The sequence below is a fragment of the Mesorhizobium sp. WSM4817 genome, assembly GCF_055811135.1.
Map to the genome: position 1 here is coordinate 1 of NZ_JBVVQQ010000006.1, position 55,086 is coordinate 55,086.

A 55,086-nucleotide genomic window follows, 5' to 3' on the forward strand; every position below is an offset into this window, starting at 1 on the left:
GGGGCGGGGGGGGGGGGGGGGGGGGGGTGTGGGGGGGGGGGGGGGGGGGGGGGGGGGGTGGGGGGGGGGGGGGGGGGGGGGGGCGCGCGCCCCGCCCCGCCGCTCTCCTTTGGGCATTGATGAAAGCGGCTTCGTCACGAAGCAGGACGGGGTCGTGACGTCTATGGATATTTCGTCTGATTTGCACGCGCGGCCTGTGGGCTTAAGTCACTGTGCAACTCCTTTGGCAGTGGAAGGCTTGAGCACCGCAAGTGCACCGCGCGGGCGAACAATTTTCGTTGCTTCTGCTGGTGCTCCTTGATGGCTGCTGCGAGCCCTAATCCGTACGGGCCAAGAAAGACGCCGGTTCCCCAACCCGGCTGCTTTTTTTCGCGAGCGTCGTAGTCCGAAGCCTCCATGCGGGCTTGCTGGCACTCCGGCGACGCCCATTTCCGGTCTTGCTTCGAAAGCGACGCTCCATAGTCGACAGGAGAGGTCGCGCACCCGGCTACTGTCGCGGCCAACGCGACCAACATTGCAATTCTCATCCCAAGCCCTTGATTAAGCATTGCGAGAGTACACAGAACTCTTCTTCCAACAAGGAGATAGCTCCGAAGAAGCGGAGAAGGCGTTCGAACGCCAAGCGCAGAGGCGGCTTGCTAGTTTGAAGTCGCCCGTCGTTCAAGCGAGCGTGCATATTGCGTCAGCGGGAAGCACATGGCGAAGAAGATCAAGGCGACCAGCCCATAGACGGTGAACGGCTCGAAGGTCGCATTGTTGATGGCGTTGGATGTCCTGACCAGTTCCTCGAAACCAATGATCGAGGTCAGCGCGGTCGACTTGATCAGCTGCACCAGGAAACCGACGGTCGGGGCGCGGGTGATCGAAAACGCCTGCGGCAGGATGATCAGCCTGAGTTCCTGCAGATAGTGAAGGCCGAGGCTGGCGCCGGCGTCCCACTGGCCGCGCGGCAGCGCATCGACGCCGCCGCGCCAGATCTCGGCGAGATAGGCGCTGGCGAAGAAGGTCAGGCCAAGCGCTGCAGCGGTCCACGGCTCGATGCGCAAGCCCAGCATCGGCAGGCCGAAGAACATCAGGAAGAGCTGCATGAGCAGCGGCGTGCCCTGGAAAAGCGCAATGTAGCCCGACGCAAGCCGCCGCGCCCATTTATTTTTGGCGATCCGGAAGAACAGCACGACCATGCTGACCACGCCGCCGCCGACGAAGGCCGCCAGTGACAGAAGCACCGTCCAGCGCGCGGCGAGCAGAAGGTTGCGGACAATATCCCAGAAGGTGAATTCGATCATGACACGCCGGCTCCCAGAGCGCGGCGGCCGCCGCTGACCAGCAGCCGGCGCAGCCCCATCGACAGGACGAGATAGACCATCGTCACCACGAAATAGGTCTCGAAAGCACGGAAGGTGCGCGCCTGCAGCATGTCGGCCTCGTAGGTCAGTTCGCGCACCGCGATCTGCGACACCACGGCGGACTCCAGCATCATGATGATGATCTGGCTGGTCAGCGCCGGAAAGATCACCTTGAGCGCTTGCGGCAGCACGATCTTGACGAAGACCTGACGCAGCCTGAGCCCAAGCGCAAGGGCTGCTTCCGTCTGCCCGCGCGGCACCGCGTCGAGCCCGGCGCCGACGATCTCGATCGTGTAGGCCGCCATGTTGAGCGTCATTGCCAGCATGGCGGCCAGCAGCGGATCGAGCCTCACGCCGATGCTGGGCAACCCGAAGAAGATGAAGAACAGCTGCACAAGGAACGGCGTGTTCCTGATAATTTCGACATAGACGCCGATTGCCCGCTTGAGCAGCAAGGGGCCGTTTCGCCGCCCTGCTGCACCGAGGATGCTGAGGAACGTTCCTGCCAGCGTGGTCACGGCGATCAAAAGGATCGTCATGGCCGCCCCGCGCGCGATCGCACCTGTCGCATCGGCAAGCCAGCCGAAGTCGAGGCTGTAGCCCATGATAGGTCCTTACCTCGGAGATCAATCCTTGAGGTTGTCGGGATTGAGCGGTGTTTTGAGCCAGGCTTTCGAGCTTTCGTCCAGCTTGCCGTCGGCCAGCATCTTGGCGACCGTGTCGTTGACCGCCTGCTTCAGGCGGTCCTCGTTCTTGTTGAGGCCGATATGCGAGGGCGAGGTGAGAAGCTGGAACTTCTGCTCCGGTTTCAGTGCCTCCTGGCGGGCGAGCACCTGGGCGCCGACATCGTTGCCGACGACCATCAGTTGGGTCTGACCCGAGATGAAGGCCTGGATGACGGAATTATAGTTGTCGAAACGGCGGATGTCGGCCGAGGCGGGTGCTGCCTCGGTCAGCGACGTATCTTCCAGCGTGCCGCGGTTGACGGCGATCGACTTGTCGGCGAGATCGTCCTTGCCTTCGACCTTGAGCGCGGCCGGGCCGATGACGGCGATATAATAGGGCGCGTAGGCGGCGGCGAAATCGATCACCTGCTCGCGCTCCTTGGAGTAGCCGACGCTCATCAGGATATCGACGCGCTTGTCGGTAAGATACGGGATGCGATTCTGCCCGGTCACGCTGACCAAGTTGAGCTTGACCTTGAGCTGGTCGGCGATGAACTGCGCCACGTCGACGTCATAGCCCTTGATGCTCATATCGGCACTGGCCGAGGAGAAGGGCGGAAAGTCGGAGAAAATGCCGACATTGATCGCGCCGGCCTTAGTAATGTCGTCGAGCGCGTCGGCATTGGCGGCCTGGGTGGCAAGACCGAGGCCGGCGAGCAGCAGCACGGCGGCGATGGATGATTTCATGTGAAATGTCATTGTCGTTCCCCTGCTGGAAGCTTGTTTTGTTTGAATGCGGCCGCCGGCTCCAGCGCGGCGGTCGCCTTGGATGTGCGTTAAGCTCGCTTGCCTGAGATCGCCGGGCTGAACACCATCAGGCTGAGGATTTCGAACAGCACCTGCGCGCCGGCATGGGCCGTGTTGGTGGTTGCGTCGTATTGCGGCGCCACCTCGACGACGTCGCCGCCGACGATGTTGAGCCCTTTGAGGCCGCGCAGAAGTTCAAGGACTTCCCGCGTCGTCAGCCCGCCTACTTCCGGCGTGCCGGTGCCCGGCGCAAAGGCCGGGTCGATGCTGTCGATGTCGAAGGACACATAGGTCGGGCCATCGCCGACTATTCTGCGCGCCTTCGCGATGATGGCTGGGATGCCGAGGCCGGTCACCTCTTCGGCATGCACGACGGTCATCCCGGATTCGTAGGTGAACTCCCACAGATATTCGGCCGATCCGCGGATGCCGATCTGGATGGTGCGCGACGGGTCGAGAACGCCGTCGAGCACCGCGTTGCGGAACGGGCCGCCATGGTGGAACTTGGTCATGTCGAACAGGCCGCTGGTGTCGCAGTGGGCGTCGATATGGATCATGCCGACCGGCGCTTTTTTGCCGACAGCCTTCAGGATCGGATGGCTGATCGAATGATCGCCGCCGACCGAAAGCGGAATGACGCCGGCGTCGACGATCTGGTTCGTCCGGCGCTCGATGTCGTCATGGCTGGTTTCCAGCCGGTAGCGGCTCTGGAACGGCACGTCGCCGATGTCGGCCACCTTCAGTTCGTGTGTCGGCGCGCATTCCAGCACATGGTTGTAGGGGCCGATGCGCTCGATGGCGCGCAGTGCCCTTGGCCCGAAGCGGGCGCCCGGCCGGTTGGTCACGCCAAGGTCCATCGGCACGCCGATCATCGCCACCTGCAGATCGCCGAAATCAGGATTGTCGGCGGCTATTTCCCGGTAAGGCGCGCTGAGGAAGGTCGGGATGCCGGAATAGGGTGCCAGCCGCGTGCCGCTCTTGGAAAAAATCTTGTCGGCGACGCGCCGGAATTTTGGGTCGAACATCTCGCCGCCATGGCTTTCGCCATATTTGCGGCGCAACGCTTCGAGCTTGCCGCTGTTATAACCCATGTCGGTCCTCCATGGCTGGTGAAGAGCGGCCATCAATGACGGTCGCGCCGGCTGCCTGCGGATTTTCACGTCTTGATGCTGTACGACCAAAGTGTCTTGCAGCTGCATTGAAAAATCAATTGATATTGTTAGGGTCTTTGCTGTGAGAAAATCTCACATTAATGTCGAGCACGGTCTTATCCAAAACCTGGTCCCAAGTCCGGGGATTGTGCTCCTTTGAGGCTCCGATGGCCAAGCGTCTGCCTCCCCTGAATCCATTGCGGGCCTTCGAGGCGACGGCGCGCCATGCCTCGCTGACCAAGGCGGCGGCTGAGCTCAACGTCACCCACGGCGCCGTCAGCCATCAGATCAAGGCGCTCGAACAGTCGCTGGGCGTCAAGCTGTTCGAGCGCGCCGGTCAGCGGGTGAAGCTGACGCCGCACGGCGCCGAATTGCTGCCGGCGGTGTCGACTGCCTTCGACGGCATCGCCGCCGCCACGCAGCGCATGACAAGGCCGGCGAGCACCGGCGCCCTGTCGGTGTCCTGCGTGCCGGCACTGCTGCTGCTGTGGATGATCCCGCGGCTCGGCAGCTTCACCTCGCAGTATCCCGATATCAAGCTGACGCTGATCCCGTCGAATGATGCCAAGGACGTCCGCGCGCCGCATATCGATATCTGCGTGCATTATGGCGATGGCAGCTGGACCGATTGCTGGATGCGCAAATGGTCGGGCCTCGAGCTGTTCCCGGTGGTCAGCCCGACGCTGATCAACAACCGTCCGATCCGCACCGTGCGCGATCTCGCCGATCACGTCTTCCTGCACGGGGACGACGGCCGCGAATGGCACACCTGGCTGGCCGCCGCCGACGCGCTGGATCTGGAGCGCGGCCGCCGCCATCATCTCGGCGACGCGCGCATGGCGAGCGAGGCGGCGGTCCACGGCCATGGCGTGGCGCTGGGCGATACGGTGACAGCAAGCGGACTGCTTGCCAGGGGACTGCTGGTCGCGCCGTTCAGCCTGTCGGTGCCGGCGGTCGACGATTTCTATGTCGTCTGCCGCAACGAGATGAGGTCGGCGCCGATCGTGCAGCTGTTCATCGACTGGCTGTTTGCCGAAAAGGAGCAGGCCGACGGCCGCGCCGATGCGCCGGTGGCGGGCCGCATCGGCATCCGCAGGAAGCGTCCGGCGCTGAGGGTGATCGGCGCCAAGACCGCGCCCTGAAGTTGCTGCAGCCGACGCAGCGCGCTTCCCGCAGCCTTTTCTTTTTGTCGGGCCAGCCGGCAAAGCGGGAGGCGCATTCAAAAATTCAATGCTAAGAGGCATTTGGAGCAATTCCCGGAATAGTGCGCAGCGGCTTCCCGGGAAAAGCGCTAAACAAAAGCTAGGGCGAGCAGCGAAGGCGGCATCGAGACATGACCAAGACCGATATAGCGCGGCGCGTCTACAACCACACCTGGAAGCTCGACCCGATTGTCCGCAGCCTGCTCGACACCGATTTCTACAAGCTGCTGATGCTGCAGATGATCTGGGGCATGTATCACAAGATCGACACCACGTTCTCGCTGATCAACCGCACCACCTCGGTTCGCCTTGCCGAGGAGATCGACGAGGCAGAATTGCGCGATCAGCTCGACCATGCCCGCACCTTGCGCTTCTCCAAGAAAGAGATGATCTGGCTTGGCGGCAACACCTTCTATGGCCGCAAGCAGATTTTTGAACCGGAATTCCTCGCCTGGCTCGAGAATTTCCAGTTGCCGGAATACGAGCTTTCCAAGCGCGATGGCCAGTACGAGCTCACTTTCAGCGGTCCGTGGATGTACACAACACTCTGGGAGATCCCGGCGCTGGCAATTATCAATGAACTTCGCTCTCGCGCCGCCATGCGGGCGTTCGGGCCCTTCGCGCTCGACGTGCTCTATGCTCGCGCCAAGGCCAAGATGTGGGCCAAAACCGAGCGGCTGAAAGCGCTGCCGGATATCCGCATTTCGGATTTCGGCACCCGCCGCCGCCATTCCTTCCTGTGGCAGCGCTGGTGCGTCGAAGCGCTGAAGGAAGGCATCGGCGAGGCTTTCACCGGCACCTCCAATGTGCTTTTGGCCATGGACAACGACCTCGAGGCGCTCGGCACCAACGCGCATGAACTGCCGATGGTGTTCGCCGCGCTCGCCAATTCGGAAAAGGAAATGAAGCAGTCGCCCTACAAGGTGCTGCAGGACTGGCAGCGCTACTATGGCGGCAATCTGCTGATCGTGCTGCCGGACACCTTCGGCACCGCGGCGTTCCTGCGTGACGCGCCGGACTGGATCGCCGACTGGACCGGTTTTCGCCCCGACAGCGCGCCGCCGATCGAAGGCGGCGAAAAGATCCTTTCCTGGTGGCGCGGAAAGGGCAAGGACCCCAGACAGAAGCTGCTGATTTTCTCCGACGGGCTCGAGGTCGAGACCATCGAGGAAACCTACCGCCATTTCCACGGCAAGGTGCGCATGTCCTTCGGCTGGGGCACCAACCTGACCAATGATTTCGAGGGCTGCGCGCCGACCAAAACCAACCGGCTCGACGCCATCTCGCTGGTCTGCAAGGTCACCGAGGCCAATGGCCACCCGGCGGTCAAGCTCTCCGACAATCCCGCCAAGGCCACCGGCGACGAAAAAGAGATCGAGCGCTATTTGCGCATATTTGGCGAGAAAGACCGCGTGGAGCAGCTGGTCAAGGTGTGAGGGGGCTGCGAATGGTTTCGCGTCGCCAAAAGGGAAATCTCGGATAGCGTGAGTTCCCGCCCACCCCCCTCTGTCCTGCCGGACATCTCCCCCGCAAGGGGGGAGATCGGCAGTTCGTTCGAACGGCGCCCTTCCTGCAACGTCGAAGATTGGCGAAAGCCGACGTGCCAGCCAATCTCCCCCCTTGCGGGGGAGATGTCCGGCAGGACAGAGGGGGGTGTGAAGGATCACTGCGGGCGAGCATATTCTTTCTGGACGGGAGCTTTCATCTGTTCGGCTTTCATCGCATCACCCACCCCAGCCTTCGCCCATGCCTCCGATCGCGGCCACGTCCTGCTTCTGCCCACCGGCTACTACGTCGCCGGCGGCGCGTTCGCGGTCGCAGCCAGTTTTCTTGTCCTGGCGCTGCTGCCCTCAGACTTTCCTGCCCGCTTCTGGTGGCGGCGCCTGCCGCTGTTCGCATTCGGCGACGGCGCGCGGGCGGCCGTCAGCTTGATATCTTTTGCCGGCTTTGTAATTCTGATTGCGGCCGGCCTGTTCGGCAGCCGTGATCCGCTCTCCAACCCGCTGCCGCTGGCGATCTGGACGCTGCTCTGGGTTGGCCTGGTTTTACTGCAGGGGCTGTTCGGCAATCTCTGGTCATGGCTCAACCCGTGGTACGGGCCCTGGCGTGTCATTTCGCGCCTGTTCGGCAATCGCAAGGTCGGCAATCGCAAGACATGGCGACCGCCTGCGTGGCTCGGCTGCTGGCCGGCTTTCGCGCTGTTCTTCGCCTTCGCCTGGTTCGAGTTGATCGACCCGGCGCCCGACGACCCGGCGCGGCTCGCTTGGGCCGCCGGCCTTTATTGGCTGCTGAGTTTTGCCGCCATGCTGGTGTTCGGCTACCGCGATTGGACCCGGCGCGGTGAGTTCCTGACCGTCTTCCTCGCCATGGTGGCGCGATTCGCCCTCCTTGCGCGCAACGAAGGCGGGCGCAATGAAGGTGGCCGGCTCAGTCTGTGCTGGCCGGGCGCCAAGCTCGGCAATGCCGCGCCGCTGTCGCTCAGCGGCATTGCTTTCCTGCTGCTGACGCTGTCGTCGGTGTCTTTCGACGGCCTGTCGAAAACCTTCTTCTGGCTCGGCCTGTTCGGCATCAATCCGCTGGAATTTCCGGGCCGCACGGCGGTGATCGGCGTCGGCACCTTCGGACTCGTGCTGACGTTCGTCCTCCTTGCAGCCGCGTTCATCCTTGCCATTGTCCTCGGCCAGCATCTTGCCGGCAGCCCGCATTCCCTCAGTCAGGCCGCAGGGCTGCTGGTCTGGTCGATCGTGCCGATCGCGCTCGCCTATCATGTTGCGCACTATCTGACGGCGCTGCTTGTCGATGGCCAATATGCGCTGGCTGCGCTTTCCGACCCGTTCACGCTGGGCTGGAACCTGTTCGGCACCGCCGACATGCCGATCGAAGCCGGCGTCGCTGCCGGCGCCGGCTCGGCATGGTGGCTGTGGAATATCCAGGCCGGCGTCATCATCATTGGCCACATGCTCGCCGTGCTCGTCGCGCATGGCCTCGCCTGGCGACTGCACCCGGTTCCCGGCCGCGCCGCGATCAGCCAGCTTCCGCTCACCGTGCTGATGATCGCCTATACGATCTTTGGCCTCTGGTTGCTTGCCACGCCGGCGGCCGGATGAGACAAAGGCCGCGCGCCTCGACATCCCGGGCGGCCTTCTACCCCACGACAGCGTTAATTTTGCACGGTTTTCTCGGCTGTAATAGTGCCGAAGAAGTGTCAAAATTCATATAATCTAAAAGCGCGGCGCTACGTTAAGAGGGTGGTTTGTTGTGTGATCTCTCAACAGATAATTGATCGACAGTTCCGCACATGGCATAGGCAGCCCCCTTCACAAATTCCTGTATGTTCTCTAAATGTTCACATCTGCCGCGTTGCTCGTGTGAGCGTTTGTGGCGACACTCAACCGCTAGCAATGGGCAGAATATGGACGCGACCTATAATCTCAACGGCGGTTTCAAGCCGACGCAAAAGCGGTTCGCGGACCTCGGTGGACCTGATTTTTTTCCGACACCTGCTTGGGCAACGCACGCCTTGATGGACAACGAGCGTTTCGTGGGAGATGTCTGGGAACCGGCCTGTGGCGACGGCTCAATGGCGAAGGTGATAGAACATTACGGTAATCGCGTATTTGCTTCTGATCTTTATAATCGCGGATATGGGCAACCTGGTCTCGATTTTTTGGCGGCAGATCGTGAAGCTGAAAACATAATTACGAACCCGCCGTATAATTCCGCCGAAGGTTTTGTTGATGCGGGGCTTCGCAAATCGCGTAGAAAGTTCGCAATGCTGTTGCGACTTGCCTTTCTCGAGGGCGCCAATAGGCAGCGAAAAATATTCAAAGACACTCCGCCCTCTCGAGTATGGATTTTTAGCGAGAGAATTACCTTCTATCCATCGGGTAGTGTCCAGAAAGGTTCAGGAACAACTGCGTACGCGTGGTTTGTGTGGGACAAAGACTACAACAGCCACTCGGAGTTAAGGTGGATTCCTCTCGGATATAAGGCGAGATACACCGATCAAGATAGAAATCCAATGCTTTTTAAATAATCAACACCTCTGTCTGTCAACTTGATGCCGCCTTTCACAGCCTGTGCGAGGCCGAGGCTGAAGATGCTGTTCTTTCCTTCATGATGAACCTTCACATTCCCAATAATCTGACGCCACATTGCTTCATGTTTTCGGGTCTTCGACTTCTTCAGGTCGCCATCAGATAGATTGTAAAATCGCGGCACCAAGTCTTTGATGCGACCAGTGTCGGCCTCACGGTTAGCCAAGGTGGCCAGGATCTTCAACACCAAGATCCTGGCTTCAGGTTCCCGTAAACGGTCCTTGGCTGGACGTTTAAGTCCACCATACTCGATCTCCCAACCCCGCCTCCATGCAAGAGCGCTTTCAGGGATTTCAAGTACCCTAATGGCAGTCTCAATCTGCTCTTGGATCGTGTCGTCCTGATTGATATCGCTAGGCAAATAAAGTGTGACAGTTTCAGGCGGATGACCTAAATACACTCTGATGTCAAATGGTGTATTCTGCTCTGTATACCCGACGAATTTAAAATGGTCTAATTCATCCTGTTCGTCCAAAGTTATATCGCTGAAATACTCGATTGGCCTCCACATAATGGCTTGGGGGGAGACCAATGGTCCTAATGACTGTTTCCGCTTTTTCACCATTGTCAGGGCTGCATGTTGATTACATCTGCCGTGATGCAAGCCATATCTTCTCCTTGGTTGTTGGTCCGTCGAAGTACGCCGGGCGTTCGAGAGTAATACCATCTCGCCTCAAAGGGGGAGCTGCTGCCGGGCTCTGGACTGATCTCGGTTTCGAATTGTATCCCGCGCTGGTTCACCAGGGTGCCCACATAGGCTTGTACGGTAGGCTCCATGCCCCCGCGTGGAACTCCACCCCATATTTCGCCTGATTTCGCCTGCAGTATCGCATCCTGTGCCGTCTGTGTCGGACTTTCCACTCTTTTATAGGTCATCTTCCCCCACATGTGTGCTTGCAAGCAGAGAACAGCATAACGGCAGACGTCTCGTCAATATTATCGAATTTGCCTTTGTTGTATTAACTGGACTGAAGACCTCAAACGCGAGCTGCGACGGCTGTCGCCTCCTTGCGCCGCGCGGGCGTAGGCAGGCGATTCTGCGGAATTAATTGGATTTCGACGCTACCGCTGAAGCACGCGCAAGGCGGCAGTTCTCTTAATCGGCGCTGGCCGAACGCACAGATTTGTGTGCTGAGTTGGAGCTTCGCAGCAGCGTGTCGTTTAGCGTGGCTCCGTGAGCCGTCTCCTGATAGGCGATGGCGGTTGCGGTCATCTCCGCGTTTCGACGCGCCGACGGACCCAACGTAGGTATTAGTGAAGCAAGGCCCGTCGACCAAAGGGCAAGGTGAGATACACGCGATGTCCCATAAGATTATCGATACCCTCATTCTCGACATAGACAACACGCTCTTCGACTGGTTCGCAGTATGGTACGCCAGTTTCGAACCCATCTACAGAGAGATCATTGCCAAATCAGGCCTACCGCCCGCAGACGTCGATGCTAGCATCAGACGAGTGCACCAAGCCAGACGCACATCGGAGTACACATTTCTCCTAGAGGAGGTCGAAGTTTTAGAGGCGTTACGGGCCGAGGGCGACATCCGGGATCGCTTCAAAGATGCTGTTGATGTCTCTCGGCGAAATCGGGACCAACACCTAGCTCTGTATCCCAGTGTTTTCCGCAGCCTTTGAGATATCAAGCAGCGTGGAACGCGAATAATAGCCTACACTGAAAGCATGGCGTTTTACAGCGCTTACCGCCTCAAGAGGTTTGGGCTCGATGGTGTAATAGATGTCCTATTTAGCCCTATTGACCACGATCATCCAGCGGGAGTTTCAATAGATAAGCTCCGCCGCTTGCCTGACGACTTCTACGAACTACAGGTGACAAAGATCCGGCACACGCCACCAGGTGAACTAAAACCTAATCCACGAGTGCTCGGCGATATCATCAAGGAGGTCGGGGCGTCGCTGGATCGTTCAGCGTATGTCGGTGATAGCCTGTTCAAGGACGTGGCAATGGCACGCGATCTCGGCGTGTTGGACATTCATGCAAAGTATGGCGAAAGCCAACGAAAACCTGAATACAATCTGCTTCAACGGGTTTCTCACTGGACAGAAGAGGACGTGGAGCGAGAGAGGAAAATTTCGGCCAAAAGCGAAACTGGCGAAGCAACCGCTACCCTCAAAGAAAGCTTCGCCGAGATTTACATTTATTGCGACTTTCAAGCCCCGGCGGCCGCCTTGGAGACAATCCCGAGCTCGGAACGTATACGCAACGGGATTGAGATTTGGAAAAAGTCAGTAGATGTACAGCAACATTTCAATGACTTGGAAATGCGGATACGTAATTTTGGTCTGACTGTGCTTGGAGTTCTGATTGCGGCAGTCGGATTTTCATACCAGAACAAGCTCATGACCACACTGCATGGATACACGTTTCCAGCAGGTTTGGGCTTCATAATTGCGGCGGCCATCGCATGGCTCATGTTCTACATAATGGATCGGTACTGGTATCACGTTCTTCTAAAAGGGGCGGTCGTACACGCGACAAAAATTGAGACAGAACTGAAGAACGAGGTGCCTGACATATCTTTGGGTCGGACAATATCAGAGGTCAGTGGGGCGGTTCGCATTCTTGGCTTCAAGATGAACTCGAACCGGCGGCTCTCAATCTTCTACATTCTCGGTTTCGTCATGTTGGGTATCCTTTTCGGAGCTTTGTTCTTTTCCCAGCCGCTAATGCCGAATGTGCCAGCAGCAACTCAGACGAAGCAAGAGCCTACCCCTCCTATCCCGACCGGCCAGAAGTGATTTAGGTTCATCAACCTGCAATTTATGTCCTCGGGACCTACTGCGAGAAAAAGGCGTTCAAATCCGGCGGCTTGCTGGGATATCAACTCCTTAGGAAGGGGCTTAATAGCGGGAGGGAAAGCTCGCTTGCCACGCAAGAGCTTTGGTGATCTGATTTGTACACATGCAATTTTCGCATCCTCTGACCGAGGACGCTCAAGCCGCCTCATCATTGGTCAAAACTCAAAAAACAAGGGGAACTGCCGTGACTGACAAGAATGGGTTTTTCGATCTTTCCAAAACCGGCCTCACCCGCCGCACGGCGCTCAAGGGCTTGGCCGCGGGCGCCGGCCTTGCCGTCGCGCCTGGGTTCGTGCGCTACAGCCAGGCGCAAAGCTCGGCGCCGATAAAGATCGGCTTCCAGTCCCACCGCACCGGCATCGGCGCCGCCTATGGCCGCTGGTACGAGCGGACCACCGCAGCCGCGGTCAAGGCGATCAACGAAGCCGGCGGCATCAACGGCCGGCCGGTCGAGGTGATCATCGAGGATGACGGCACCGATCCCGGCCGCGGCGCCGAAGTGGTCGGCAAGTTCGCCACCCAGCACAAGACCGACATCGTCTACGGCACGCTGTTTTCGCATGTCGTCATCGGCTCGGCGCCGGCCGCCGGCGAGGCCAAGATGCCCTATTTTGTCGTCAGCGAAGGCCACCACGTCGCCTCGACCAAGCTCAACCGCTACGTCTTCCAGCCCGGCATCACCGACGTGAAGAGCCAGATCCAGGCGATGGCGCCGTGGATCGCGGCGAATGCCGGCAAGAAGGTGACGCAGATTTTCCCCGATTTCGCCTTCGGCTACGACCATCGCGACTACCTGCCGCCGGCGCTGAAGGCGCAGGGCGCCGAGGTCATCGCCCAGATCGCCATCCCGCCGACGGAATCGTCCTTCACCAAATATTTTCCGCAGATCCCGGCCGAGACCGAGGTGATCTACCACGTCATGGTCGGCCCTGCGGTGCTCACCTTCGTCAAGGAACTCGGCGAGTTCTACGGCTCCAGCCGGCCGCAGCTGTTCGGCTTCATCGATTCGCTCGAAGCCACCGACATCAACAGCCCCGGCCTCGAATTCCTCGACGGCAGCCATTTCTGGGAAGGCTCGCCGCGCTACGCGCAGCCAGATGATTCCGCCGCGCAGAAGGCCTATCGCGCCGCCGTCGGCATCGACGACAATGGCGCCGCCGTCGGCGATCCGAAGGACGTCTCCACCGCCGCGCACATGTTCGGCTGCTGGGAAACGCTCTATGTCGTCAAGAAGGCGATGGAGGATGCCGGCTACAAGGGTCCGGAAGACCGCGCCAAGCTGGTCGAGGCGACCGAGGCCTTGACCGAGTTCGCCGAGGGCCCCGAGCATCCGCAAGGGCCGAAGACCTTCAACGGCAAGATCCACCAGTGTTTTGGCATCCAGAACATCTCAAGGGTCGAAGGCGGCCGGCTGAACGTCGTCCACAAGACCAAGATCGAGGACGGCCTCTACGAGCCGGAAGGGGATTACACGACCCAGGCGCTGTGAGCTTGCACCCTGCCAGCGTATAGCCGATGCACTTCGGACCTCATCTTCTTCTCGCCGCCCTCGAAGGCCTCGTCACCTCCGCCGTGCTGGCGCTGACGGCGCTTGGCCTCTCGCTGGTGTTCGGCGTCATGCGCGTCGTCAATGTCGCCCATGGCGAGTTCTTCATGCTCGGCGCGGTGCTTGGCTGGGCGATCTCCACGGCGATATCAGGCCATCCGGCGCTCGGCTTCCTCGCAGCCCTGGTGCTGGCGCCGCTGATCGTCGGCCTGATCGCGCTGGTCTCCGAACGGCTGGTGCTGCGCCGGCTGAATTACAATCCGGAAGCCACCATCGTCGCCACCATCGGCATGCTCTACATCATCCAGCAACTGGCGCTGACCTTTTATGGTCCGGAGGCACGGCCAGTGGAGCCGCCCTTCAGCTACCGCATCCTTTTGCCGTGGTTCGGCTACTCCGGCTACAAGCTGTCGATCATCGCCGCATCCGCGCTTCTGCTGGTGGCGACCTGGTTCGTGCTGACGCGTACGAGAATCGGCCTCGTCATGCGCGCCACGCAATATGACAGCGAAACGGCGCAGGCCTTTGGCATTCCGGTCGACCGCGTCTATGCCGGCGTCTTCGCGCTCGGCGCTGTGCTGGCGGCGGTGGCCGCGGTGCTGATCGTGCCGATCAGCCAGGCGCATTATCTGATGGGACAGGACCCGCTGCTGCTGTCCTTCATCGTCGTCATCATCGGCGGCCTCGGCTCGCTGCGCGGAACCGTCGTCGCCGCCGTGCTCATCGGCCTGTCGGACGGCATCATCTCGGTGTTCTTCTCGCCGACACTGGCCAAGATCATCGCCACGCTGCTGGTGGCCATGGTGCTGGTGTTCCGGCCGCAAGGCCTGTTCGGGACGGCATCGCGATGAAGGAGGCTTCACCGTCAAAAGCCTATGCGTTGCATCTGGGCGTCATCGTCCTGCTGTTCGCCCTAAGCTTCGTCCTGCCGGAATATCACCACGGGCTGCTCGCCCGCATCATGGTGCTGGCGGTTTTCGCCATGGGCTACAACGTGCTGTTCGGCTATGTCGGGTTGCTCAGCCTCGGCCACGCCATGTTCTTTTCGGCTGGGCTCTATGGCGCAGGCCTTGCCGTCATCCACCTCGGCTGGAGTGTGCCGGCCGCCTTCGCCGCCGGCCTTGCCTGCGGCGCGCTTCTCGCGCTGGTGATCGGGCTGCTGGCGCTGCGCACTTCCGGTGTCGCCTTCATGATCGTCACCATGATGTTCGCGCAGGTGTTCTATCTGATAATCCTCTATCTCGCGGCCTGGACCGGCGGCGATCAGGGCCTGGTGGTGCCGCAGTCGGCGCGTGTGCTTGTTTTGGGCGACACCTCGCTCGGCCTCACCAATCCGACCGTGCGCTACATGAGCGCGCTGGTCCTGTTCTCGATCGTGCTGCTGGTGACGCTCGGCATAGTCCGCTCCAGGTATGGCCGTGTGCTGGTCGCCATCCGCGAAAACGAGGAGCGGACCAAAATGCTTGGCTACGACATTTTTTCCAACAAGCTTGCCGCGGTCGTCGTCTCCGGCACCATCTGCGCGGCATCGGGCGCCGCCTACGCGCTGCTGTTCGGTTATGTCGGCTCGACCTTCGCCTCGGTGCAATATTCCATCCTGCCGTTGCTCTGGGTGCTGCTCGGCGGTGCTGCGACCACGCTCGGTCCGCTGATCGGCACTCTGTTCATGTACTATGTCGTCGACGTCACCAGCGGCTACACCTCGGCCTATCTGCTGATCGTCGGCATCGCCCTCATCGCGCTGGTGCTGTTCTTTCCCAGGGGCATTCTCGGCACCATCCGTCAGCGCTGGCTCGGATGGCTGCCATGATGCCGCTGCTGACGACCAAAGGCCTGTCCCGCAATTTCGGCGGCCTGCGCGCTGTCGATGGTGTCGATTTCGCCCTCATGCCGGGCGAGATCCGCGCCGTCATCGGCCCCAATGGCGCCGGCAAGACCACCTTCGTCAGCCTGATCAGCGGCCGCATCCAGCCGTCATCGGGCATGATCGTCTTCGACGGCGCCGACATTACCAACCTGCCGGCCTACGCCAGGGTCCGCCTTGGCATCGCCTACACCTTCCAGATCACCAGCGTCTTCGCCAACCTCACCGCCTACGACAATGTCGCGCTGCCGGTGCAGCGCACGCTGACCGACGGCCGCTCGAAAGGTGCTGTGCATGCCGGCGTCATGGCGGCGCTGGAGCGCACCGGCCTTGCCGACCGCGCCCATATGCCGGCCGGGCAATTGTCCTATGGCCATCAGCGCCTGCTCGAAGTGGCGATGGGGCTGGCGCTGAAACCGCGCCTGCTGATCCTCGACGAGCCGACGCAGGGGCTGGCCGACAGCGAGATCGACAATTTCATCGGGCTGGTGCGCGAGATCGCCAAAAGCGCCACCGTGCTGCTGATCGAGCACAACATGCCGGTGGTCATGCAGCTTGCCGACCGCATCACCGTCTTCAACGCCGGCAAGATCCTGGCCGAAGGCACGCCCGAGCAGGTCCGCGCCAATACGCAAGTGCAGGACGCCTATTTGGGGACGACCCCATGACGCAACCACGGGCTGAAGCACTGACCATCTCCGGGCTCGACTGCTTCTACAGCGAGGTCCAGGTGCTCTACGGCCTCGACCTCGTGCTGAGCACGGGCGAGGTGCTTTGCCTGTTCGGCCGCAACGGCGCCGGCAAGACGACGACGCTGAAGGCGATCATGGGACTCGTTCCCACACGCGCCGGCTCGATCAGGCTCGACGGCAGGGAATTGACAGGCCTGCCGGCGCATGACGTGCCGAAGGCCGGCGTCGCCTATGTGCCGCAGGGCCGGCGGCTGTTTGCCGAGATGACGGTGGCCGAAAACATCGAGATCGGCCTGATGGCCCGCGGCAAGGGCAAGGCGACGCGCGAAAACGTGCTCGACCTCTTCCCGCTGCTGCGCCAGCGGCTGAGACAACGCTCCGGCACGCTGTCGGGCGGCGAGCAGCAGATGCTGGCCATGGCTCGGGCCCTGTGTCTCGAGCCGCAGGTGCTTCTGCTCGACGAGCCGACCGAAGGGCTGATGCCGTCGATGATCGCAAAAATCCGCGAGACGGTAGCCAAGCTGCGCGACCTTGGCGTCTCGACGATCCTGGTCGAGCAGCGCGTCGATGCCGTGCTGTCCGTCGCCGACCGGGTCTCGTTCATCGAAAACGGCCGCAACCGCGAGACCGTCGATGTCGAGGAGCTTCGCGCCGATCCGTCGGCGGTTCGCCGCTATGTCGGCGTCGGCTGATCAGCCAAAGAACAGAAAACCCGCGATCAGGAATATCGGGATCAGCACCACGCCCGACCACGCCATGTAGCCGAAGAAGCCCGGCATTTTTACGCCGCGATGCCTGGCAATGGCGTAAACCATGAAATTCGGCGCATTGCCGATATAGGTGTTGGCGCCCATGAACACCGCGCCGGCCGAGATCGCCGCCAGCGTCGAGGCGAAGGTGGTCATCAGATGCTGCGGATCGCCGCCAGCGAGCTCGAAGAACACCAGGTAGGTCGGCGCATTGTCGAGGAAGGACGACAGCACCCCGGTCATCCAGAAATACGCCAGGTCGTTGGGCTCGCCTGTTGGCGAACTGACCAGCGAGACCAGCGGCGCCAGCGCGCCGCCGGCACCGGCCCTGAGAATGGCGATGACCGGAACGATGCAGATGAAGATGCCGGCGAACAGTTTTGCCACTTCGGCGATCGGCTCCCAGTGGAAGTTGTTCGCCCGCCTGTGGCTCTTGCTTGAGACAGCGAGCGAAAGCAAGGCGAGGGCCAGGATGATGGCGTCGCGCACCAGGTTCTGCAATTCAAGGCTCACGCCCTGGACGGAGAAAGCCACGTCCGGCTTCCAGGTCGCGGAAAGCAGGATCGCGCCGATCACCCCGGCCAGCAGCGGGAAGTTGGCCAAGCCCCGGATGCGCACCTTGGTGTCCGGTGTCGGATCCTTGATCTTCGGCGCACCGGCCTCGCGGCGATGCAGGATGATGTCCATGGCCAGGAAGACGGCCAGCACCAGGCCGCCGACGAACAGTGTCACCTGATAGAGATTGGTGGTGGTCCAGAAGAAATCGACGCCGCGCAGGAAGCCGACGAACAGCGGCGGATCACCGAGCGGCGTCAGCGAGCCGCCGATGTTGGACACCAGGAAAATGAAGAAGATGACGACATGGGCGTTGAACGGCCGGTTGTCGTTGGCGCGCAGGATCGGCCTGATCAGGATCATCGAGGCGCCGGTCGTGCCGATGACCGAGGCGAGCATCGCCCCAATCAGCAGCAGTCCGGCATTCACCAGCGGCGTGCCGTGGATGTTGCCGGCGACGAGGATGCCGCCCGAAATGGTGAACAGCGCAAACAGAAGAATGATGAACGACATGTATTCGGTGAGCAGCGCATGCAGCACCGCCTCTGCAGCCGAAGCCATGCCGAACGCCAGCGCCAGAGGGACGACAGCAAGCGCCGCCCAGAACAAGGTGATCTTGCCGTAGTGATGCTCCCAGACATGGTGGAAGAGCAACGGCCCGGTGGCGATCGACAGAAGCAGGCCGGCAAAGGGCAGCGCCCACCACAGCGACATTGTTTCGCCGGGCAATTCGTGGGCCTCGGCTGCAAGCACTGTTCCCGGAAACAGGGTTGCGACTGCCACCACAGCGCCCGCCGTCAAAGCCGCCGCAAACCGCATAATGCCCCCTCTGGAATTGTGTCGAATGCGATTGGTGATGTTCAAGCCAGCGTCACGCCGGCATCGCGCATTCGGTTCAGCATCGTCTCGAGTGAGCCATTGAGATCGATGCCGCGGCAGGCGTCGAGCCGCACTGTCGTGTGAAAGCCGTGCTTGACCGCGTCGAGCGCCGAGAAGGCGACGCAATAATCGGTCGCCAGGCCGACCAGGGTCAGCGTGTCGATGCCGCGCTCCTTGAGATAGCCGGCAAGGCCGGTCGGCGTCGCATGGTCGTTCTCGAAGAAAGCCGAATAGCTGTCGATCTCCGGGCGGAAACCCTTGCGGATCACCAGTTCGGCCCTGGTCCAGGCAAGGCCCGAATGGAAATCCGAACCCAGGCTGCCCTGGATGCAGTGGTCGGGCCACAGCGTCTGCGGGCCATAGGGCATCTCGATCGTTTCGAACGGCTGCTTGCCGGGATGATTGGAGGCAAAACTCGAATGTCCGGCGGGATGCCAGTCCTGCGTCAGCACGACATGTTCGGTCCGCCGGATCAGGTCGTTGACCAGGGGCACGATCTCGTCGCCGCCGGCCACCGCCAGCGCGCCGCCCGGACAGAAATCGTTCTGCAGGTCGATGATGACAAGCGCTTCGTCGGCCATGGAGCCTCCCTCTTGTTTGTCCCGGAGGCATGAAGTCTGCCGAAACGTGGAATCCGGTGTTCGAACCCGCCGAAAATGCCGCTGACGCAACGGATGCAGAAACTTGACCAGATGGCCGGCTGCGTCAACTCCAACGGCATAACAAATGCGTGCCGTCGCGCCGATGCGGGCGCCGGCGCAAAACTCTGGCTTTGACAATTCCTGCCGGCTTGATATCATTTGCATACGAATGAATTTGACCGGCTCGGAGGCCGGCAAGTTCCGTCGGCAACCCTTTTTTGGGAAGGCCCATTTTGGGAAGGCAAGCGTGATCCGTTACGCGAAACCCACCACCATAGACGAGGCGCTCGCTTTGCTTGGCGAGGCTCCGTGGCGCATCCTTGCCGGCGGCACGGATTTCTACCCGGCACAAGGAGCCAAGCCTTTCCGCGACAATGTCCTCGATATCAACGGCCTGGCGACGCTGCGCGGTATTGCTGAGACCGACAGCCATTGGCTCATCGGCGCGCGCACGACCTGGACCGATCTTGTCCGTCATCCGCTGCCGGCGGCCTTCGACGCGCTGAAGCAGGCGGCGCGGGAAGTCGGCTCCGTCCAAATCCAGAACGTCGCCTCCATCGCCGGCAATCTCTGCAACGCCTCTCCGGCGGCCGACGGCGTGCCGGCGCTCCTGGTTCTCGACGCCGAGGTCGAGCTGCGCTCGGTGGCGGTGGTCCGCCATCTGCCGCTCGAAAAATTCATTCTGGGGAACCGCCGCACGGAACTGCAGCCGGGCGAAATGGTCACCGCCATCCGCGTGCCGAAAAACGCGGCCACCGGCACGTCGGCTTTCGAAAAACTCGGCGCGCGTCGCTATCTCGTCATTTCCATAGCCATGGCGGCGGCCCGCTTGACCATTGAGGATGGCATCGTCGCCAACGCCGCCGTCGCCGTCGGCTCCTGTTCGGCGGTCGCCAGGCGTCTTGCAAGTGTCGAAGCAGCTTTACGCGGCGTCCCGGTCGACGGATCTCTCGTCGCTGCGATCCAGTCCGCACCGATGGACGAGCTTTCGCCGATCGACGACGTGCGCGGCAGCGCCGAATACCGGCTGGACGCCGCGCGCGAGATTGTCGCCCGCGCCGTTCTCGGTGCCGCGGGTCACGCGTCGGTCGGGAAGGTAGCGGCGGCATGAGCCAAGCTCAACCTGGCATGACCAAAACTCAGCCTGGCATGAGCGGAGCTCAGCCTGGCATGAGCATGGAGCGCGCCGACATCGCCTTCGAGGTCAACGGCGCCGCCGTCTCTGTCTGCGTGCCGCCGGTTCGCCGTCTCTCTTCGGTGCTGCGTGACGAACTGCGGCTGACCGGCACCAAGGTCGGCTGCGACGCCGGCGACTGCGGCGCCTGCACGGTGCTTGTCGACGGCGAACCTGTCTGCGCCTGCCTGATGTCTGCGGCTTCTGCCGCTGGCACCGTGGTGACCACGGTCGAGGGTCTCGCCAACGACAGATTGTCGGCGCTGCAGGCCTCGTTCCTCGACCATGGCGCGGCGCAATGCGGCATCTGCACACCCGGCCTGCTCATCGCGGCGACAGCGCTTCTGGACAGCAACCCCAATCCAACCGAGGCCGAAACCCTGGATGCCTTGGGCGGCGTCCTCTGCCGCTGCACCGGCTATCGCAAGATCATAGCTGCGGTGATGGATGCTGGACGGTTCGCGAGCGAATTTTCGACCGACGGCGCTGCCCCTCATCCGCCTGCCGGCACCTTCTCCCCGTATAATGACGGGGAGAAAGGACAAGTTTCTGCGCTGGCGACCCCTTCTCTCGATCTTGACCGCAGAATGCCGATCTCGGGCCACGCCGTCGGCTCCTCTCCAATCCGCCTCGACGGCCTGCCGAAAGTCACCGGCGGCGAAAGATTCGGCGGCGATTCCTTCCCGGCCGAAGCGCTGGCGGTGCTGGTGGTTCGCTCGCCGCATTATCACGCCCGCTTCGCCTTCGGCGATCTCGACGCCTGGGTGAAAGTCCATCCCGGCATCGTCGGCGTCTTCACCGCTGCCGACATTCCGGGAAAGAACTGCTTCGGCGTCATTGCACCTTTTGCCGACCAGCCAGCGCTGGCCGAAAATTTTTCGCGCTTTCGTGGCGAGGCGGTGGCGCTGGTTGCCGGCGAGCGCGAGGCCATCCTCGATCTCGACCTTGCGGATTTTCCTGCTCGTTGGACCGAGTTGCCGCATGTCCTGCAGCCAGGCGAGGCGCAAGCCGGCGGTGCGCAGCTGATCCACGAGAACCGGCCGGCAAACCTGCTCACATCGGGCTTTGTCGAGCGTGGTGACCCCGACGCCGCCCTTGCCGGCGCCGCCTTCACTGTTTCCGGCGCCATCGACACGTCCTATGTCGAACACGCCTATATCGAGCCCGAGGCCGGCTATGCCTATATGGACGGCGACACGCTGGTCGTCGTCGCCTGCACGCAGGCGCCCTATATGGACCGCGACGACGTGGCAAAAGTGCTTGGCCTTGCCGTCGACAAGGTGCGGATCGTGCCGACCGCCACCGGCGGCGGCTTCGGCTCCAAGCTCGACGTTTCGTTGCAGCCGCTGATCGGTCTGGTCGCGATGAAGACGGGGCGGCCGGCGGCACTCGCCTATACCCGTCATGAATCGATGATCTCGACCACCAAGCGTCATCCCGCCGAGATGACGGCGACCATCGGCGCCGATGCCGATGGCCGCGTCACCGGCATGGTCTTCGCAGGCGATTTCAACACCGGCGCCTATGCGAGTTGGGGACCGACCGTCGCCAACCGCGTGCCGGTGCACGCCTCCGGTCCCTATGCGACGCCGAACTATCGGGCCGAGGGCCGCGCCATCCACACGAATGGGCCGATCTCCGGCGCCTTCCGCGGTTTCGGCGTGCCGCAGGCGACGATCATGCAGGAGACGCTCTATGACGAGCTGGCCGAAAAGCTTGGGCTGGACCGGCTCGATTTTCGCCTGAAAAACTGCCTTCGTAACGGCTCCGAAACGGTCACCGGCCAGAGGCTGGAATCGGGCGTCGGCATCGCCGAGTGCCTCGAAGCGCTGCGGCCGCATTGGATGCGTGCGCTTGTCGATGCCGATGCGTTCAACAGTGCCAATGACAGCAGGAAACGCGGCGTCGGCGTCGCCTCCTGCTGGTACGGCTGCGGCAACACCTCGCTGCCCAATCCGTCGACCATCAGGGTCGGCATCTCGGCTGAAGGCGATGTCGTCCTGCATCAGGGCGCCGTCGATATCGGGCAAGGTTCGAACACGGTCATTGCGCAGATCTGCGCCGACGCGGTCGGCCTGCCGCTCGGAAAATTCCGCTTGAAAAGCGCCGACACGGCGATCACGCCGGACGCCGGCAAGACGTCGGCCTCGCGCCAGACCTTCGTGACCGGCAAGGCCGCCGAAAAGGCCGGCCGCGCCTTGCGCGAGACGATGCTGCGCTTCGCCAATGTGTCGGAAAAAGCGGCGATCGCTCTCGAGGGCGCAAGCCTGGTCATCCGCGAGGGCGAAGCGACACGGCATATCGATTTGCCCACGCTGAAGGCCGATGCCGACGGCTTGGTCTTTCGCGCCGAGGAAAGCTATGACCCGCCGACCCTGCCGCTCGACGCCAGGGGCCAGGGCAAGCCTTACGCCGTCTATGGCTACGGCGCGCAGATCGCCGAACTGGAGGTCGACCTCAAGCTCGGCACGGTCAAGCTGATCAAGATCACCGCCGCGCATGATGTCGGCAAGGCGATCAATCCGCTGCTTGCCGAAGGCCAGATCGAAGGCGGCATCGCGCAAGGCATCGGCATGGCGCTGATGGAGGAATACATCCCCGGCCGCACCGAGAATCTGCACGACTACCTGATCCCGACGATCGGCGACGTGCCGCCGATCGAGACCATCCTGATCGAAGTTCCGGATTCGGAAGGACCCTTTGGCGCCAAGGGCTTGGGCGAGCATGTGCTGATCCCGACGGCACCGGCGATCCTCAATGCCATCCGCCATGCCACCGGTGCCCTGGTCAGCAAAATTCCGGCGACGCCGAGCCGCATCCGCGCCGCGATCCGCGACAAGGAGGCACGCCGATGAGCGAGCTTGCCGAACGTTTCGAGACGCATGATCCCGGCGAGAAGCAGGTGGCGGAAAAGATCCGCTGCGATGCCTGCCCGGTCATGTGCTACATAGCAGACGGCCGCACCGGCGCCTGCGACCGCTACGGCAATGTCGGCGGCAGGATCGTGCGGATGGATCCGCTGACCATCCTCGACCACGCGACCGAGGCCGGCGGCGCGGTCGTGCCGTTTGTCGCCGAGGGCGAAGAATGGGACGGCGAGCTGGTCAACACCGGCCGCCGCTTCGTCACCGCGATCGGCGCCGGCACCACCTATCCCGACTACAAGCCGGCGCCTTTCATCGTCAGCCAGGAGGTCGAAGGCGTCGATCTCGTCACCGTCGTCACCGAGGGCATCTTCTCCTACTGCGGCGTCAAGGTGAAGATCGACACCGACCGGCATATCGGCCCCGAAACGGCGACGGTCCGCGCGGCGGGCGAGGCGATCGGCCATGTCACGACAGGCGAATATGGCTCGCAGATGCTGTCGCTGGGCGGCGTGCATCATCTGACCGGCGGATCCAAGGCCGAAGGTCGCGCCACCTGCGATGCGCTGCTCAATCTATGCAACCGCAAGCCGGTCGAACTCACCATCGACGGCGGTGCCACGGTCGTCGTCGAAGCCGGCAAGCCGCCGGTCATCGACGGTCAGCTCGAGCAGCGGATGCGGGTCGGTTGCGGCTCGGCCACCATCGGCATGTTCGCCACCCAGTGGCGCGGCCTGGTCGACGAGGTGGTGGTGGTCGACGACCACATCACCGGCGTCGTTTCCGAGCATCAGGCAGGCAAGGTGCTCGGCTGGCAGGACACCGGGATAAAAATCATCGGCCGCCGTTCGACGCCGGGCCGCTATTTCAAGGTGTCGGAGCCCGGCCTCGGCTGGGGCGGCACCAGCATTTCCGACCCTCTGTCGATCCTTGGCGAATGGAATGCGAAGAAGGGCGCGCGTCCCGGCCTGTCGCTGCTGATGGTCTCGACCACCGGCGAGCAGTTCGCCTATTACGAGCTCGACGACGAATTGAAGCCGGTGCAAAAACCGTTCCCCGAGCGGCTGCAGAAATCCGTCGGCCTGATCGAGGACAATTGCGAGCCGGCTCTGTGCACCGTGCTGTTCGTCGGCGGCGCCGGCGGCTCGCTGCGTGCCGGCGTCACCGAGAACCCGGTCAATCTGACCCGCTCGGTGCAGGGCCTGACGACGTATGTGACGGTCGGCGGCGCGCCGGTCTATGTCTGGCCGGGCGGCGGCATCACGCTGATGGTCGATGTAACCCGCGTGCCGGAAGGCGCCTTCGGCTATGTACCGACGCCGGCGCTGGTGGCGCCGATCGAGTTCACCCTGCGCCGCGACGATTATATCAGGCTCGGAGGCTACGAAGCCGAGATCCGCAGCGTTGACGACATTCTCGCCAAAGGCGGCGAGTATCTCAACCCGCGCCGCGGCACGGCTGCGCCGGCCAGCAACCCATGGCCGCCGCTGGCGCAGCTGCGGCGCGCAACGGCAGACGGGGCCAAGTGATGAACGGCCCGCAGGCGCATTGGCTTGAGGACGGCAGCCGGCTGCATCTCAATCATGGCCCGATCGACCTGATCGTCGAGGCATTTGGCGAAGCGGACGAACGCCGCGCCGCCTATGGCCAGGCGGTGGCGCGGTTTCAAACAATCCTGCAGGAGCTCGTCGACGAACTGCCAGAACTGCGCCGCCCGGCCTCGTCGCGACCACGTGCTTTCGCTGGCCCGACGGCGCGACGTATGGAAGCAGCGATTGTTCCGCTAGCGAAACAATTCATCACGCCGATGGCTGCGGTCGCCGGTTCGGTAGCCGACGAAATGCTTGGCGCGCTGCTGGCCGGGCGCCGGCTCGATCGCGCTTATGTCAACAATGGTGGCGACAGCGCGATTCATCTCGGCAATGACCGTTCCATGACGCTTGCCATTGCCGGGACAGGTCATCGACTGGCAGATCGGATCACGATCCGCGCCGAAGACGGGATCCGCGGCATCGCGACAAGCGGCTGGCGCGGCCGTTCCTTTTCGCTCGGCATCGCCGACGCTGTTGCCGTACTGGCGCGGACCGGTGCTGAAGCCGATGCCGCCGCCACCCTGATCGCCAACGCCGTCGACCTGCCCGGTCATCGCGCCATCGAGCGCATGCCGGCGCGCGATCTGGCGCCCGACAGCGACCTTGGCGATCGCCTGGTCACCCAGGCCGTCGGCGCGCTTTCATCAGGCGAAATAGCCGCCGCGCTGGACCGAGGGCTCGCCGCCGCCGAAGATTTTCGGCGACATGGCCTGATTGCCGCTTCAGCCTTGTTCCTTGCCGGTCAGGCACGGATCGCCGGCCCCATGGCGCTCATTGCGCCCAACGAGAAATCGAGGAAGGAAATTGCCCATGCCTGAGTTTGCGATCCGCAAGATTGCGGTGCTGACCGAGGAGATATTTCATGAGGGTGGGCCGGTGGCGAAGGTGCCGCGCCGCCGCGCCGCCGCCATGGCGGTGGTGAACAACCCATTCGCCGGCCGCTACGTGGAAGACCTGCAGAGCGCCATGGACGATCTGAAGCCGCTCGGGCTGCTGCTCTCCGACAAGCTGATCGCCGCATTGGGTGGCGACGTGAAACAGATCGACGGCTACGGCAAGGGCGCCATCGTCGGTATCGCCGGCGAACTGGAGCATGGCGCGCTGTGGCATGTGCCTGGCGGCTATGCCATGCGCGAGCGGCTCGGTGACGCCAAGGCGATCGTGCCGTCGGCAAAGAAGGTCGGTGCCTTCGGCGCGCGGCTCGACGTGCCGCTCGGCCATATCAACGCCGCCTATGTGCGCAGTCATTTCGATGCCATGGAGGTCGGCATCAGCGACGGGCCTCGTCCCGACGAGATCCTGTTCTGCCTCGCCATGACCTGCGGCCCGCGCGTGCACGACCGCATGGGCGGTCTCGCGGCAAAGGACATCAAGGCATGGGACGGACTGCGGTGAGCGCCGAAGACATCAAGCTCAAGCTGGTCGAGGCCGAGGAGCCCGACGAGAACGATTACCGCCTGCAGGAGCAGGTCGGCTTCATCCTGCGCAAGGCGCACCAGCGCCATGTCTCGATCTTCGCCGCGCACATCGCCGACCTGACGCCGCCGCAATTCGCCGCGCTGGCCAAGTTGCACGATGTCGGCGAGACCTCGCAGAACCAGCTTGGCAGCCTGATCGCCATGGATGCGGCGACGGTAAAAGGTGTCATCGACCGGCTCAAGGCGCGCGGCCTGGTCGAGCTTTCCAAGCATGAGGTCGACAAAAGGCGCCTGCTGGTCAATCTGACCGCGGAAGGCCGCAAGGCCGTCGAGCGGCTGATCCCGATCGCCCGCGAGATCACCGAGGAAACGCTGGCGCCGCTTTCATCCAAGGAGGCGGCGATTTTCATGAGGCTTTTGGCCAAGCTGGCGTGAACAGCGCCGCTTGCCTGTCGAGCCTTTTCTCCCCGCCGGGCAATGTCCGCCCGGCAGGGAGTGTTCAACTCAGAGCCCATGCTCCTTCAGGATCTGGGCGGCATTTTCCTTGGTAATCTTCTGCGTCGGCAGCGTGATGGTCTTTTCGACCTTCTCGCCGTTCAGGAACTTGATCGCCTGCCGCAGCCCTTCGGCGCCCGGTGTCACATAGGTGAACGTCGCCGTCAGCTCACCATTGGCAACAAGCTGCACGCCTTCATTGGGCAGGCCGTCGATGCCGATGAACTTGATGTCCTTCTCGCGGCCGACATCCTTGGCGGCAAGATAGGCGCCGTAGGCCATCGGGTCGTTATGACCATAGACGAGGTCGATCTTCTCGTTGTTGCGCAGTGCCGTGGCCATGATGTTGTAGGCCTGGTCCTGCTTCCAGTCGCCCGACTGCTGGTCGAGCAAATATTTTATGCCCGGCTCCTTGTCAGTGAATTCATGGAAGCCGTCATGGCGGTCATGTGCCGGCTGGGTACCCATGCCGCCCCAGATCTCGACGACATTGCCTGATGCCTTGCCCTTGCCGCCGAGCAATTCGACGGCGTATTCACCGGCAGCCCGGCCGATCAGCTTGTTGTCGCCGCCGACGAACTGCGTGTAGTCCTTGGTCTCGACGTTGCGGTCGAGCACGAAGACCGGGATCTTGGCGTCGATCGCCTGCTGCACGACGCCGGTCAACCCCGCCGATTCCTTCGGCGACACCAGCAGCGCATCGACTTCCTGGCGGATCAGGTTCTCGACATCGGCGACCTGCTTTTCCGTCTTGTCCTCGCCGTCGGTGACGATCAGCTCGACTTCCGGATGCTTGGCGGCCTCGGCTAGGATGTCCTTGTTGAACTGGGCGCGCCACGGCTCGATGGTCGTCACCTGCGAGAAGCCGATCTTCCACTTCTTGCCCTGCGCATAGGCGTTGCCGCTGGCCAAAAGCGCGGTCGTGGTCAGCAGTGCCGCGGTGACGGCGGCAAGCTTCAACAATTCACGTCGTTTCATTTCTTGTTTCCTCCAAGATTTAGAGACGGGGTCTCTTTTGACGGCCGCTTTGCTGCGGTCGTTTCCTTGTGCGCCGCTTTTCCGCCAGGCAGGCGCAGATAGTAGAAAAGATCAAAGGCATTGCGCTCCTGCACGAGCACGGTGCCGATGATGATCATCCCCTTCAGCACGAGCTGAAGGTTCGAATTGATGTTGTGCAATTGCAGGATGTTCGAGAGCAGTCCGAAGATCAGCACGCCGCAGAATGTGCCGATGAGGCTGCCGCGACCGCCCATCAGGCTGGTGCCGCCGATGACCACGGCGGCGATGGCATCGAGCTCCAGCCCGGCGCCGGCATCCGGCTTGCCTTGCCTGTATTGCGCGACATAGAGCACTGCCGCCACGCCGGCCAGCAGCCCGGACACGGCGTAGGTGGCGATCTTGACGCGGCCGGCGGCAATGCCGGACAGCCGCGCCGCCTCTTCGTTGCCGCCGATGGCGTAGACATAGCGGCCGAACGGGGTGAACCGCAGCACTGCGCCGTAGATCAGGATCGCTCCGAGGAAGAACAGGCCCGGCATCGGGATCACGCCGAACACCAGCGAGCGCAGCATTTCGAAATCGGCGGTGGCGTTCGACCCGGTGTAGACCGGCAGCACTGCATTGTTTTGGCCGGCGGTCAGCCGGGCGATGCCGAGCGCCGTCACCATCATCGCCAGCGTGACGATGAAAGGCTGCAGCCGCCCGGCAACGATGATGAAGCCGTTGAGCGCGCCGAACAGCAGGCCGACGCAAGGCGCCACCAGCAACACGCCGACCACGCCGAATTTCGAGCCGACCTGCGGCAGCAGGAACCACAGCACGAGACTGCAGAGGATCACCCCGACAATGCCGGGCGTGACCAGCGCACGAACGCTGTCCAGCCTGACGGCGTGGGTGGCCTGCGGGCCGGCGCGCGATTTTTCGATGTTCAGGAAGATGAAGCGGGTGACCAGAATGCCGAGGCAAAGGGCGACAACGGCAACTGTCGGCACCCCCAGCACCACCGCCGGCGTGACACCCGGAACCGTCAGCAGCATGGCGCAGACCACGGTGCAGATCGCCATCAGCGAGCCGACGGAAAGATCGATGCCGCCAGTGATGATCACCGCCGTCATGCCGGTGGCGATCAGGCCGGTGGTCGACACCTGGCGCAGCACATCGAGCAGATTGCCGTAGGACAGGAAGATGTTGTTGCCCTTGGAACTGATCGGCGAGCCCAGCACGCCGATCAGGAAGATGGCGATCAGGCCCCAATAGAGCTTCGTCCGGGACAGGATGTTCAAAATGCTCATGCTGCGGGTCTCGTCATGGTCCGGCGCGGCGCCGCGAGCCGCATGATGGCCTCCTCGCTGGCTTGCGCGCGCGAGAGGATCCCCGTCTGGCGACCATCGGCCATGACCAGGATGCGGTCGGAAAGATGCAGCAGTTCCGGCAATTCCGAGCTGATGACGGTGATGGCGAGCCCGTCTCGCGCCAGCTTGAAGATCAGGTCGTAGATCTCCCGCTTGGCGCCGACATCGATGCCGCGTGTCGGCTCGTCCAGCAGTAGCACCCGCGGCCGCGTCGCCAGCCACTTGCCGATGACGACCTTCTGCTGGTTGCCGCCGGACAGGGTGCCGGCCGGCTGCTCGATGGTCCCGCAGCGAATACCGAGCGCCTTGACCGCGTGCCGCGCCAAGCCTTGCTCGGCGGCCCGCGAGCGAAGGCCGAACCGCGCCAGCGCGCCGACCAGCGGCAGCGCGACATTGTCGGTAATCGACGCCTGAAGATGCAGGCCTTGCGTCTTGCGGTCCTCGGTCACCAGGGCGATGCCGAGGCGGCGTGCATCGCGCGGCGAACGGATTTCCACCGGCTCGCCGTCGAGCCGGATTTCGCCGCCGGCACGGCCGCTGCTGGAACCGAAGATGGTCTCCAGGATTTCGGTGCGTCCCGAGCCCAGCAGCCCGCCTATCCCCAGAATTTCGCCTTCGGCAAGATCGAAGGCGACGCCGTCGAGCGCGGTGCGCCAGGCGTGGCGGTCTGGTTTCGACAGCCATAGGCCGCTTACCGAGAGGACGACCTTGCCGCTGGGACCACGCTCTTCCTGGGAAGAGGCAAGCAGGTTGCGCCCGACCATCGCCGAAATGATGGTGTCTTCGTCGAGCTTTGCCATCGCCTCGGTCAGCACGCGGCGTCCATCGCGAAACACGGTGACCCGGCTGGCCAGATGCATGACCTCGTCGATGCGGTGCGAGATGTAGACGATCGCCACCCCGTTGACGGCGAGCTGGCGGATGATCCGAAACAGCCTTTGGCATTCGGCCGGCGAAAGTGCGGAAGTCGGCTCGTCCATGATCAGGATGCGCGCCGACATCGACAGTGCCTTGGCGATCTCGACCAGCTGCTGCTCGCCGACACGCAGGCTGCCGACCCGCGCCTCCGGGTTGAGCTCGATGCCGAGCCTCTGCAGCAGGGCGCCGGCGGCATGGCTGCTTGCCTTGCGCTCGACGATAAGTCCGGCGATCAGCTTCTCGCGCCCCAGGAAGATATTGTCGGCAACGCTGAGCTCGGGGACGAGATTGAGCTCCTGATGGATGATGGCGATGCCGGCATGCTCGGCGTCGCGGACGCCGGCGAAACGGACCGGATGGGCATCGACGTTCACCGTCCCGTCGTAATCCGTGTAGATGCCGGAGAGGATTTTCATCAGCGTCGACTTGCCGGCGCCGTTTTCCCCCATCAGCGCATGGATCTCGCCGCGCCGCAGCTCGAAGCCGACATCGACAAGTGCGGCGATGCCACCGAAGGTCTTGGAGATGTGCTCGGCGCTCAGAACGACAGCCGAGCGGCCGGCGGCCGCATCATCTCCGGACGTGATGGAATTGCCATGCTCCATGACAAGAACGGCCTCCCTTCCGTTGTCGTCGAACGTCTCAAACGCTAATCTAAACGTTTCGAACATGTCAAGTCGCTATCTAATGAGGCGGGATTGATGCATTTCAATTCTTGCACAAATCCGCAGGATTCCTTAGGTATTGCAGCCAGAGGGCGATGAAACGTTTCGAAAATGATGGCGTCAGGACGAAAAAAGCAGCGAAAGTCCACGGCCCCCACCATGCTGCACGTGGCTGAAGTGGCGCGTGTTTCGGTCGCCACCGTCTCGGCGCTGATCAACGGCACCGCGACCGTCAGTCCCGAGCTCAGCCAGCGCATCGAACAGGCGATCCGCGACATCGGCTACAAGCGCAACGCGATCGCCCGCAGCCTGAAGATGGGCACGACCCGCACCATCGGGCTGACCGTTCCCCACATCACCAATCCGTTCTTCACCGATGTCGTTTCGGTCATCCAGCAGGCATTCGACCGCGCCGGCTATGCGGTCATGCTGTGCTGCACGGACGAGGACCTGAACACGCAGGACGACCAGATCAGGCTGCTGCTCGACCGAATGGTCGACGGACTGATTGTTGCGCGCGTCGGCGACGGCGCGATCCTGAAGAGAATTGTCGACGACGCCAACGTGCCGGTGGTGCTGCTCGACCGCGTTTGCGAAGGCGTCGATACCGACGCGGTCGTTCTCGACAACCAGCGCGCGGTGTTCGACGCCATCACCTATCTGGTCGATCTCGGCCACCGGCGGATCGGCTACATCTCCGGCTCGTTCGACATCTCGCCCATGCATGATCGCATGACGGGATATCGCGAGGCGCTCCAGGCTGCCGGCCTGCCGGTCGAGAGCGAGCTTGTCCGCTTCGGCAATTTCCATGAAGTCGACGGCTACAACGCGACAATGCAGCTGCTTTCGCTGCACGACCGCCCGAGCGCGATCTTCTCGGCCAACAACCCGATGGTGATCGGCACCATGAAGGCGATCCGCGATATCGGGCTGTCCTGCCCCGAGGACATTTCGGTCGCCTGCTTCGACGATTTTCCGTGGTCGGACGTGTTCCAGCCGCAACTGACCACGGTCGCACAACCGGTCAAGGCGATCGGTGAGCAGGCGGCCAATCTGCTGCTCGACCGGCTCGCCGGAAACAGGGACGCGCCGCCGCGCAAGCTGACGCTCAAGGGACGCCTGATGATCCGCAATTCATGCCGGCCCCTTGGCGCGCCGCTGGGGGCGATCGCACAAAGCGTCAGCGCCTAACGCGCCTTCGCAGCCTCGCAAAAAAGTCAGGCAGCTTCCGACAGCGATTTGTGGACGTCGGCCAGGATCTCGAAGGATCGCACCCGCGCTGCGTGATCGAAAATCTGGGCGGTGACCATCAGCTCGTCGGCGCCGGTGCGCTGCACGAACGCCTCGATGCCTTGCCTGACCGTTTCCGGGGCGCCGACGACGGCGCAGGATAGCGCTTGGCCGAGCATGGTTTTGGCCATCGGGTCGAGGTCGCGCTCATATCCGTCGACCGGCGGCGGCAAGCGGCCGGGCCGGCCTGTGCGCAGATTGACGAAGGCCTGCTGCAGCGAGGTGAACAACAGCCGCGCTTCGGCGTCGGAGGGTGCAGCGAACACGTTGAGGCCGAGCATGACATAGGGCTTGTCGAGCTGTTTCGACGCCTGGAAGCGCGAGCGATAGATCTCCAGTGCGTGGTCGAGTTCGGCCGGCGCGAAATGCGAGGCGAAGGCGTAGGGCAGGCCGAGCATGGCTGCGAGCTGCGCACCATAGAGGCTCGATCCCAGAATCCAGATCGGCACCTGCTCGCCCTCGCCGGGCACGGCGCGGATACGCTGACCGTCTTCGGCCGGCTGGAAATAGCCCATCAGTTCGACGACATCCTGCGGGAAACTGTCGGCGCCGGCGTCGAGGTTGCGGCGCAGCGCACGCGCCGTGCCCATGTCGGTGCCCGGCGCCCGGCCGAGGCCGAGGTCGATGCGGCCTGGATGCAACGCGTTAAGTGTGCCGAACTGCTCGGCAATGACCAGCGGCGAATGGTTGGGCAGCATGATGCCGCCGGCTCCGACGCGTATCGTTGTGGTGCCGCCGGCGACATGGGCAATGACGACGGAGGTGGCGGCGCTGGCGATGCCCGGCATATTGTGATGCTCGGCCAGCCAATAGCGCCTGTACCCCAGCCGCTCGGCATGGCGGGCGAGATCGAGCGAATTGGTGAGCGATTGCGAAGCGTTGCTGCCTTCGACGATCGGCGACAGGTCGAGAACCGAAAGTGCGGTCATGGGCGGGGATCCTGTGGACGGGAGGGATGTAGGAACCGACCGCGACGGCCGCAAATTCAAAAAATTGAACTGACGCCCATGAGTCCACTCAAGCAAAAAGGGACGCTCTGGAATTTAGTATCCACGGCTGCCTGCCGCAGCTTATCCCGCTTCTCGGATCATGCGCCCGCGGCCGTGTCGGTTTCTGAAATCTCTTCGTCCTCAACCGCCGTATGTTGCGCCGCCAGGAAATTGCCGACATGGCTGAGCTCGTCGAAATGATCGCAGAACACCTTGATGACGACCAGCAGCGGCACCGCCATCAGCGCGCCGACGAAACCCCACAGCCAGGACCAGAAGGCAATGGCGATGAGGATCGCCACGGCGTTGATCTCTAGGCGCCGGCCAACCACCGTCGGCGTCACGAATTGGCCCTCGACGGTATCGCACAACAGCACGAAGGCCGGCGCCAGCAGCGCGTAGGAGATGCTGTCGAAGCTGATCAGCGCGATGATCGTGACAAGCGTGATTGTAATCAGCGCCCCGATATAGGGCAGGAAATTGAGCAGAGCCGCTGCTGCGCCCCAGACCTGCGGGTTGGGCATGCCGAGTGCCCATAGGCCGAGTCCGATGACCACGCCCAGGCATGTATTGATGATGGCGACGGTAAGCAGATAGTGCGAGATTTCACGTTCGACGTCATAGACGACGCGCAGTGCCCGCTTCTTTTCGCTGAGACTGGGGAAGGATTCGACGATCTTCTCATAGAACATCGTGCCGGACGCGAGCAGGAACAGCGACAGGACGAAGACGATGATGAGGCTGGTGCCCGCCGACAGCAAATTGCCGGCGGCTTGCGAGAGGATGCCCGATTGCGCCATGGCTACCCTCTGGACGCCCGGCCCTTGGGAGGTCTGCGTCAGTCCCTCTATCTGCCGCGAAATCTCCATGATCCTCTCGAAAGGACGCCGCAGTTGCGCGAGACGTTCGGTCAGCTGCTGGCCAATCACCGAGGTGTTGTTGATGAGGTCGATGACCGGGCCGCTGAGCAGATAGCCGGCCACGGCAAGGATGCTGACCGACAGCACCACCAGCAGTGTCGCCGATAGCACATCGGGCATGCCGTGTTTGCGCAGGAAGCGGACGATCGGCGTCAGCGTCAGCGCCAGCAGGAAAGCCAGGATGACCGGCATGAAGAAGGCACGGGCGAAGGAGAGCGCGTAGATCGCCATAAGGATGAAGATGCCGACTAGCAGCGAACGTATCAGGTGCATGTCCGCACGCGCCTCGACGCGCGGATCGGGGCTCTCGGCAGCGCCCGAAGCGGCGGGTTCGGCTTTCATTCTGGCCCTCGGCGGCACACTGCGATTGGTGTACGCTGTTGGCGGAAACGCCTTTGCGGCTTCAAGGTTCCGTTGGAGCGACGTGCGTCCACTTGGACGCTCAAAGTACGCTCTAACGCTTTGAATTTACCATCGGCCCGAAAATCGATTCCGATTTTCGGCCGATGCGTTAGCCGGCGCTGACGATGACCTTAGGCCCTACCTGGCCGGCGAGTCAGGCGGCCGGCGCGGCAACGGTGGGGATCGCCTTCGCCGTTTCCTTGCGCACGATCGGTGCCACCTTGGTGCCGTAGAGTTCGATCGCCTTCATGATCTTGGCGTGCGCCATGGTGCCGATCGCCATTTGCAGCAGGAAGCGGTCGTTGCCGAATATCCTGTGCTGGGCAACGATCTTTTCGGCCACCTGTTCGGGGTTGCCGACGAACAGCGCGCCGTTCGGGCCGCGCGACTGGTCGAAATGTGCTCTCGACGTCGGACCCCAGCCGCGCTCGCGGCCGATGCGGTTCATCACCTCGGCCTGCGGCCCATAAAAATCGTCGGCCGCCTGGTCGGTGGTCGCGGCAATGAAGCCGTGCACGTTGAGGCTGGTGGCCAGACCAGCCGGATCGTTGCCAGCCCGTTTGGCCGCTTCCCTGTAAATATCGAACAGCGGCGCGAACCGCGCCGGCTCGCCGCCGATGATGGCCAGCGCCAGCGGCAGCCCGAGCGCACCGGCCCGCGCGGCGGATTGCGGCGTGCCGCCGATCGCGATCCAGATCGGCAATCTGTCCTGGAACGGGCGGGGGTAGACGCCGCGATCGTTGATCGGAGCGCGCCGCCTGCCCGACCAGCTCACCTTGACATGATCGCGGACGACAAGCAGCAGATCGAGCTTTTCGGCAAAGAGCTCGTCATAGTCCTCAAGATCGTAGCCGAACAGCGGAAAGGATTCGATGAACGAGCCGCGCCCAGCCATAATCTCGGCCCGGCCGCTGGAAAGAAGGTCGAGCGTTGCAAACTGCTGGAAGACACGGACCGGATCGTCGGATGACAGTACAGTGACCGCGCTGGTCAGCTTTATGCGCCTGGTGCGTTCGGCCGCCGCGGCCAGGGCCACGACTGGCGCTGAAGCCGCATAATCGGGACGGTGATGCTCGCCCAACCCAAACACGTCGAGGCCGACCTGGTCGGCCAGCTCGATCTCCTCGATCAGGTTGCGCAGCCGCTCATGCGCACCGATGGCGCCTGGGCCTGACTCCGGGCTGACGTCGGCGAAGGTGTAGAGACCGAGTTCCATCATCTGTCATCCTGGTGTTTTGTTCTGGTGTTTTGTTTTTCGCGCTACAGGTAGCGACCAGTCCGCCGCGCCGCCAGAGGGTCGGATGGTGAACAGTGCATGTCCGTTTCAGCCGAATTCAGCCGAAAAGGCGTCTCCCGGCTGCAACAGCTCAGAATTTCATGGCTGGCATACCGTTTTGGCGCTTGAACTCTGGGTTTTCACGCGTATGTAAGCCTCGCAAATTGACTCCAGGGAAGTGGACTTGGCTATCTATAGGGAAAAAGACGTTTTCGAGCGGCGCAATGCCGCAAACGAGGCAAAGAAGGCGCTTCTCGAGCGCTTCAAGGCAAAGCCGGCAGCGGACGATCCAGCGGTGCTGGCACGACAGGCCGAACGCAAGGCGATCCTCGAAGCCCGTGCGATACGCGAGGCCGAAAAGGCCAGGCTGAAGCAGGAGAAGCTGGCGCGCGAAGCGGCCGAAAAGGCCGAGCGCGAAGCTGCTGCCGAAGCCGCGCGGATTGCTGCGGAAGAAGCGGCGCGGGCGGAAGCGAAGATCCGGGAAGCCGAAGAGAACGAGCGCATCGCTCGTTTGCTTGCCGACGAGGCCGAGCGCAAAGCCAAGCGCGACGCGCGCTATGCGGCGCGCAAGCAGCGCACCGGCAGGACGCCTCCGGGCTTTTCCGCTCGCTAGCGCTCCAAGCGCGATTCACCAATCAAATTCAGGGCCGCCTTGCAGCGGCCCTGAAGGCGTTTGTGCTGCTGCCTTGCAGCAAGAACTAGGTCGCGAGTTTCAATCCCATGATGCCGCAGACGATGAGTGCGATGCAGGCCAGCCTGATCGCGGTCGCAGGCTCACCGAGCAGCCAGATGCCAAGCAGCGCCGTGCCGACGGTGCCGATGCCGGTCCACACCGCGTAAGCCGTGCCGACCGGCAGCGTCTTCAGCGCCAGTCCGAGCAAGGCGAGACTGACGACCATTGAGGCAACCGTCAGGACGGTCGGAAGCGGCTTCGAAAAACCGTCAGTGTATTTGAGGCCGATCGCCCAGCCGATCTCGAACAGGCCAGCGAAGAAGAGAAGAATCCACGACATCGGAACGCTCCATTGGATTGCGGGTCGTCCCGGTCTTTTCGGAAAGCGCGAAGTCGTCTTCGCGGCATTGATTCAGAAATGCCCAATCAACAGCAGCGCCGACAGCACTTCAGGACCAGTCGCTGAATGTCGATGGTCCTGGAATGCCGTCGGTCATGACTGCGCCGAAACGCCGAGGCTTACTTGTCCTTGAGTTTGGTCGCCTTGACGGGCGGCGCTTTCAGGGTCGGGGCAGCGGCAGGTTTCTTCGCGTCCTTCTTCGGCTTGCGGGCTTCCTTGCCCGCCTTCATCGCACCTTTAGCCATGATTCGTTTCCTCCAATTGTGGCAAGCGAAATGAACCAAGAGAAACGCTCGACCGCAAGAGGGATAATCTGGCGCCGGCGCCAGCCGTTGGCTGTCAACCGTTTCTAAATCGCTCGTAAACCGCGCTGGTCCGTGCGATGATCTTTTTTGCGCTGCAGCAACGGCCCGTGCCTTCGCCGGGTGGTGATCCGGCAGGACGGTCAGGACGATAATGCGAATCCATATCGGCTGCGAGATGAGCTTCGACTTTCCGCAGGAAACGCCGCTGATCGCGATGCTCAACGTTCACTATTCCCGCGCGTCCGATCTCGAGCGGCCGGATTTCCTGACTTCGAACCCACCGGTGCCGATCGAGAGCTACCGCGACAGTTTCGGCAATTGGTGCAACCGCCTTGTCGCCCCTCCCGGTCGCTTCACCTTCGGCACGGACGCGGTGATCCGCGATCCCGGAAGTTTTGAGATGGGCGATCTGCTGGCGTGGCAGCACGAGGTGCGCGACCTGCCGTCGGAGACGCTGCTGTTCCTGCTGCCGAGCCGCTATTGCGAGAGCGACGTGCTGGCGAACGAGGCGTGGCGGCTGTTCGGCCACTCACCGCTCGGTATTCCACGCGTGCAGGCGGTCTGCGATTTCGTCCACAACCACATCATCTTCAACTACGGCAACGCGCGGCCGACGCGCACGGCAGCAGAGGCCTATCGTGAGCAAAGCGGCGTTTGCCGCGACTTTGCCCATCTCGCCGTCGCCTTCTGCCGCGCCTTGAATATCCCGACACGCTATTGCACCGGATACATCAGCGACATCGGCTTGCCGAAACCGTGGTCGGACATGGATTTCGCTGCCTGGATGGAGGTCTACCTCGGCGGCCGCTGGCATGCCTTCGATCCGCGCAACAATGCGCCGCGCATCGGCCGCATCCTGATCGCCTCCGGCCGCGACGCAGCCGATGTGCCGCTGACCCATATCTTCGGGCCCGGTATGCTGGCCGGTTTCAAGGTCTGGACTGATGAAATCATCGAACAGGCGTCGGCGCCGCAGTCTTGAACCACAGCATGCTTCGCGCGTTGTGATTGCCGGTGGAGCTTCGGCCGGTGCGCCGTTAAGCTCCAACGCGTCGAGGCTCGGCTGAAGGGAGGAGCGAAGATGAAAATCGACGGCGGGTGCCATTGCGGCGCCATCACTTACGAGGCGGAGGTCGATCCGGACAACACCAGTATTTGTCACTGCATCGATTGCCAGCAGCTGACCGGAACAGCGTTTCGGGTGACCGTGCCGGCGCCGGAGGAGCACTACCGGATCACCAAGGGCACGCCGAAGATCTACATCAAGACCGCAGCGAGCGGCGCCAGGCGCGCCCAGGCCTTTTGCGGCGAATGCGGTACGCACCTCTATGCCACGTCGGTTGGCGACGGGCCGAAAGTCTACGGCATCAGGGTCGGCACGGCGCGGCAGCGCGAACAACTGATCCCGAGAAAACAGATCTGGCACCGCTCGGCGCTGCCTTGGCTGCCGGAGTTCGAAGGCACGATGATCGTCGAGGAGCAGTAGCCTCTCAGTCGTCGCCTTCGACGACCCTTAGCCTCAGCTGGCCGGTCTTGGAGTCGGCGACGCGCGCACCCGCTTCGGTCTTCGCACTGGCCGCCGATCCGGCGTCGCCCTCCGTCGGCTGCGCGCCGAACTCCAGCGCCTCGATCTTTTGGCCGCGCTTGGTCACCTTCGACGTCGAGACGAGAATATCGTCGATATCCTTGGCCGACTGGCCGAAATGGCTCTGCAGCTTGCGCACCCGCTCGTCGAGGCGCGAGACATCCTCCATCAGCCGGATGACTTCGCCCTGGATCAGATGCGCCTGCTCGCGCATGCGGGCGTCCTTGAGAATCGCCTGGATGACCTGGATCGACAGCATCAGCAGCGACGGCGAGACGATGACGATGCGGGCGCGGTGCGCCTTGTGGACAATCCCCTCGAAATTCTCGTGGATCTCGGCGAATACCGATTCCGACGGCACGAACATGAAGGCGGTGTCCTGCGTCTCGCCCTGGATCAGGTATTTGTCGGAAATATCGCGGACATGCACCTCGATGTCACGCCGAAACGCTTGTGCCGCGACCTTCTGCAAATCGACGCCTTCGGCGGCACGGATGGCGTTCCAGGCTTCCAGCGGAAACTTGGCGTCGATGGCGAGTGCGGGCGCGCCATTCGGCATCTTCACCAGGCAGTCAGGCCGGCTGCCGTTCGACAGGGTCGCCTGGAATTCGTAGGCACCGTGCGGCAGGCCATCGGCGACGATCGCCTCCATGCGCGACTGGCCGAAGGCGCCGCGCGTCTGCTTGTTGGAGAGGATTGCCTGAAGTTGCACGACCTGGCTGGCGAGCGACTGGATGTTGCCTTGCGCTGTATCGATGACCGCCAGCCGCTCCTGCAGTTTGGCGAGGCTTTCATGCGTCGATTTCGTCTGCTCGGTCATGGTCTGGCCGAGACGGCCGGTCATCGCGTCGAGACGCTGGCCGATCGACTGCGTGAGTTCGGCCTGCCGCGCCCCGAACACTTCGGCGATGGCGCCCATGCGGCCCTGCATCTCGGCCTGGCTTGCCAGGATGCCGGCCATCCGCGCCTCGGCGTCGCGGGCGTGGTCGGCGGCTTCCGCGGCAGCCACCGCACGCGCCTTGGCCGAGCGCCAGAGCGCGACGACGAGCGCCACGAACAGGCCCAGGAACAGGACCGCGCCGAATGCCAGCGCGTGGCCGAGCGTGATCGTGGTGGCGCCGAGCCGGGCGATCGGTTCGGACAGGATGGTGGTCAGGTCGTTCATATCGGACAGCATAGATGATTCGGCCTGACGACACAGATCAAAACGTGAACGCCGCTGCAAATGCCCCGGTTGACGCTTTTCGTGCGAGGTCTTAGGTGAGACGCCATGTCGATCAAGCCGCTCATCATCCTTCCCGATCCCGTCCTGCGCCAGGTTTCGAAACCGGTCGAGCGCGTCGACGGCGCCTTGCGCAAACTGGCCGACGATATGCTGGACACGATGTATGATGCGCCGGGCATTGGTCTGGCGGCGATCCAGATCGGCGAACCGCTGCGCATGCTGGTGATCGACCTCGCCAAGGAAGACGAGCCGCCGGCGCCGCATGTCTTCATCAATCCCGAGATTCTTGAGAGCGCCGATCAGCGCTCGGTCTACGAGGAGGGGTGCCTGTCGATCCCGGATTACTATGCCGAGGTCGAGCGCCCTGCCGCCGTGCGGGTGAAATATCTCGATCGCGACGGCAAGCTGCAGGAGATCGAGGCCGAAGGGTTGATGGCGACTTGCCTGCAGCACGAAATCGACCATCTCAACGGCGTTCTGTTCATCGACCACATCTCGAAGCTGAAGCGCGACATGGTGGTGAAGAAGTTCAAGAAGCTCGCCAGGGACAAACCATCAGGCAGCAAGGCGCCGGGCAAGTTAGTGGGATAGGGCGATACTCGCGCAGTTTGATGCTGAACCTTTCGAAGATGTTGGCGGGACAGCGCCCCTCTACCCTGTTCCAGATCAGGAAATGGAGACGCCGATGAGCGACATGCTGATCAGAAATATTCCCGAACCCTTGAAGCGGGAAATCGAGCAGGCGGCGCGTAAGAGCGGCCAGAGCCTGTCGGGCAAGGCGATAGCTCTTCTGCGCGAAGGCATGGTCGCCGAAAGGCAAGCCAGGCTGGAGCCGGGTCTTTCGGCATGGGACGCTATTCGCGCGACTTTCGCTGCTGAAAACGCAATTGGCGATGAATTCGCCAAGATCATGAACGAAATCGAAGCAGAAAGGAAACGCGACTTCGGTCGCCGACCCGCAAAGTTCGCGACTTCGACTGAGCCGACTTAACGGCCAGACGAAGACCGGACCCGGAACAAAATGCCCTTGCGCGTCATCTTCATGGGTACGCCCGAATTCTCGGTGCCGACGCTGCGGGCGATCGCGGATGCCGGACATGAGATTGGAGCCGTCTACACTCAGCCGCCGCGCGCCGCCGGTCGCCGGGGGCTGGAACTGACGCCGTCGCCGGTGCAGCGCGAGGCCGAGCGGCTGGGCCTCGAGGTGCGGACGCCGGTGTCGCTGAAGAACGAGACCGAGCAGCAGGCGTTCCGCGCGTTGCGGGCCGATGTCGCCGTCGTCGTCGCCTATGGCTTGCTGTTGCCCAAACCCATTCTCGAGGCGCCGCGGCTCGGCTGCCTCAATGGTCACGCGTCGCTGTTGCCACGCTGGCGCGGCGCCGCCCCTATCCAGCGCGCCATCATGGCCGGCGATACCGAGACAGGCATGATGGTGATGCGGATGGAAGAAGGCCTGGACACCGGCCCGGTGGCGATGGCCGAAAAATGCGCCATCGGCCCCAATATGACGGCCGGCGAACTGCATGATCGGCTGATGCACATTGGCGCCGCGCTGATGGCGGAAGCGCTGGCTCGTCTGGAACGGGATGCCCTGACTTTTGCCGCACAGGCGACGGAGGGGGTGACCTATGCCAAAAAGATCGATAAAGCGGAGACGCGCGTGGACTGGACGCGGCCTGCTGGCGAAGTCCACGATCATATTCGCTGCCTGTCGCCCTTTCCCGGCGCATGGTGCGAGATCGAAATTGGCGGCCGCCTGGAGCGGCTGAAACTGCTTCGCTCGACGCTTTCGCAAGGCGCCGGCGAGCCGGGAGGAATTCTCGACGACCGGCTGACGGTCGCCTGCGGGTCAGGCGCGATCAGGTTGGTCGAAGTTCAACGTGCGGGCGGAAGGCCCATTGCCGCGCAGGAATTTCTGCGCGGGGCCAAGCTCGAAAAAGGAATGAAATTCTCATGAGCATGATGTCGATACGCGCGGCGACGCCGCGGGACCGCGAGGCGATCCGCCTGGTCGAGGAACACGCATTCGGCCAGCAGGCGGAGGCCGGCCTGGTCGACGCGCTGGTCAGCGGCGGCGATGCCGTCGTCGAACTGGTGGCGGAAGAAGATGGACAGGTGGTCGGCCATATCCTGTTTTCGCGGCTTTTCGTGCAGAACGGCGGCAAGAGCTTTCCGGCGGTAGCTCTGGCGCCTCTGGCTGTCGAGCCGTCATTCCATGGCACCGGCATCGGCGGTGCGCTGGTCCGCGAGGCGCATATCCGCCTGAAGGACGCCGGCGAGGTGCTGGCGGTGGTGCTTGGCGATCCCGCATATTATGGCCGCTTCGGCTACAGTCACGCGCGCGCCGAAAAATTCGAAAGCGAGTTCCAGGGCGAAGCGCTGCAGGCGCTGGTCTGGGGCGAAGCGCCTGAGACCGGCAAGCTGGTCTACGCTTCGGCTTTCGGCACCGCGCTCGCCGCCTAACCTCATCCTTCTTAGGAATGCCGCGTTTTCGCCTCGACATCGAATATGACGGCAGCCTCTATGCCGGCTGGCAGCGCCAGGCAGACCAGCCTTCGGTGCAGCAGGCGATCGAACAGGCGATCGAGAAATTCTGCGGCGAACAGGTCTCGCTGCGCGGCGCCGGCCGCACCGATGCCGGCGTCCATGCGACCGGTCAGGTGGCGCATGTCGATCTCGTCAGGGCGTGGCCTGATGACAAGGTGCGCGATGCCGTCAACGCCCACCTGCAAACGGCCAAGGCGCGCGTCGCCATCCTCAAGGCGGCTGTGGTGCCGGATAGCTTCGATGCGCGTTTCTCGGCGATCGGCCGCCACTATCTCTACCGCATCGTCAACCGGCGCGCGCCGGCGGCGCTCGACAAGGGCAAGATCTGGTGGGTGCCGAAGCGGCTCGACGCCGAGGCCATGCACGAAGCGGCAAAGGTGCTGCTGGGGCGGCATGATTTCACCACGTTCCGATCGACCCAGTGCCAGGCCGACAACCCGATCCGGACGCTCGACCGGCTGGATGTCAGTCGGCTGGGTGACATGATCGAAGTGCGAGCCTCGGCGCGCTCGTTCCTGCACAATCAGGTGCGCTCGATGGTCGGCTCGCTGAAGCGCGTCGGCGAAGGCGGCTGGACAATTGCCGACCTGAAAGCGGCGCTCGACGCGCGCGACCGTGCAGCCTGTGGCCAGGTGGCGCCGCCCGACGGACTTTTTCTTATCGGTGTGGACTACCCGCAGGCGGCACACGACTGAGTAAAAATCAGTCCTCGTCGTCTTCAACCAATTGTGGGAGTTGGCGCTGCCCCTCATCGCCCTGCTGGGCACTTCTCCCCGTATAGTGCGGGGAGAAGAGGCTGGCCGCAGCCGCAGCATCCTTCTTGCAACGTCTGTGGTTGGCAAAATCGTTGATGAGAGCTGCCCTCTCCCCGTCACTGTACGGGGAGAGGATGCCGGCAGGCAGGTGAGGGGCGGCGCCAACGTCAGCAAGCGAAACCACACCGGGAATTCGGACAAATTCACTTGGATGCTTCAAGTGCCGGTTCCGCTCGGCGCAACGATGCCGAGCAGCGCCTGCAGCACGAACAGAACGACCAGCGACGCCACGAACATTCCGGCGAAGACAGCGCTGCCGACAGCCGCGCCCCTGCCGATGGCAACGTTTGTCATCCGCCAGGTCAGGATCATCGACAGCGCGAACAAAAGCAGCGACGCCAGTACGGCGAACTCGTTGGTGGACGGCAGGAAAAGCCTGATCAACGCCGCTGGCAGCATCATCCAGGCGATGATCGCCGACGCCCAGTTGCTGGCGACGACATAGTGGACGAAGCGCCCGCCGATGCCGGCGCGCGGCGCGACGAGGGCAAGGCCGACAAGCGGCAACACCCAGACGCCGATGTCGACTGTCGCCAGACGGATCAGCATGCTGAAGCGTCCGGCGAATGCATTCGGATCGCCGATCTCGTTGGCGAGGCCGACCCAACCGACGATCAGCGCCGGTGCCGCGACGACGATGGCGAAGAAGGAATTCCAGAAACCGTCGGCCGAAAGGTCGAACTGGCGCAGCCCATCGGCCTTGCCGAGCATCAGTCGCCAGGCGCCGTTGAGCGAAGCATAGGTTTCATCCGACGAAAGCATGATTACGATGCGCCTTGCTCGAACCAGTCTTCGATGAAGCGCTGATAGATCTGCGTCAGCGTCTCGAGGTCGGCAAGTGCGACGCGCTCATCGACCATGTGCATGGTCTTGCCGACCAGCCCGAACTCGACCACCGGACAATGATCCTTGATGAAGCGTGCGTCGGAGGTGCCGCCGGAGGTGGAAAGCGCCGGCTTCCTGCCGATCACCGCCTTGACCGAACCGCTCAGTGCTTCGATCAGCCGCTCGTCGCGGGTGAGGAAGACGTGGCTCGGCCGGTCGCGCCAGACGAGTTCGTAATCGACCGGTGTCGTCTTGCCGGCCCGGTATTTCGTTCGCTTCGCCGCCTTGTCGAGACGGTTGTGGATTTCCGCCTGGATGGTCTCGGCGGTCCATGTGTCGTTGAAGCGGATGTTGAAGGCGGCGGTCGCCTTTGCCGGAATAACATTGGTGGCCGGATTGCCGACGTCGATCGAGGTTACCTCCAGATTGGTCGGCTGGAAGTCCTTGGTGCCCTTGTCGAAGACTGGGTGCAGCAAGGCTTCGACCAGCGTCATCAGGCCGCGCACCGGATTGTCGGCGAGCTGCGGGTAGGCGGCGTGGCCTTGGCGGCCGTTGACGATGATGCTGCCGGACAAAGAGCCGCGCCGGCCGATCTTGATCATGTCGCCCAGCGCATCGGGATTGGTCGGCTCGCCGACGATCGACGCATCCCATTTCTCGCCCTTGGCGACCGCCCATTCGAGCAGCTTTGTCGTGCCGTTGATGGCCGGCCCTTCTTCGTCGCCGGTGATCAGCAGCGAGACCGAGCCTTTCAGGCCGCCTTTCGACTCGAGATGGCGCGCCACGGCGGCGATGAAACAGGCGATGCCCCCCTTCATGTCGACGGCACCGCGACCGAACATCTCGCCCTTGGCGATCTCGGCAGCGAAAGGCGGATGCGTCCATGAGGTCTCGTCGCCGACCGGCACCACGTCGGTATGCCCGGCGAACATCAGGTGCGGACCGTTGCCGGAGCGCCGCGCATAGAGATTTTCGATATCGGGCGTGCCGTCCTCCGAGAACACCGGGCGCTCGACGGAAAAGCCGAGTGGTTTCAGCATTGTTTCCAGCGTGCTCAGTGCCCCGCCCTCGATAGGTGTCACGGAGGGGCAGCGGATGAGGGCGGCGAGATTTCCAGCGGGATCGGTCGGCAACGTCATGGGCAAAAGCGTTAGTCGAAAGCGCAAGGCCTGTCACGGCCAGACATAAGGGCCAGCCATCCCGCCGACACTATGGTTTTCATGGCGAATTGTCGCAGGCCTGATGCATGTCGCCCAAAAGGCATGGCCCTGGGCTTGACCGGTGCGGGCGCAGCGGTTTTGGGCAAATGCGCATAAAACAAACAAAGGCTTAAAGTGCGTCGCAGGAGTCGCTTCAGACGCGACGCACTTAGCGGGATACGAGATATTGCATGGACTGAGCGACAAAAGGCCCAAATAATCGCTGTGGTCAGTTCGCGGCCCGCACATGCGCCCGGTAACGGCCCTTTCCGGTGCGTTTGGCTTCATAGAGCGCGTGATCGGAGCAGGTGAGAAGAAGTTCCGGCTCGCCGCCGTCGGCAGGCGCGAAGGCACTTCCAATGCTCAACCCGATGGGTATTGCGGTGCCCACGCCAAGGTCGAAGGGTACCGAAATCTTCTCAATGGCGCGCTTTGCCAGCATGGTGGCTTCGATCTCGGATGTGTCGGGCAGCAGGATCACGAATTCGTCACCGCCGATGCGAAAGACCATATCCCCCGGTCGGAAAGCGCGCTTCAATCGTTCGGCCACCTTGCGCAGCAGCATGTCGCCGACCGCGTGGCCGAAGCGGTCATTGACGTGTTTGAAGCCGTCGAGGTCCATGCTGAGAACGGCAAACGGCATGCTGCCGTTTGCTGCCGGCGCCGCAAGCTCGCTGCACATGCCGCGCAGTTTCTCCTGAAGGAAGATGCGGTTGGGCAGGCCGATCAGCGCGTCCTTGATCGCCAGATCGCGATTGTCCAGTTCGGCGCGGATCATGCGGGCGTTGATCGCATGATTTTGAAGCAGCACGATGATGACGCCGGCCACATAGAAAGGCACTTGAAATCCGACGATCGACATTCCGGGCGCCGGAGATAACAGCGCGCCAACCAGGAAAGGCAGGCTTACCGCCAGCATGACGAATATGGCGTAGCGCGGGGTCGCTGCGTTGCGCGACGACACCACGCCGACGACGCCTGCGACGTTCAAGGCAGCCAGCACGGCAAGCGCCATATCCCCGCTGACGACGCAGCCATAGCAGCCGAGGCCGAAAATCACCGACCATGACCCACCGGCGGCCATGAGGCCTGTCAGCGGCCCCGTTCCCCCGCGCTTGCGGGTCCGCTCACATTCCCGCATCAGCAGGAAGCGGACGGCAAACAGAATGAGGTCGGCCGCCATCCAGGCGTAAGGCCACCGGTCGCCGGTGAAGACAGTGGCGCCGACTGCCAGCACCAGGACACTGATGGTGCCGAACAGGACAGCGAATTTGCGCTCGAAAGTGGTGTCGAGAAGCCGCGCGCGGACAGCTTCCGGTTCCGCTCTGATCGGTGAAGAAAACCAGGCGAACAGCCGCGCGCCGGCGCTTCGCCTTCCGCGCGTTTTCGGGTTGGCCAGGGGTTCGTCGTGTGCCAGTCGAGTGCTCCGTGCCGGTCGACACAGTCTTCACAGGCATGCTGGACCAAGGTGATTAAGATTAGCTTAGGTAATTGGACGAGCCGACCGCAATGGACCGTCGATCAGCGTGATCTTTTGCCAGATCTTTCGCGACAGATTGGAGCCCAGGGACTCGATGTCGTTGACGCCATCGACGACCACATCGTCGTTGACCGATTGCGCGAACAGCGCGGCGATCTTGCCGGTGATCGACAGCATTTCGGAGCAATAGTCGAGGTAGCGCGCGAGATCGGCACGGTCGGTTATGCGTGCCGGTGAATGCGATGTCGGCTTGAAATCGGTTGAAAGCGCTGCCGGATCCTTGGTCAGCTGATGCATGTCGATGACATGGATCAGCGATCGCAAGCCATGAAGCTTGCGAAACACCTGCTTGCGCTTGATGCGCTCCTCGGTCCGGATCAAGGCCAGGAAGCCGAGCATCGCGAGGATGATCATGTTGATCAAGGATTCGATGCCTTGCACCGACTGGATGGCGTCGTGGGTTCCCGAGATGCGGCCGAGCGGCAGGATGGTGCCGACGAACAGGAACATCACCGCGCCGGCGGCAATGGTGACGATGACGACGCCGCGCAGCCACCAGATCGGCGCTTCCAGCGCCTTCGCCGCCTTGGCCAGATCACGCGACAGCGACACAAGTTCTATGGCGACGCCACGCAAGCCGGTATCGGGAAACCGCTCGGCGACGCGTTTTTCCAGTCGCTCGGCAGTTTCGATGATCAGTTTCGCATCAAGCGTGCGGTAACGCATGGCCTAGATACCCGCCCGGCGCTCAGGATTCGGCCGGCGCATTGGTGCGTTTGCCGTAGCGGTTGGGTCCGGGATCGCTTTTGAAAAAGGCCAGAATGACAAGGAGAATGGCGCCGACGATGAGAGAGATCAATGCGTAGTAGGTAGGCTTGCCGAAATCATGGAACCGCTTCGCCGTTAGCGCAAAGGTCGACCATGTCGAGACGACCACAGCGATCCACCAGGCGAGCGCCCAGTACTGACTTGCAGCAGTGCCCAACGGCGTTCGCGAGAACTGGTAGAGCAGGAAAAGCTGAGTGAGGAGCGGCAAAAGACCCGCCAAAACATAGGCACTGGGGTTCACTCGCCCGGAAAGGCTGAAGAAAAGCCATAGAAATCGAGGTCTGTCGAGCAAGCGGGTAGGTCCGTTTTTTTGAAAAGATCAATCGCGAAGCAGTTCATTGATCGAGGTTTTGGAACGGGTCCTGGCATCGACCCGCTTGACGATGACGGCGCAGTAGAGGCTCGGACCGGGCTCGCCATTGGGCAAAGGCTTGCCGGGCATCGAGCCGGCGACAACGACGGAATTGGCTGGCACTTCGCCGTAGAAAACCTCGCCGGTGGCACGGTCGACGATCTTGGTCGACTGGCCGATGAAGACGCCCATGCCGAGCACCGAGCCTTCGCGCACGATGCAGCCTTCGACCACTTCGGAGCGTGCGCCGATGAAGCAATTGTCCTCGATGATGGTCGGCCCGGCCTGCATCGGCTCCAGCACGCCGCCGATGCCGACGCCGCCCGACAGATGCACATTCTTGCCGATCTGGGCACAGGAGCCGACCGAGGCCCATGTGTCGACCATGGTGCCGCTGTCGACATAGGCGCCGACATTGACGAAGGACGGCATCAGCACGGCACCTGGCGCGACGTAGGCGGAGCGCCGCACGATCGACGACGGCACGGCGCGGAAACCTGCCTTCTCGAAATCGATGGCACTCCAGCCGTCGAATTTCGACGGCACCTTGTCCCACCACACGGCCTGGCCCGGACCACCCTTGATGATCTCCATCGGGTTGAGCCGGAACGACAGCAGCACCGCTTTCTTCAGCCACTGGTTGACATGCCATTTGCCATCGGCCTGGCGCTCGGCAACGCGGACGACACCCCGGTCGAGCAGGTCGAGCGCCGCCTGGATGGCGTCGCGCGTCGCGCCGCGGGTTGCCGTCGAAATCGTCTCGCGTTCCTCGAAGGCGGTTTCGATGGTCTTTTCGAGGCTCGCCAGATCGGACTTTGACATGAATTCGCTCCATTACCAAGCTGTTAAGGGGCCGCACCTTAACCTGTTTTGAAAGTCGCCGGACCCTATGTGAAGGCTTGGTGAGGGTCAATCGCGGCTGCGTCACCGGGACGGCGCAACTGAATAATTGGACGGGTAGGTAATATGACTCCTATGGAAAAGGCGGGGTGGACGCCGCTGCCGCATTCGGACGAGGATCTGGAGCGGTCGAAAAGCGTGCCGGACACGCCGCAGACGCGTGCCGAGACCTACCGGTTGGCCTGGAACGATCCCGACTTCATGACACGGCGCGAATTGCGCGCGGTCAGGCTGCAACTCGAACTGTTGAAGCCGGAGATGATCCTGGCCGAGCGCGGCATCGGCTCGACCGTCATCCTGTTCGGCGGGGCGCGCATACCCGAGCCGGGCGGTGAAGCCTGGGCGGCCAAGAACGAGACGCAGAAGGAAAACCTCGAGAAAAACAGCAAATATTACGAGGAAGCGCGAAAATTCGCCCGGCTCTGCTCGCAGCAGTCGGCCACCTCCTATTATCGCGAATTCGTCGTGGTGACAGGCGGCGGACCCGGCGTGATGGAAGCTGGCAACCGCGGCGCCGACGATGTCGGCGCCCCGTCGATCGGCCTCAACATCGTGTTGCCGCACGAGCAGGCGCCGAATGCCTATGTGACGCCGGAGCTCTGTTTCAACTTCCACTATTTCGCGGTCCGCAAGATGCATTTCGTCATGCGCGCCAAGGCTGTCGCGGTGTTTCCCGGCGGCTTCGGCACGATGGACGAATTCTTCGAAACGCTGACCCTGATCCAGACCGGCCGCATGGAGCGCGTGCCGGTGATCCTGTTCGGCAAGGCTTTCTGGAAACGGGCGATCGATCTCGATTTCCTCGCCGAGCAAGGCACGATCACCCCTGGCGACCAGGACATCATCGATTTCGTCGACACCGCCGACGAAGCCTGGGGGATCATCAGCCGCTTCTATCAGCTTTAGGCCGCGGGCTTCGATCCGGCTTTACCAAGCAACGGCTCAAGCGGTGATGTCGACGATCGCGGTGAGGAATTCGGCAAGATCGTCGGTGACGAAATCCACATCGTCCTCGTGGCCCGGGTCACGTTCCCAGATTTCCGAGAAGGTCGGCTCGAAGTTGCGCGGCACAACCAGCACCGTGGTCATGCCCAGCGATTTCGGCACGGACAGGTTGCGGGCCAGATCCTCGAACATCACCGCATTGTGGCCGGTGACCGCGTGGAGTTCCGCGAACTTCTCGTAGGTCTGGCGGGCCGGCTTGGGGTTCAGCCCGGCAGCGACGATATCGAAGATGTCGTCGAAATGATCGAGGATGCCGAGTTGGCGCGCGGTGCGTTCGGCATGCCTGCGGTCCCCATTGGTGAAGATGAACTTGCGGCCGGGAAGCTGGCGGATGGCGGTGCCGAGAACGGGATCGGGAACCAGCCAGGAATAGTCGATGTCATGGACCTTCTCGAGAAAGTCGTCGGGATCGATGCCGTGGCGCGCCATCAGACCGTTCAGCGTCGTGCCGTATTCCCGGTAGAGTTCCTTCTGCAGCTTGCGGGCATCGTCGCGTGGCAGCGTCAGCAGTTCTCCGACATAGGCGGTCATCTTTACGTCGATCTGCGAGAACAGGTTCGAATGGTGCGGATAGAGGGTGTTGTCGAGGTCGAACACCCAGTCGGTGACATGGGCAAAGCGGGCGGGGTCCGGGAGCGTGGTCATGCAACCCCTTATGGCACGAAACAATGCTTTTGGCAGAGGCTTTATCCACAACTTATGCGCGTCATGGGTGGCGAAAATGGCCCGATGATTCAAATTTTAGGCATCGCCGAAAGGTGCCATTCAGGGCTTGCTGGCACACAGACGGTCCAGGGGGAACCAGCGATGAGCCGCATATTTCTGAAGTCTGCCGCCGTCGCTTTCGCCTCCCTCGCAGTCTCGCTGTTGTTGACGCTGATCGTCGTTCCGGCAATGGGCTTTCCGATCAACCGCACGATCTGGCTGACGTCCACGGTCTGCCCGCTGGTGCTCGCCTGGATCGCCAGCGCCTACACGTTCTGGCAGGGCGAGAGGTTGAAAGGCGCTCATCGCGACCTCGCCCGCGCTCATGCCCAGCTCGCCGCTGCGCATCGGCGCCTGTCGGAGAAGGCAAGCCGCGACGACATGACCGGCATGCTCAACCGCGAGAGCTTCTTCGCCGCCCTCGAGGCCACCCGGCGTAAATCCGATCGCGGTGCGTTGCTGATCATCGACGCCGATCACTTCAAGCTCATCAACGACAGCTACGGCCATCTGACCGGCGACGATGCGCTGCTCCTGATTGCAAGCGCAATCGAGCGCGGCGTGCGCAGCGGCGACGTGATCGGCCGCATCGGCGGCGAGGAATTCGGTGCGTTTCTGGTCGGCGCCACCGAACAGGAAGCCAAACGCGTCGCTGAACGCATTCGCCGTGAAGTCGAGCTGATCCGCTTCCGTCCCGTCGATGAGCGGGTCATACCCCTCACCGTCAGCATTGGCGGTGTCACCTGCGGCGAGGATGCCGGCGTATCGGATCTGATGCGTGTCGCCGACCGCCGCCTTTACCAGGCCAAGGATCGCGGCCGCAATCTGACCATCCTGGACAGGGACGTTTCCGAAGCGGCCTGAACGGTCCCATCTTCTCGGCTTCCGGCCTGCCGATGGATCGTCATTCCAGCGCGCCACCAATAACGCCCGCGCCGATCGGCTGCGAGCGTCCGCGTCTGGCCAGCGTCTAAAGTTTTGCCGGGTCGAGCGCCGGCTTGCCCTTGTGGCGTCCGATGATCGCTGCCATGTCGGCGACGTTGTGGAAGGCATCGCGCAAAACGTCGAAGGACGGCAGCACGAAATAGGCGCGCTGGAACTTGTCGATCTCATAGCTGGTGCGCATTACCGTTTCCAGATCGAAGGGAACATGATGCGCGTCCTTGCTTTCAACCGCGAATTGAAGTTCGGCAAAGGACGACATCAGCCCGGCGCCGAAAGCCTTCAACGGTTGGCCGGCCTCCTGGATCAGCCCGTACTCGACGGTGTACCAGTAGAGGCGGCTGATCATCTCGTCGCCGCCGAGCGCGATCAGATGCTCGGCCTTCTCGCCATACATCTGCATGAAATCGGCAAAGACCGGCTGGGTCAGCACCGGCACATGGCCGAAGAAGTCGTGGAACATATCCGGCTCGACGATGTAGTCGAGCTCTTGTTTCGTCCGCAGCCAGTTGGTCACCGGGAAGCGCCGGGCGGCCAGGTGGACGAAGAAGGCCGGTGCGGGAATGAGGCCCGGCACGGCGACGATTTCCCAACCGGTAAGCTTGCGCAGCTTCTCGCTGACCACACCGAAATCCGGAATCCTGTCGAGCAGGCCCAGCGTGGCGACGCCGTCGAGATAGGACCGGTGTGCCAGCTTTTTGGTCAGCTTCGTCTGGCGGTCGCACAAAGTACGCCACACTGCCTGCTCGTCAGCTGTGTAGTTGTAGCTCTGCTCAACGGTGAAATCGGCACGGCAGACCGAATAGTCGCCGCGAAGGCCTTGCGCCGCGCATTCGCGGGCGTAATCGGCAACGTTCATCGTCATGGCTGTTCTCCCTGGAAATCACGACTAACATCTTGAAAGTTTAGCCGGATCCGGTGAGGCAAATCCGCTTTGATGATGGCTCGAACAGGCGATTTGAGGTAAAAGCCACCACAGCAGAGCTGCAGGAGAGTGAAAGTGCCTCAGTTTGACGATTTTGAGATCAAGATGCTCGATATCTTGCAGCGCGATGGGCGCAAGCCTGTGTCCGAACTGGCCCAGGAAATCGGGCTTTCGACGACGCCATGCGCGCGCCGCTTCGAGGCTCTTCAGAGCGCCGGCATCATCAAGCGCTTTGCCGCTGTGCTCAGCCGCCGCGCCATCGGCCTGATGGTCGAAGTGTTCATTCAGGTGCGCCTGGTGACCCACAGCGACGGGTCGCCCGAAACCTTCATCGCCGCCGTGCAGCGCATGGACGAGGTGTCGTCGTGCTGGACGATGACTGGCGACTACGATTTCCTCTTGCATGTGATGGTGCCGTCGGTCGACGAGCTCAACGCCTTTGTCATGCACCGGCTGATGCGGCTCGACGGCGTGCGCGATGTCCACACGCAGCTCGTGCTGCAGAACATCAAGGGGCCGGGCCACGTGCCGCTTGGGCACCTCAGGCGATAAGTTCGCCCCGACGCCTGCTCAACCCTGGATTTCTGGCCGACAAGTTGCAGCCTGGGCTTACCGCACGATCAGTGTGCCGGCGCCGTGTTCGGTAAACAGTTCGAGCAGCACCGAATGCGGCGTCTTGCCATTGAGGATGACGACGCCTTCGACGCCGCGCTCGATCGCATCGATGCAGGTCTCGACCTTGGGGATCATGCCGCCCGACACCGTGCCGTCCTTGATCAAGGCCTTTGCCTCGGCGACGGTCAGTTCGTCGATGAGCTTCTTGTTCCTGTCGAGCACGCCGGGTACGTCGGTGAGGAACAGAAGGCGTGTCGCTTGGCAGGCGCCCGCGATGGCGCCGGCGAAGGTGTCGGCATTGATGTTGTAGGTGTGGCCGTCACGGCCCGGCGCCACCGGCGCCAGCACCGGGATCATTTCGGACCGCGCCAGTAGGTCGAGCAGGGTGCGGTCGACCTCGACCGGCTCACCGACGAAGCCGAGATCGAGCACACGCTCGATGTTGGAGTCCGGGTCGATCATGGTCTTGCGCGCCTTTTCGGCGAAAACCATGTTGCCGTCCTTGCCGCACAGGCCGATGGCCCATTCGCCCTCGGCATTGATCAGCGCGACGATCTCCTTGTTGATCGAGCCGGCCAGCACCATCTCGACGATCTCGACCGTCTTCTGGTCGGTGACGCGCAATCCGCCCTCGAACTTCGATTCGATGCCCATCTTGCTCAGCATGGCGCCGATCTGCGGCCCGCCGCCATGCACGACGATCGGGTTGACGCCGGATTGTTTGAGCAGCGCGATGTCGCGGGCAAAGGCCTTGCCGAGCGCGATGTCGCCCATGGCGTGGCCGCCATACTTCACCACGACCGTCTTGTTCTCGTAGCGCTGCATATAGGGCAGCGCCCTCGAAAGCAGCGCGGCCTGCATTTCGGCGGTGGCGGCGAGGTCCGTCATTCGGCTTGGTTCCCAGCTTGGCATGAACGGCGGCGTCTTAGCGGGAATTGGAGCAGGGGGCAAACGGCTTTGCTGTCACGTCAGGTGAAATCGGCCTGCTTTCATCCCGGGCACCTGCAGTGGCGCCCGCCGCGTCAGCCATCCCGAAATCTTTTCCATTTGCGCGGCGAGGGACAACAAGGTCTCCTCGTCGCCGGGGCGGCCGGCGGCCTGGATGCCGAGCGGCAGGCCGGCATCGGTGACATGAACAGGCAGCGCGATCGACGGCTGGCCGCTGACGTTCTGGATTGCCGGCCAGTGGGTGAACCACAGGCTCTTGTCCATCAACTGGCCGAACAGCGGCTTGAATTTCAGCAGGCGGGCAAGCCGCAGCCTGTCGAGCATTTCTTCCAGGAACGCATCTGCGCCTTTTGGATCCATCGCGCCGCAGGCGAGCGGCGGATGCGCGATGACAGGCATCAGCACGGCATCGTACCGCGCGGTCTCGATGATCAGCCGGCGCGACGTGGCATGCAGCCGCTGCAGGCTGGCATAGATCTCGCCGGCCGAAAGAACTTCGCCGAAGGCGCTCATCACCCGCGTGGTGCGTTCGATATCACCCGAAATGGAGCGGCCGACGCGCAAGACCTCGCCGCGCATCGTGCCGGCCACCGCCGCGGCGACGGTTCTGGCGAAATCAGCGATGAAATCGCGATCGATATAGGGCAGGTCGATCTCCTCTATCGTATGGCCGCCTTCGCGCGCCAAAGCTATCGCAGTGTCCAGCGCCGCCAGCGTCTCGGTCGATATCGGCAGGCCGAGCGGCGATTTTCGGTAGACCGCCAGTTTCAGCTTGCCGGGGTCACGCACTGCTGCGGCGGCGAAAGTTCCTTTCGGCGTCGGCGCCGCATACGGCGACAGCGGATCGGGCCCATGCGTCAGGTCGAGCAGCAGGGCCGAATCACGGACCGAGCGGGAAACGGCGTGGTCGATGACCAGGCCGTACCAGCTTTCGCTGACCAGCGGCGTCAGCGGCACGCGGCCGCGCGAGGTTTTCAGCCCGACCAGCCCGGTGCAGGCGGCGGGAACGCGGATCGAGCCGCCGCCGTCCGAAGCATGTGCCACCGGTACGACGCCGGCCGCGACCAGCGCCGCCGCACCTCCAGACGAGCCGCCGCTGGTATGGGCTGTATTCCACGGATTGCGGGTGATGCCGAAAGCGGCGGATTCGGTCATCAGCCTCAGCCCATGTTCGGGCGAGGTGCTGGTGGCGATCGGGACGAGGCCGGCGGCCAGATGGCGTTCGGTCATCACCGAGTCGAAATCGGCAACGAAAGCCGGAATGCGGCTGCCGCCGTGCGTCGGCACGCCTTTCATGGCGATGCCGAGATCCTTCAGCGCGAAGGGCACACCGGCCAGCGGCAGCTTGCGGTCGATGGTTTTCGCCCGCGTCCGCGCCGCCTCGTAAAGCGGCTCGGCGATGGCATTGATATCCGGGCGAGTGGCCTCGGCCCGCGCAATCGCCGCGTCG

55 protein-coding genes (1 of these 55 only partly in view) are annotated in these 55,086 nt (G+C 62.7%); 28 read left to right on the forward strand and 27 right to left on the reverse strand.

Features of this window, described 5'->3' with window-relative positions:
- Window positions 1-161 precede the first annotated feature (161 nt).
- The 5 genes from AC0L2K_RS10415 to speB form a co-directional block, all read right to left on the reverse strand.
- Window positions 162-527, reverse strand: coding sequence for a hypothetical protein (locus AC0L2K_RS10415; protein ID WP_287221294.1), 366 nt, complete (start codon window positions 525-527; stop codon window positions 162-164).
- A gap of 111 nt (window positions 528-638) precedes the next feature.
- The gene (locus AC0L2K_RS10420; RefSeq protein WP_473531289.1) at window positions 639-1,286 is read right to left on the reverse strand and encodes an amino acid ABC transporter permease; all 648 of its coding nucleotides are present in this window, start codon (window positions 1,284-1,286) and stop codon (window positions 639-641) included.
- Window positions 1,283-1,951: an amino acid ABC transporter permease gene (locus tag AC0L2K_RS10425; RefSeq protein WP_023801531.1), complete on the reverse strand. Its 669-nt coding sequence runs from the start codon at window positions 1,949-1,951 to the stop codon at window positions 1,283-1,285. The genes AC0L2K_RS10420 and AC0L2K_RS10425 overlap by 4 nt, the downstream gene beginning before the upstream one ends.
- A gap of 21 nt (window positions 1,952-1,972) precedes the next feature.
- Complete coding sequence (locus AC0L2K_RS10430) at window positions 1,973-2,770, reverse strand: transporter substrate-binding domain-containing protein (RefSeq protein ID WP_473531290.1); 798 nt, start codon at window positions 2,768-2,770, stop codon at window positions 1,973-1,975.
- A gap of 77 nt (window positions 2,771-2,847) precedes the next feature.
- A complete protein-coding gene (speB, locus tag AC0L2K_RS10435) occupies window positions 2,848-3,909 on the reverse strand; it encodes an agmatinase (RefSeq protein WP_473495073.1) in 1,062 nt (353 codons plus the stop codon).
- A 227-nt stretch (window positions 3,910-4,136) separates the two neighbouring features.
- On the opposite strand from speB, the gene gcvA reads away from it, so the two are divergent.
- The 4 genes from gcvA (at window position 4,137) to AC0L2K_RS10455 (ending at window position 9,207) form a co-directional block, all read left to right on the forward strand.
- Window positions 4,137-5,111 carry a transcriptional regulator GcvA gene (gcvA, locus tag AC0L2K_RS10440; protein ID WP_473531291.1) on the forward strand — a complete coding sequence of 325 codons (975 nt, stop codon included), beginning with the start codon at window positions 4,137-4,139 and terminating at the stop codon, window positions 5,109-5,111.
- Between the two features lie 191 nt (window positions 5,112-5,302).
- Window positions 5,303-6,607, forward strand: a complete 1,305-nt coding sequence (gene pncB / locus AC0L2K_RS10445) for a nicotinate phosphoribosyltransferase (protein ID WP_473531292.1) — start codon at window positions 5,303-5,305, stop codon at window positions 6,605-6,607.
- 195 nt (window positions 6,608-6,802) lie between these two features.
- Window positions 6,803-8,278, forward strand: coding sequence for a hypothetical protein (locus AC0L2K_RS10450; RefSeq protein ID WP_473531293.1), 1,476 nt, complete (start codon window positions 6,803-6,805; stop codon window positions 8,276-8,278).
- A 305-nt stretch (window positions 8,279-8,583) separates the two neighbouring features.
- Entirely contained in the window at window positions 8,584-9,207 is a 624-nt protein-coding gene (locus tag AC0L2K_RS10455) for a hypothetical protein (protein WP_473531294.1), read from the forward strand.
- Here AC0L2K_RS10455 and AC0L2K_RS10460 read toward each other — a convergent pair.
- Window positions 9,177-9,872 (reverse strand): hypothetical protein, encoded by a 696-nt coding sequence (locus AC0L2K_RS10460; RefSeq protein WP_473531295.1) that lies wholly within the window; start codon window positions 9,870-9,872, stop codon window positions 9,177-9,179. The genes AC0L2K_RS10455 and AC0L2K_RS10460 overlap by 31 nt on opposite strands.
- A gap of 1,073 nt (window positions 9,873-10,945) precedes the next feature.
- Here AC0L2K_RS10460 and AC0L2K_RS10465 point away from each other — a divergent pair.
- From AC0L2K_RS10465 to AC0L2K_RS10490, 6 genes are all read left to right on the forward strand, one after another.
- Window positions 10,946-12,022 (forward strand): HAD family hydrolase, encoded by a 1,077-nt coding sequence (locus AC0L2K_RS10465; protein ID WP_473531296.1) that lies wholly within the window; start codon window positions 10,946-10,948, stop codon window positions 12,020-12,022.
- 244 nt (window positions 12,023-12,266) lie between these two features.
- On the forward strand, window positions 12,267-13,571 hold the full coding sequence (locus AC0L2K_RS10470; RefSeq protein ID WP_473531297.1) for an ABC transporter substrate-binding protein: 1,305 nt from the start codon (window positions 12,267-12,269) through the stop codon (window positions 13,569-13,571).
- A 26-nt stretch (window positions 13,572-13,597) separates the two neighbouring features.
- Window positions 13,598-14,479: a branched-chain amino acid ABC transporter permease gene (locus AC0L2K_RS10475; protein ID WP_473531298.1), complete on the forward strand. Its 882-nt coding sequence runs from the start codon at window positions 13,598-13,600 to the stop codon at window positions 14,477-14,479.
- Window positions 14,476-15,438: a branched-chain amino acid ABC transporter permease gene (locus AC0L2K_RS10480; protein ID WP_473531299.1), complete on the forward strand. Its 963-nt coding sequence runs from the start codon at window positions 14,476-14,478 to the stop codon at window positions 15,436-15,438. Before AC0L2K_RS10475 ends, AC0L2K_RS10480 begins: the two co-directional genes overlap by 4 nt.
- Window positions 15,435-16,160, forward strand: a complete 726-nt coding sequence (locus AC0L2K_RS10485) for an ABC transporter ATP-binding protein (RefSeq protein WP_473520976.1) — start codon at window positions 15,435-15,437, stop codon at window positions 16,158-16,160. The genes AC0L2K_RS10480 and AC0L2K_RS10485 overlap by 4 nt, the downstream gene beginning before the upstream one ends.
- Window positions 16,157-16,876, forward strand: a complete 720-nt coding sequence (locus AC0L2K_RS10490) for an ABC transporter ATP-binding protein (protein ID WP_473531300.1) — start codon at window positions 16,157-16,159, stop codon at window positions 16,874-16,876. Before AC0L2K_RS10485 ends, AC0L2K_RS10490 begins: the two co-directional genes overlap by 4 nt.
- Here AC0L2K_RS10490 and AC0L2K_RS10495 read toward each other — a convergent pair whose 3' ends face one another.
- Window positions 16,877-18,307, reverse strand: a complete 1,431-nt coding sequence (locus AC0L2K_RS10495; RefSeq protein WP_473531301.1) for a sodium:proton antiporter — start codon at window positions 18,305-18,307, stop codon at window positions 16,877-16,879. It lies immediately after the preceding gene.
- Between the two features lie 41 nt (window positions 18,308-18,348).
- A complete protein-coding gene (gene pncA / locus AC0L2K_RS10500; protein ID WP_091596328.1) occupies window positions 18,349-18,948 on the reverse strand; it encodes a bifunctional nicotinamidase/pyrazinamidase in 600 nt (199 codons plus the stop codon).
- A 307-nt stretch (window positions 18,949-19,255) separates the two neighbouring features.
- On the opposite strand from pncA, the gene AC0L2K_RS10505 reads away from it, so the two are divergent.
- Genes AC0L2K_RS10505 through AC0L2K_RS10530 form a run of 6 tightly spaced genes read left to right on the forward strand, consistent with a single transcriptional unit; the run spans window position 19,256 to window position 26,491 of the window.
- Complete coding sequence (locus AC0L2K_RS10505) at window positions 19,256-20,119, forward strand: FAD binding domain-containing protein (RefSeq protein ID WP_473531302.1); 864 nt, start codon at window positions 19,256-19,258, stop codon at window positions 20,117-20,119.
- 59 nt (window positions 20,120-20,178) lie between these two features.
- Window positions 20,179-23,037, forward strand: a complete 2,859-nt coding sequence (locus AC0L2K_RS10510) for a molybdopterin-dependent oxidoreductase (protein ID WP_473531303.1) — start codon at window positions 20,179-20,181, stop codon at window positions 23,035-23,037.
- Complete coding sequence (locus AC0L2K_RS10515) at window positions 23,034-24,575, forward strand: 6-hydroxynicotinate reductase (RefSeq protein WP_473531304.1); 1,542 nt, start codon at window positions 23,034-23,036, stop codon at window positions 24,573-24,575. Before AC0L2K_RS10510 ends, AC0L2K_RS10515 begins: the two co-directional genes overlap by 4 nt.
- Window positions 24,575-25,456, forward strand: a complete 882-nt coding sequence (locus AC0L2K_RS10520) for a UPF0280 family protein (protein ID WP_473531305.1) — start codon at window positions 24,575-24,577, stop codon at window positions 25,454-25,456. Before AC0L2K_RS10515 ends, AC0L2K_RS10520 begins: the two co-directional genes overlap by 1 nt.
- Window positions 25,449-26,033, forward strand: a complete 585-nt coding sequence (locus AC0L2K_RS10525; RefSeq protein WP_023801548.1) for an amino acid synthesis family protein — start codon at window positions 25,449-25,451, stop codon at window positions 26,031-26,033. The genes AC0L2K_RS10520 and AC0L2K_RS10525 overlap by 8 nt, the downstream gene beginning before the upstream one ends.
- Entirely contained in the window at window positions 26,030-26,491 is a 462-nt protein-coding gene (locus AC0L2K_RS10530; protein ID WP_091596340.1) for a MarR family winged helix-turn-helix transcriptional regulator, read from the forward strand. Before AC0L2K_RS10525 ends, AC0L2K_RS10530 begins: the two co-directional genes overlap by 4 nt.
- A gap of 69 nt (window positions 26,492-26,560) precedes the next feature.
- Here AC0L2K_RS10530 and AC0L2K_RS10535 read toward each other — a convergent pair whose 3' ends face one another.
- Genes AC0L2K_RS10535 through AC0L2K_RS10545 form a run of 3 tightly spaced genes read right to left on the reverse strand, consistent with a single transcriptional unit; the run spans window position 26,561 to window position 30,425 of the window.
- Window positions 26,561-27,529 carry a substrate-binding domain-containing protein gene (locus AC0L2K_RS10535; protein ID WP_473531306.1) on the reverse strand — a complete coding sequence of 323 codons (969 nt, stop codon included), beginning with the start codon at window positions 27,527-27,529 and terminating at the stop codon, window positions 26,561-26,563.
- Entirely contained in the window at window positions 27,526-28,842 is a 1,317-nt protein-coding gene (locus AC0L2K_RS10540; protein ID WP_473531307.1) for an ABC transporter permease, read from the reverse strand. Before AC0L2K_RS10540 ends, AC0L2K_RS10535 begins: the two co-directional genes overlap by 4 nt.
- A complete protein-coding gene (locus AC0L2K_RS10545; RefSeq protein WP_473531308.1) occupies window positions 28,839-30,425 on the reverse strand; it encodes a sugar ABC transporter ATP-binding protein in 1,587 nt (528 codons plus the stop codon). Before AC0L2K_RS10545 ends, AC0L2K_RS10540 begins: the two co-directional genes overlap by 4 nt.
- Window positions 30,426-30,644: 219 nt before the next feature.
- Here AC0L2K_RS10545 and AC0L2K_RS10550 point away from each other — a divergent pair, with 219 nt between their 5' ends.
- A complete protein-coding gene (locus AC0L2K_RS10550) occupies window positions 30,645-31,676 on the forward strand; it encodes a LacI family DNA-binding transcriptional regulator (RefSeq protein WP_236368537.1) in 1,032 nt (343 codons plus the stop codon).
- A 26-nt stretch (window positions 31,677-31,702) separates the two neighbouring features.
- Here the strand turns inward: AC0L2K_RS10550 and AC0L2K_RS10555 are convergent, their stop codons facing one another.
- From AC0L2K_RS10555 to AC0L2K_RS10565, 3 genes are all read right to left on the reverse strand, one after another.
- Complete coding sequence (locus AC0L2K_RS10555) at window positions 31,703-32,704, reverse strand: LLM class flavin-dependent oxidoreductase (protein WP_287225235.1); 1,002 nt, start codon at window positions 32,702-32,704, stop codon at window positions 31,703-31,705.
- A 158-nt stretch (window positions 32,705-32,862) separates the two neighbouring features.
- Entirely contained in the window at window positions 32,863-34,026 is a 1,164-nt protein-coding gene (locus tag AC0L2K_RS10560) for an AI-2E family transporter (RefSeq protein WP_287225237.1), read from the reverse strand.
- A 214-nt stretch (window positions 34,027-34,240) separates the two neighbouring features.
- Window positions 34,241-35,302 (reverse strand): LLM class flavin-dependent oxidoreductase, encoded by a 1,062-nt coding sequence (locus tag AC0L2K_RS10565; RefSeq protein WP_473531429.1) that lies wholly within the window; start codon window positions 35,300-35,302, stop codon window positions 34,241-34,243.
- A 244-nt stretch (window positions 35,303-35,546) separates the two neighbouring features.
- Here AC0L2K_RS10565 and AC0L2K_RS10570 point away from each other — a divergent pair, with 244 nt between their 5' ends.
- Window positions 35,547-35,975, forward strand: coding sequence for a DUF6481 family protein (locus AC0L2K_RS10570; protein WP_473531309.1), 429 nt, complete (start codon window positions 35,547-35,549; stop codon window positions 35,973-35,975).
- An 85-nt stretch (window positions 35,976-36,060) separates the two neighbouring features.
- Here the strand turns inward: AC0L2K_RS10570 and sugE are convergent, their stop codons facing one another.
- Both sugE and AC0L2K_RS10580 read right to left on the reverse strand, forming a co-directional pair.
- Window positions 36,061-36,375 carry a quaternary ammonium compound efflux SMR transporter SugE gene (gene sugE, locus AC0L2K_RS10575; protein WP_023801557.1) on the reverse strand — a complete coding sequence of 105 codons (315 nt, stop codon included), beginning with the start codon at window positions 36,373-36,375 and terminating at the stop codon, window positions 36,061-36,063.
- A gap of 179 nt (window positions 36,376-36,554) precedes the next feature.
- Window positions 36,555-36,680: a hypothetical protein gene (locus tag AC0L2K_RS10580; RefSeq protein WP_023801558.1), complete on the reverse strand. Its 126-nt coding sequence runs from the start codon at window positions 36,678-36,680 to the stop codon at window positions 36,555-36,557.
- A 211-nt stretch (window positions 36,681-36,891) separates the two neighbouring features.
- Between AC0L2K_RS10580 and AC0L2K_RS10585 the strand changes: the two genes are divergently transcribed.
- A complete protein-coding gene (locus AC0L2K_RS10585; protein ID WP_023801559.1) occupies window positions 36,892-37,722 on the forward strand; it encodes a transglutaminase-like domain-containing protein in 831 nt (276 codons plus the stop codon).
- Between the two features lie 99 nt (window positions 37,723-37,821).
- Window positions 37,822-38,226 (forward strand): GFA family protein, encoded by a 405-nt coding sequence (locus tag AC0L2K_RS10590; RefSeq protein ID WP_023801560.1) that lies wholly within the window; start codon window positions 37,822-37,824, stop codon window positions 38,224-38,226.
- A 4-nt stretch (window positions 38,227-38,230) separates the two neighbouring features.
- Here the strand turns inward: AC0L2K_RS10590 and AC0L2K_RS10595 are convergent, their stop codons facing one another.
- Window positions 38,231-39,490, reverse strand: coding sequence for a DNA recombination protein RmuC (locus AC0L2K_RS10595; protein WP_023801561.1), 1,260 nt, complete (start codon window positions 39,488-39,490; stop codon window positions 38,231-38,233).
- Between the two features lie 105 nt (window positions 39,491-39,595).
- Here AC0L2K_RS10595 and def point away from each other — a divergent pair, with 105 nt between their 5' ends.
- The 5 genes from def (at window position 39,596) to truA (ending at window position 42,792) form a co-directional block, all read left to right on the forward strand.
- The gene (def, locus tag AC0L2K_RS10600; RefSeq protein ID WP_128170220.1) at window positions 39,596-40,141 is read left to right on the forward strand and encodes a peptide deformylase; all 546 of its coding nucleotides are present in this window, start codon (window positions 39,596-39,598) and stop codon (window positions 40,139-40,141) included.
- A gap of 94 nt (window positions 40,142-40,235) precedes the next feature.
- On the forward strand, window positions 40,236-40,541 hold the full coding sequence (locus AC0L2K_RS10605; protein WP_023801563.1) for a hypothetical protein: 306 nt from the start codon (window positions 40,236-40,238) through the stop codon (window positions 40,539-40,541).
- 30 nt (window positions 40,542-40,571) lie between these two features.
- Window positions 40,572-41,507, forward strand: a complete 936-nt coding sequence (fmt, locus tag AC0L2K_RS10610; protein ID WP_473531310.1) for a methionyl-tRNA formyltransferase — start codon at window positions 40,572-40,574, stop codon at window positions 41,505-41,507.
- Window positions 41,504-42,013 (forward strand): GNAT family N-acetyltransferase, encoded by a 510-nt coding sequence (locus AC0L2K_RS10615; RefSeq protein ID WP_023801565.1) that lies wholly within the window; start codon window positions 41,504-41,506, stop codon window positions 42,011-42,013. Before fmt ends, AC0L2K_RS10615 begins: the two co-directional genes overlap by 4 nt.
- A gap of 17 nt (window positions 42,014-42,030) precedes the next feature.
- Window positions 42,031-42,792, forward strand: a complete 762-nt coding sequence (gene truA, locus AC0L2K_RS10620) for a tRNA pseudouridine(38-40) synthase TruA (RefSeq protein ID WP_128170222.1) — start codon at window positions 42,031-42,033, stop codon at window positions 42,790-42,792.
- A gap of 276 nt (window positions 42,793-43,068) precedes the next feature.
- On the opposite strand, the gene AC0L2K_RS10625 is transcribed toward truA, so the two are convergent.
- From AC0L2K_RS10625 to dapD, 6 genes are all read right to left on the reverse strand, one after another.
- Window positions 43,069-43,674: a hypothetical protein gene (locus tag AC0L2K_RS10625; RefSeq protein ID WP_023801567.1), complete on the reverse strand. Its 606-nt coding sequence runs from the start codon at window positions 43,672-43,674 to the stop codon at window positions 43,069-43,071.
- Between the two features lie 2 nt (window positions 43,675-43,676).
- Window positions 43,677-44,876: a succinyl-diaminopimelate desuccinylase gene (gene dapE, locus AC0L2K_RS10630; protein WP_473531311.1), complete on the reverse strand. Its 1,200-nt coding sequence runs from the start codon at window positions 44,874-44,876 to the stop codon at window positions 43,677-43,679.
- A 289-nt stretch (window positions 44,877-45,165) separates the two neighbouring features.
- Window positions 45,166-46,173: a diguanylate cyclase domain-containing protein gene (locus AC0L2K_RS10635; protein ID WP_473531312.1), complete on the reverse strand. Its 1,008-nt coding sequence runs from the start codon at window positions 46,171-46,173 to the stop codon at window positions 45,166-45,168.
- A gap of 246 nt (window positions 46,174-46,419) precedes the next feature.
- Complete coding sequence (locus tag AC0L2K_RS10640) at window positions 46,420-47,142, reverse strand: hypothetical protein (protein WP_473507921.1); 723 nt, start codon at window positions 47,140-47,142, stop codon at window positions 46,420-46,422.
- 22 nt (window positions 47,143-47,164) lie between these two features.
- The gene (locus tag AC0L2K_RS10645; protein ID WP_027152133.1) at window positions 47,165-47,536 is read right to left on the reverse strand and encodes a DUF805 domain-containing protein; all 372 of its coding nucleotides are present in this window, start codon (window positions 47,534-47,536) and stop codon (window positions 47,165-47,167) included.
- A gap of 27 nt (window positions 47,537-47,563) precedes the next feature.
- Window positions 47,564-48,418, reverse strand: a complete 855-nt coding sequence (gene dapD, locus AC0L2K_RS10650) for a 2,3,4,5-tetrahydropyridine-2,6-dicarboxylate N-succinyltransferase (protein WP_473531313.1) — start codon at window positions 48,416-48,418, stop codon at window positions 47,564-47,566.
- A gap of 144 nt (window positions 48,419-48,562) precedes the next feature.
- On the opposite strand from dapD, the gene AC0L2K_RS10655 reads away from it, so the two are divergent.
- Complete coding sequence (locus tag AC0L2K_RS10655) at window positions 48,563-49,402, forward strand: LOG family protein (protein WP_023801573.1); 840 nt, start codon at window positions 48,563-48,565, stop codon at window positions 49,400-49,402.
- Between the two features lie 36 nt (window positions 49,403-49,438).
- On the opposite strand, the gene AC0L2K_RS10660 is transcribed toward AC0L2K_RS10655, so the two are convergent.
- A complete protein-coding gene (locus tag AC0L2K_RS10660; RefSeq protein ID WP_023801574.1) occupies window positions 49,439-50,146 on the reverse strand; it encodes a pyrimidine 5'-nucleotidase in 708 nt (235 codons plus the stop codon).
- A 162-nt stretch (window positions 50,147-50,308) separates the two neighbouring features.
- On the opposite strand from AC0L2K_RS10660, the gene AC0L2K_RS10665 reads away from it, so the two are divergent.
- Window positions 50,309-51,070 (forward strand): GGDEF domain-containing protein, encoded by a 762-nt coding sequence (locus AC0L2K_RS10665; protein WP_023801575.1) that lies wholly within the window; start codon window positions 50,309-50,311, stop codon window positions 51,068-51,070.
- Window positions 51,071-51,176: 106 nt separating this feature from the next.
- On the opposite strand, the gene phhA is transcribed toward AC0L2K_RS10665, so the two are convergent.
- Complete coding sequence (phhA, locus tag AC0L2K_RS10670) at window positions 51,177-52,013, reverse strand: phenylalanine 4-monooxygenase (protein ID WP_128175770.1); 837 nt, start codon at window positions 52,011-52,013, stop codon at window positions 51,177-51,179.
- A gap of 135 nt (window positions 52,014-52,148) precedes the next feature.
- Here phhA and AC0L2K_RS10675 point away from each other — a divergent pair, with 135 nt between their 5' ends.
- The gene (locus AC0L2K_RS10675; RefSeq protein WP_023801577.1) at window positions 52,149-52,625 is read left to right on the forward strand and encodes an Lrp/AsnC family transcriptional regulator; all 477 of its coding nucleotides are present in this window, start codon (window positions 52,149-52,151) and stop codon (window positions 52,623-52,625) included.
- Window positions 52,626-52,682: 57 nt separating this feature from the next.
- Here AC0L2K_RS10675 and argB read toward each other — a convergent pair whose 3' ends face one another.
- Together argB and AC0L2K_RS10685 are read right to left on the reverse strand one after the other, a co-directional pair.
- Window positions 52,683-53,576 carry an acetylglutamate kinase gene (gene argB, locus AC0L2K_RS10680; RefSeq protein WP_128184988.1) on the reverse strand — a complete coding sequence of 298 codons (894 nt, stop codon included), beginning with the start codon at window positions 53,574-53,576 and terminating at the stop codon, window positions 52,683-52,685.
- A 75-nt stretch (window positions 53,577-53,651) separates the two neighbouring features.
- Window positions 53,652-55,086, reverse strand: partial view of an amidase gene (locus AC0L2K_RS10685; RefSeq protein ID WP_023801579.1) — the 3' portion only. It continues 89 nt past the right edge of the window; the window shows 1,435 of its 1,524 coding nt (coding positions 90-1,524); its start codon lies off the right edge, out of view — the gene reads right to left on this strand; the stop codon is at window positions 53,652-53,654.

Excerpts from the sequence above, each read along its gene's own strand:
- AC0L2K_RS10415 (WP_287221294.1), bottom strand. The coding sequence starts at position 527 with ATGAGAATTGCAATGTTGGTCGCGTTGGCCGCGACAGTAGCCGGGTGC.
- AC0L2K_RS10420 (WP_473531289.1), bottom strand. The coding sequence starts at position 1,286 with ATGATCGAATTCACCTTCTGGGATATTGTCCGCAACCTTCTGCTCGCC.
- AC0L2K_RS10425 (WP_023801531.1), bottom strand. The coding sequence starts at position 1,951 with ATGGGCTACAGCCTCGACTTCGGCTGGCTTGCCGATGCGACAGGTGCG.
- AC0L2K_RS10430 (WP_473531290.1), bottom strand. The coding sequence starts at position 2,770 with ATGACATTTCACATGAAATCATCCATCGCCGCCGTGCTGCTGCTCGCC.
- speB (WP_473495073.1), bottom strand. The coding sequence starts at position 3,909 with ATGGGTTATAACAGCGGCAAGCTCGAAGCGTTGCGCCGCAAATATGGC.
- gcvA (WP_473531291.1), top strand. The coding sequence starts at position 4,137 with ATGGCCAAGCGTCTGCCTCCCCTGAATCCATTGCGGGCCTTCGAGGCG.
- pncB (WP_473531292.1), top strand. The coding sequence starts at position 5,303 with ATGACCAAGACCGATATAGCGCGGCGCGTCTACAACCACACCTGGAAG.
- AC0L2K_RS10450 (WP_473531293.1), top strand. The coding sequence starts at position 6,803 with ATGTCCGGCAGGACAGAGGGGGGTGTGAAGGATCACTGCGGGCGAGCA.
- AC0L2K_RS10455 (WP_473531294.1), top strand. The coding sequence starts at position 8,584 with ATGGACGCGACCTATAATCTCAACGGCGGTTTCAAGCCGACGCAAAAG.
- AC0L2K_RS10465 (WP_473531296.1), top strand. The coding sequence starts at position 10,946 with ATGGCGTTTTACAGCGCTTACCGCCTCAAGAGGTTTGGGCTCGATGGT.
- AC0L2K_RS10475 (WP_473531298.1), top strand. The coding sequence starts at position 13,598 with ATGCACTTCGGACCTCATCTTCTTCTCGCCGCCCTCGAAGGCCTCGTC.
- AC0L2K_RS10480 (WP_473531299.1), top strand. The coding sequence starts at position 14,476 with ATGAAGGAGGCTTCACCGTCAAAAGCCTATGCGTTGCATCTGGGCGTC.
- AC0L2K_RS10485 (WP_473520976.1), top strand. The coding sequence starts at position 15,435 with ATGATGCCGCTGCTGACGACCAAAGGCCTGTCCCGCAATTTCGGCGGC.
- AC0L2K_RS10490 (WP_473531300.1), top strand. The coding sequence starts at position 16,157 with ATGACGCAACCACGGGCTGAAGCACTGACCATCTCCGGGCTCGACTGC.
- AC0L2K_RS10495 (WP_473531301.1), bottom strand. The coding sequence starts at position 18,307 with ATGCGGTTTGCGGCGGCTTTGACGGCGGGCGCTGTGGTGGCAGTCGCA.
- pncA (WP_091596328.1), bottom strand. The coding sequence starts at position 18,948 with ATGGCCGACGAAGCGCTTGTCATCATCGACCTGCAGAACGATTTCTGT.
- AC0L2K_RS10510 (WP_473531303.1), top strand. The coding sequence starts at position 20,179 with ATGAGCATGGAGCGCGCCGACATCGCCTTCGAGGTCAACGGCGCCGCC.
- AC0L2K_RS10515 (WP_473531304.1), top strand. The coding sequence starts at position 23,034 with ATGAGCGAGCTTGCCGAACGTTTCGAGACGCATGATCCCGGCGAGAAG.
- AC0L2K_RS10520 (WP_473531305.1), top strand. The coding sequence starts at position 24,575 with ATGAACGGCCCGCAGGCGCATTGGCTTGAGGACGGCAGCCGGCTGCAT.
- AC0L2K_RS10525 (WP_023801548.1), top strand. The coding sequence starts at position 25,449 with ATGCCTGAGTTTGCGATCCGCAAGATTGCGGTGCTGACCGAGGAGATA.
- AC0L2K_RS10535 (WP_473531306.1), bottom strand. The coding sequence starts at position 27,529 with ATGAAACGACGTGAATTGTTGAAGCTTGCCGCCGTCACCGCGGCACTG.
- AC0L2K_RS10540 (WP_473531307.1), bottom strand. The coding sequence starts at position 28,842 with ATGAGCATTTTGAACATCCTGTCCCGGACGAAGCTCTATTGGGGCCTG.
- AC0L2K_RS10545 (WP_473531308.1), bottom strand. The coding sequence starts at position 30,425 with ATGGAGCATGGCAATTCCATCACGTCCGGAGATGATGCGGCCGCCGGC.
- AC0L2K_RS10550 (WP_236368537.1), top strand. The coding sequence starts at position 30,645 with ATGCTGCACGTGGCTGAAGTGGCGCGTGTTTCGGTCGCCACCGTCTCG.
- AC0L2K_RS10555 (WP_287225235.1), bottom strand. The coding sequence starts at position 32,704 with ATGACCGCACTTTCGGTTCTCGACCTGTCGCCGATCGTCGAAGGCAGC.
- AC0L2K_RS10560 (WP_287225237.1), bottom strand. The coding sequence starts at position 34,026 with ATGAAAGCCGAACCCGCCGCTTCGGGCGCTGCCGAGAGCCCCGATCCG.
- AC0L2K_RS10565 (WP_473531429.1), bottom strand. The coding sequence starts at position 35,302 with ATGGAACTCGGTCTCTACACCTTCGCCGACGTCAGCCCGGAGTCAGGC.
- sugE (WP_023801557.1), bottom strand. The coding sequence starts at position 36,375 with ATGTCGTGGATTCTTCTCTTCTTCGCTGGCCTGTTCGAGATCGGCTGG.
- AC0L2K_RS10580 (WP_023801558.1), bottom strand. The coding sequence starts at position 36,680 with ATGGCTAAAGGTGCGATGAAGGCGGGCAAGGAAGCCCGCAAGCCGAAG.
- AC0L2K_RS10585 (WP_023801559.1), top strand. The coding sequence starts at position 36,892 with ATGCGAATCCATATCGGCTGCGAGATGAGCTTCGACTTTCCGCAGGAA.
- AC0L2K_RS10590 (WP_023801560.1), top strand. The coding sequence starts at position 37,822 with ATGAAAATCGACGGCGGGTGCCATTGCGGCGCCATCACTTACGAGGCG.
- AC0L2K_RS10595 (WP_023801561.1), bottom strand. The coding sequence starts at position 39,490 with ATGAACGACCTGACCACCATCCTGTCCGAACCGATCGCCCGGCTCGGC.
- def (WP_128170220.1), top strand. The coding sequence starts at position 39,596 with ATGTCGATCAAGCCGCTCATCATCCTTCCCGATCCCGTCCTGCGCCAG.
- AC0L2K_RS10605 (WP_023801563.1), top strand. The coding sequence starts at position 40,236 with ATGAGCGACATGCTGATCAGAAATATTCCCGAACCCTTGAAGCGGGAA.
- fmt (WP_473531310.1), top strand. The coding sequence starts at position 40,572 with ATGCCCTTGCGCGTCATCTTCATGGGTACGCCCGAATTCTCGGTGCCG.
- AC0L2K_RS10615 (WP_023801565.1), top strand. The coding sequence starts at position 41,504 with ATGAGCATGATGTCGATACGCGCGGCGACGCCGCGGGACCGCGAGGCG.
- truA (WP_128170222.1), top strand. The coding sequence starts at position 42,031 with ATGCCGCGTTTTCGCCTCGACATCGAATATGACGGCAGCCTCTATGCC.
- AC0L2K_RS10625 (WP_023801567.1), bottom strand. The coding sequence starts at position 43,674 with ATGCTTTCGTCGGATGAAACCTATGCTTCGCTCAACGGCGCCTGGCGA.
- dapE (WP_473531311.1), bottom strand. The coding sequence starts at position 44,876 with ATGACGTTGCCGACCGATCCCGCTGGAAATCTCGCCGCCCTCATCCGC.
- AC0L2K_RS10640 (WP_473507921.1), bottom strand. The coding sequence starts at position 47,142 with ATGCGTTACCGCACGCTTGATGCGAAACTGATCATCGAAACTGCCGAG.
- dapD (WP_473531313.1), bottom strand. The coding sequence starts at position 48,418 with ATGTCAAAGTCCGATCTGGCGAGCCTCGAAAAGACCATCGAAACCGCC.
- AC0L2K_RS10655 (WP_023801573.1), top strand. The coding sequence starts at position 48,563 with ATGACTCCTATGGAAAAGGCGGGGTGGACGCCGCTGCCGCATTCGGAC.
- AC0L2K_RS10660 (WP_023801574.1), bottom strand. The coding sequence starts at position 50,146 with ATGACCACGCTCCCGGACCCCGCCCGCTTTGCCCATGTCACCGACTGG.
- AC0L2K_RS10665 (WP_023801575.1), top strand. The coding sequence starts at position 50,309 with ATGAGCCGCATATTTCTGAAGTCTGCCGCCGTCGCTTTCGCCTCCCTC.
- phhA (WP_128175770.1), bottom strand. The coding sequence starts at position 52,013 with ATGACGATGAACGTTGCCGATTACGCCCGCGAATGCGCGGCGCAAGGC.
- argB (WP_128184988.1), bottom strand. The coding sequence starts at position 53,576 with ATGACGGACCTCGCCGCCACCGCCGAAATGCAGGCCGCGCTGCTTTCG.